Annotated in this window: 53 protein-coding genes, 1 pseudogene and 1 other annotated feature (2 of these 55 only partly in view); of the genes and pseudogenes, 47 read left to right on the top strand and 7 right to left on the bottom strand. The window is 60.4% G+C overall.

Annotated elements, in window-relative coordinates:
- The 21 genes from mraY to DLM86_RS13940 all read left to right on the top strand — a co-directional run.
- Positions 1-30, top strand: the final stretch of a protein-coding gene (gene mraY / locus DLM86_RS14040) for a phospho-N-acetylmuramoyl-pentapeptide-transferase (RefSeq protein ID WP_110840635.1). The gene continues 927 nt to the left of window position 1, outside the view; the window shows 30 of its 957 coding nt (coding positions 928-957); its start codon lies beyond the left edge, outside the window; the stop codon is at positions 28-30.
- Between the two features lie 18 nt (positions 31-48).
- Positions 49-1,473 carry a UDP-N-acetylmuramoyl-L-alanine--D-glutamate ligase gene (gene murD, locus DLM86_RS14035; protein ID WP_110840634.1) on the top strand — a complete coding sequence of 475 codons (1,425 nt, stop codon included), beginning with the start codon at positions 49-51 and terminating at the stop codon, positions 1,471-1,473.
- A 468-nt stretch (positions 1,474-1,941) separates the two neighbouring features.
- The gene (gene spoVE, locus DLM86_RS14030; RefSeq protein WP_110840633.1) at positions 1,942-3,039 is read left to right on the top strand and encodes a stage V sporulation protein E; all 1,098 of its coding nucleotides are present in this window, start codon (positions 1,942-1,944) and stop codon (positions 3,037-3,039) included.
- Between the two features lie 5 nt (positions 3,040-3,044).
- Positions 3,045-4,112 (top strand): undecaprenyldiphospho-muramoylpentapeptide beta-N-acetylglucosaminyltransferase, encoded by a 1,068-nt coding sequence (locus DLM86_RS14025; RefSeq protein WP_110840632.1) that lies wholly within the window; start codon positions 3,045-3,047, stop codon positions 4,110-4,112.
- Between the two features lie 260 nt (positions 4,113-4,372).
- Positions 4,373-5,314, top strand: a complete 942-nt coding sequence (gene murB, locus DLM86_RS14020) for a UDP-N-acetylmuramate dehydrogenase (protein ID WP_110840631.1) — start codon at positions 4,373-4,375, stop codon at positions 5,312-5,314.
- A 53-nt stretch (positions 5,315-5,367) separates the two neighbouring features.
- Positions 5,368-6,645: a UDP-N-acetylglucosamine 1-carboxyvinyltransferase gene (gene murA / locus DLM86_RS14015; RefSeq protein WP_110840630.1), complete on the top strand. Its 1,278-nt coding sequence runs from the start codon at positions 5,368-5,370 to the stop codon at positions 6,643-6,645.
- Positions 6,646-6,741: 96 nt separating this feature from the next.
- Positions 6,742-7,587 (top strand): cell division protein FtsQ/DivIB, encoded by an 846-nt coding sequence (locus tag DLM86_RS14010; RefSeq protein ID WP_110840629.1) that lies wholly within the window; start codon positions 6,742-6,744, stop codon positions 7,585-7,587.
- A gap of 289 nt (positions 7,588-7,876) precedes the next feature.
- Positions 7,877-9,121, top strand: a complete 1,245-nt coding sequence (ftsA, locus tag DLM86_RS14005) for a cell division protein FtsA (RefSeq protein WP_110840628.1) — start codon at positions 7,877-7,879, stop codon at positions 9,119-9,121.
- 87 nt (positions 9,122-9,208) lie between these two features.
- Positions 9,209-10,327: a cell division protein FtsZ gene (ftsZ, locus tag DLM86_RS14000; RefSeq protein WP_110840627.1), complete on the top strand. Its 1,119-nt coding sequence runs from the start codon at positions 9,209-9,211 to the stop codon at positions 10,325-10,327.
- Positions 10,328-10,823: 496 nt separating this feature from the next.
- Positions 10,824-11,750, top strand: a complete 927-nt coding sequence (spoIIGA, locus tag DLM86_RS13995) for a sigma-E processing peptidase SpoIIGA (RefSeq protein ID WP_110840626.1) — start codon at positions 10,824-10,826, stop codon at positions 11,748-11,750.
- A 144-nt stretch (positions 11,751-11,894) separates the two neighbouring features.
- Positions 11,895-12,617 carry an RNA polymerase sporulation sigma factor SigE gene (gene sigE / locus DLM86_RS13990; protein ID WP_110840625.1) on the top strand — a complete coding sequence of 241 codons (723 nt, stop codon included), beginning with the start codon at positions 11,895-11,897 and terminating at the stop codon, positions 12,615-12,617.
- A 182-nt stretch (positions 12,618-12,799) separates the two neighbouring features.
- On the top strand, positions 12,800-13,582 hold the full coding sequence (gene sigG, locus DLM86_RS13985; protein WP_110840624.1) for an RNA polymerase sporulation sigma factor SigG: 783 nt from the start codon (positions 12,800-12,802) through the stop codon (positions 13,580-13,582).
- 230 nt (positions 13,583-13,812) lie between these two features.
- Positions 13,813-14,112: a YlmC/YmxH family sporulation protein gene (locus DLM86_RS13980; RefSeq protein ID WP_110840623.1), complete on the top strand. Its 300-nt coding sequence runs from the start codon at positions 13,813-13,815 to the stop codon at positions 14,110-14,112.
- Positions 14,113-14,221: 109 nt separating this feature from the next.
- The gene (gene pgeF / locus DLM86_RS13975; RefSeq protein ID WP_110840622.1) at positions 14,222-15,094 is read left to right on the top strand and encodes a peptidoglycan editing factor PgeF; all 873 of its coding nucleotides are present in this window, start codon (positions 14,222-14,224) and stop codon (positions 15,092-15,094) included.
- Between the two features lie 87 nt (positions 15,095-15,181).
- Positions 15,182-15,868 (top strand): YggS family pyridoxal phosphate-dependent enzyme, encoded by a 687-nt coding sequence (locus DLM86_RS13970; RefSeq protein ID WP_110840621.1) that lies wholly within the window; start codon positions 15,182-15,184, stop codon positions 15,866-15,868.
- Positions 15,869-15,948: 80 nt separating this feature from the next.
- Positions 15,949-16,398: a cell division protein SepF gene (locus tag DLM86_RS13965; RefSeq protein WP_110840620.1), complete on the top strand. Its 450-nt coding sequence runs from the start codon at positions 15,949-15,951 to the stop codon at positions 16,396-16,398.
- A gap of 5 nt (positions 16,399-16,403) precedes the next feature.
- Positions 16,404-16,697: a YggT family protein gene (locus DLM86_RS13960; protein WP_245954580.1), complete on the top strand. Its 294-nt coding sequence runs from the start codon at positions 16,404-16,406 to the stop codon at positions 16,695-16,697.
- 6 nt (positions 16,698-16,703) lie between these two features.
- Entirely contained in the window at positions 16,704-17,486 is a 783-nt protein-coding gene (locus DLM86_RS13955; protein WP_110840619.1) for a YlmH family RNA-binding protein, read from the top strand.
- A gap of 92 nt (positions 17,487-17,578) precedes the next feature.
- A complete protein-coding gene (locus DLM86_RS13950; RefSeq protein WP_110840618.1) occupies positions 17,579-18,058 on the top strand; it encodes a DivIVA domain-containing protein in 480 nt (159 codons plus the stop codon).
- 140 nt (positions 18,059-18,198) lie between these two features.
- Positions 18,199-18,462 (top strand) — a binding site (T-box leader).
- 55 nt (positions 18,463-18,517) lie between these two features.
- Positions 18,518-21,277 (top strand): isoleucine--tRNA ligase, encoded by a 2,760-nt coding sequence (ileS, locus tag DLM86_RS13945; RefSeq protein WP_110840617.1) that lies wholly within the window; start codon positions 18,518-18,520, stop codon positions 21,275-21,277.
- A 148-nt stretch (positions 21,278-21,425) separates the two neighbouring features.
- Positions 21,426-21,710, top strand: coding sequence for a DUF5665 domain-containing protein (locus tag DLM86_RS13940; RefSeq protein ID WP_425453967.1), 285 nt, complete (start codon positions 21,426-21,428; stop codon positions 21,708-21,710).
- 29 nt (positions 21,711-21,739) lie between these two features.
- Here the strand turns inward: DLM86_RS13940 and DLM86_RS13935 are convergent, their stop codons facing one another.
- Entirely contained in the window at positions 21,740-22,486 is a 747-nt protein-coding gene (locus tag DLM86_RS13935) for a TraR/DksA C4-type zinc finger protein (protein WP_110840615.1), read from the bottom strand.
- Between the two features lie 194 nt (positions 22,487-22,680).
- Between DLM86_RS13935 and lspA the strand changes: the two genes are divergently transcribed.
- From lspA to DLM86_RS13915, 4 genes are all read left to right on the top strand, one after another.
- Entirely contained in the window at positions 22,681-23,202 is a 522-nt protein-coding gene (gene lspA / locus DLM86_RS13930) for a signal peptidase II (RefSeq protein WP_110840614.1), read from the top strand.
- Positions 23,180-24,142, top strand: coding sequence for an RluA family pseudouridine synthase (locus DLM86_RS13925; RefSeq protein WP_110840613.1), 963 nt, complete (start codon positions 23,180-23,182; stop codon positions 24,140-24,142). Before lspA ends, DLM86_RS13925 begins: the two co-directional genes overlap by 23 nt.
- Positions 24,143-24,168: 26 nt before the next feature.
- A complete protein-coding gene (locus DLM86_RS13920; protein WP_110840612.1) occupies positions 24,169-25,326 on the top strand; it encodes an aminotransferase A in 1,158 nt (385 codons plus the stop codon).
- Positions 25,327-25,428: 102 nt separating this feature from the next.
- Positions 25,429-26,193, top strand: a complete 765-nt coding sequence (locus DLM86_RS13915) for an SIMPL domain-containing protein (protein WP_110840611.1) — start codon at positions 25,429-25,431, stop codon at positions 26,191-26,193.
- Positions 26,194-26,307: 114 nt separating this feature from the next.
- Here DLM86_RS13915 and DLM86_RS13910 read toward each other — a convergent pair.
- A pseudogene (locus DLM86_RS13910) lies at positions 26,308-26,487 on the bottom strand (winged helix-turn-helix transcriptional regulator); the annotation flags it as partial.
- Positions 26,488-26,535: 48 nt separating this feature from the next.
- Positions 26,536-27,456 carry a phosphotransferase gene (locus DLM86_RS13905; RefSeq protein WP_110840609.1) on the bottom strand — a complete coding sequence of 307 codons (921 nt, stop codon included), beginning with the start codon at positions 27,454-27,456 and terminating at the stop codon, positions 26,536-26,538.
- A gap of 307 nt (positions 27,457-27,763) precedes the next feature.
- On the opposite strand from DLM86_RS13905, the gene DLM86_RS13900 reads away from it, so the two are divergent.
- From DLM86_RS13900 to DLM86_RS13885, 4 genes are all read left to right on the top strand, one after another.
- Positions 27,764-29,803 (top strand): hypothetical protein, encoded by a 2,040-nt coding sequence (locus tag DLM86_RS13900; protein ID WP_110840608.1) that lies wholly within the window; start codon positions 27,764-27,766, stop codon positions 29,801-29,803.
- A 205-nt stretch (positions 29,804-30,008) separates the two neighbouring features.
- The gene (locus tag DLM86_RS13895) at positions 30,009-30,455 is read left to right on the top strand and encodes a hypothetical protein (RefSeq protein ID WP_110840607.1); all 447 of its coding nucleotides are present in this window, start codon (positions 30,009-30,011) and stop codon (positions 30,453-30,455) included.
- 1 nt (position 30,456) lies between these two features.
- Positions 30,457-30,678: a helix-turn-helix transcriptional regulator gene (locus DLM86_RS13890; RefSeq protein WP_110840606.1), complete on the top strand. Its 222-nt coding sequence runs from the start codon at positions 30,457-30,459 to the stop codon at positions 30,676-30,678.
- 25 nt (positions 30,679-30,703) lie between these two features.
- Positions 30,704-31,432, top strand: coding sequence for a DUF4386 domain-containing protein (locus DLM86_RS13885; RefSeq protein WP_110840605.1), 729 nt, complete (start codon positions 30,704-30,706; stop codon positions 31,430-31,432).
- A 96-nt stretch (positions 31,433-31,528) separates the two neighbouring features.
- Here the strand turns inward: DLM86_RS13885 and DLM86_RS13880 are convergent, their stop codons facing one another.
- The 3 genes from DLM86_RS13880 to dapD all read right to left on the bottom strand — a co-directional run bounded on the left by DLM86_RS13880 (position 31,529) and on the right by dapD (position 34,255).
- The gene (locus DLM86_RS13880) at positions 31,529-32,293 is read right to left on the bottom strand and encodes a WecB/TagA/CpsF family glycosyltransferase (RefSeq protein WP_110840604.1); all 765 of its coding nucleotides are present in this window, start codon (positions 32,291-32,293) and stop codon (positions 31,529-31,531) included.
- The gene (locus DLM86_RS13875) at positions 32,290-33,474 is read right to left on the bottom strand and encodes an N-acetyldiaminopimelate deacetylase (protein WP_110840603.1); all 1,185 of its coding nucleotides are present in this window, start codon (positions 33,472-33,474) and stop codon (positions 32,290-32,292) included. Before DLM86_RS13875 ends, DLM86_RS13880 begins: the two co-directional genes overlap by 4 nt.
- A 70-nt stretch (positions 33,475-33,544) precedes the next feature.
- Positions 33,545-34,255, bottom strand: a complete 711-nt coding sequence (gene dapD, locus DLM86_RS13870; protein ID WP_110840602.1) for a 2,3,4,5-tetrahydropyridine-2,6-dicarboxylate N-acetyltransferase — start codon at positions 34,253-34,255, stop codon at positions 33,545-33,547.
- Between the two features lie 417 nt (positions 34,256-34,672).
- Here dapD and pyrR point away from each other — a divergent pair, with 417 nt between their 5' ends.
- From pyrR to DLM86_RS13820, 10 genes are all read left to right on the top strand, one after another.
- Positions 34,673-35,215, top strand: a complete 543-nt coding sequence (gene pyrR, locus DLM86_RS13865; RefSeq protein ID WP_110840601.1) for a bifunctional pyr operon transcriptional regulator/uracil phosphoribosyltransferase PyrR — start codon at positions 34,673-34,675, stop codon at positions 35,213-35,215.
- Positions 35,216-35,220: 5 nt separating this feature from the next.
- Positions 35,221-36,126, top strand: coding sequence for an aspartate carbamoyltransferase catalytic subunit (locus tag DLM86_RS13860; RefSeq protein ID WP_110840600.1), 906 nt, complete (start codon positions 35,221-35,223; stop codon positions 36,124-36,126).
- 18 nt (positions 36,127-36,144) lie between these two features.
- Positions 36,145-37,437, top strand: a complete 1,293-nt coding sequence (locus DLM86_RS13855; protein WP_110840599.1) for a dihydroorotase — start codon at positions 36,145-36,147, stop codon at positions 37,435-37,437.
- A gap of 90 nt (positions 37,438-37,527) precedes the next feature.
- Positions 37,528-38,694, top strand: coding sequence for a glutamine-hydrolyzing carbamoyl-phosphate synthase small subunit (gene carA, locus DLM86_RS13850; protein ID WP_110840598.1), 1,167 nt, complete (start codon positions 37,528-37,530; stop codon positions 38,692-38,694).
- Positions 38,681-41,890, top strand: coding sequence for a carbamoyl-phosphate synthase large subunit (gene carB, locus DLM86_RS13845; protein WP_110840597.1), 3,210 nt, complete (start codon positions 38,681-38,683; stop codon positions 41,888-41,890). Before carA ends, carB begins: the two co-directional genes overlap by 14 nt.
- Before the next feature lie 102 nt (positions 41,891-41,992).
- Positions 41,993-42,724, top strand: coding sequence for an orotidine-5'-phosphate decarboxylase (pyrF, locus tag DLM86_RS13840; protein WP_110840596.1), 732 nt, complete (start codon positions 41,993-41,995; stop codon positions 42,722-42,724).
- 15 nt (positions 42,725-42,739) lie between these two features.
- Complete coding sequence (gene pyrE / locus DLM86_RS13835) at positions 42,740-43,378, top strand: orotate phosphoribosyltransferase (RefSeq protein ID WP_110840595.1); 639 nt, start codon at positions 42,740-42,742, stop codon at positions 43,376-43,378.
- A 337-nt stretch (positions 43,379-43,715) separates the two neighbouring features.
- Positions 43,716-44,573, top strand: coding sequence for an RNA polymerase sigma factor (locus tag DLM86_RS13830; RefSeq protein ID WP_110840594.1), 858 nt, complete (start codon positions 43,716-43,718; stop codon positions 44,571-44,573).
- A gap of 23 nt (positions 44,574-44,596) precedes the next feature.
- Positions 44,597-45,643, top strand: coding sequence for a hypothetical protein (locus DLM86_RS13825; protein WP_110840593.1), 1,047 nt, complete (start codon positions 44,597-44,599; stop codon positions 45,641-45,643).
- A 25-nt stretch (positions 45,644-45,668) separates the two neighbouring features.
- Positions 45,669-46,118: a GyrI-like domain-containing protein gene (locus DLM86_RS13820; RefSeq protein ID WP_158289469.1), complete on the top strand. Its 450-nt coding sequence runs from the start codon at positions 45,669-45,671 to the stop codon at positions 46,116-46,118.
- A 421-nt stretch (positions 46,119-46,539) separates the two neighbouring features.
- On the opposite strand, the gene DLM86_RS13815 is transcribed toward DLM86_RS13820, so the two are convergent.
- Positions 46,540-47,721, bottom strand: coding sequence for a helix-turn-helix domain-containing protein (locus DLM86_RS13815; RefSeq protein WP_110840591.1), 1,182 nt, complete (start codon positions 47,719-47,721; stop codon positions 46,540-46,542).
- A gap of 194 nt (positions 47,722-47,915) precedes the next feature.
- Between DLM86_RS13815 and DLM86_RS13810 the strand changes: the two genes are divergently transcribed.
- The 8 genes from DLM86_RS13810 to DLM86_RS13775 form a co-directional block, all read left to right on the top strand.
- Entirely contained in the window at positions 47,916-49,133 is a 1,218-nt protein-coding gene (locus DLM86_RS13810) for an LLM class flavin-dependent oxidoreductase (protein ID WP_110840590.1), read from the top strand.
- On the top strand, positions 49,130-50,254 hold the full coding sequence (locus DLM86_RS13805) for an aliphatic sulfonate ABC transporter substrate-binding protein (RefSeq protein WP_110840589.1): 1,125 nt from the start codon (positions 49,130-49,132) through the stop codon (positions 50,252-50,254). The genes DLM86_RS13810 and DLM86_RS13805 overlap by 4 nt, the downstream gene beginning before the upstream one ends.
- Positions 50,255-50,496: 242 nt before the next feature.
- A complete protein-coding gene (locus tag DLM86_RS13800; protein ID WP_110840588.1) occupies positions 50,497-50,868 on the top strand; it encodes a GntR family transcriptional regulator in 372 nt (123 codons plus the stop codon).
- Positions 50,865-51,761, top strand: coding sequence for an ABC transporter ATP-binding protein (locus DLM86_RS13795; RefSeq protein WP_110840587.1), 897 nt, complete (start codon positions 50,865-50,867; stop codon positions 51,759-51,761). Before DLM86_RS13800 ends, DLM86_RS13795 begins: the two co-directional genes overlap by 4 nt.
- Positions 51,758-52,447 carry a hypothetical protein gene (locus DLM86_RS13790; protein WP_110840586.1) on the top strand — a complete coding sequence of 230 codons (690 nt, stop codon included), beginning with the start codon at positions 51,758-51,760 and terminating at the stop codon, positions 52,445-52,447. Before DLM86_RS13795 ends, DLM86_RS13790 begins: the two co-directional genes overlap by 4 nt.
- 166 nt (positions 52,448-52,613) lie before the next feature.
- A complete protein-coding gene (locus tag DLM86_RS13785) occupies positions 52,614-54,620 on the top strand; it encodes a hypothetical protein (RefSeq protein ID WP_110840585.1) in 2,007 nt (668 codons plus the stop codon).
- Positions 54,621-54,633: 13 nt separating this feature from the next.
- Positions 54,634-55,572, top strand: a complete 939-nt coding sequence (locus DLM86_RS13780; protein WP_158289468.1) for a response regulator — start codon at positions 54,634-54,636, stop codon at positions 55,570-55,572.
- Positions 55,573-55,591: 19 nt separating this feature from the next.
- Positions 55,592-57,671: the 5' portion of an ATP-binding protein gene (locus DLM86_RS13775; RefSeq protein WP_110840583.1), read on the top strand. Its footprint extends 947 nt past the window's final position; the window shows 2,080 of its 3,027 coding nt (coding positions 1-2,080); it begins with the start codon at positions 55,592-55,594; the stop codon falls past the right edge of the window.

Here is a 57,671-nt window from a genome sequence, read left to right as displayed (position 1 = left end):
TGCGCGGGACTCGCGCTTTTCAACTTGTAAAGGTGGGATTGCTTACTTATGAACCATCCCGAGCGTTACCGGGGCCGCGAAGTCGTCATTCTCGGCCTCGCGCGAAGCGGCGTCGCGGTGGCGAAGCTCTTTCACGAGCACGGCGCCGCCGTTACCGTCAACGATAAGAAGGACCGTTCCGCATGCCCTGAGGCCGACGAATTGACGGCTCTGGGTATTTCTGTTGTTTGCGGCGGACATCCCGACTCCCTCATTCACCCCGGCGTAGCGCTGCTCGTCAAAAATCCGGGCATCCCGTATTCGATCGCTCCGATCCGGGAAGCCGAACGGCTAGGCATCGAAATCGTCACCGAGGTCGAGGTGGCGAATTACATATGCGCCGCACCGATTATCGGCATTACCGGCTCCAACGGCAAGACGACCACGACGACGTGGGTCGGTCTGATGCTCGAGGAAGCCGGGCTTCAGCCGATTATCGCCGGCAATATCGGCCGCGCGCTGTGCGAAGCGGCTCAGGAGGCGACGCCGGCCAACACGATGGTCGTCGAGCTGAGCAGCTTCCAGCTGAAGGGGACGTCCGATTTCCGCCCCCGCATCGCCTGCCTGCTCAATATTAGCGAAGCGCATCTCGACTATCACGGCACGATGGACGACTACATCGCTTCGAAGGCGAAGCTGTTCGCGGCCCAGCAGCCGGACGACGTCGCCGTGCTCAATTGGGACGACGCCGAATGCCGACGCATCGCCGGCACGGTGCGGGCGCAGCTCGTCCCGTTCTCGATGCGCGAGCGGCTTGCGCGCGGCGTATACGTGGAGCCGCCGCTCGCGTCTCCCGGGGAGCCGCTGACGGAAGCGCACCGCATCGTGTACCGCGGAGCGGACGGCGAGGCGGTGGACGTGCTGCCCGTCAAGCAGCTCGGCATCCCCGGCAAGCATAACGCGGCGGACGCGCTCGCGGCGATCGCCATCGCGATGTCCGCGGGCGCGGACGTCGAGTCGGTCCGCAAGGCGCTGCGCGACTTCCGCGGCGTGGAGCATCGGCTCGAGCTCGTGCTGGAGCGCGACGGCGTGACGTATTACAACAATTCGAAGGCGACGAATTCGCTCGCCACGATCAATGCGATCGAGACGTTCGAGCAGCCGATCGTGCTGATTGCGGGCGGTTTGGAGCGCGGCGCGGACTTTCGCGATTTGCTGCCCTATTTCCGCCGAAACGTAAAAGCGGTCGTCGCCCTCGGCGAGACGCGCGGCAAATTCGCGGCGCTCGCGGCCGAAGCGGGGATTAGCGCGGTGAAAACGGTCGATACTGCTAAGGATGCGGCCGATGCGCTCGATCAGGCGGTCCGTGCGGCCAAGAGCTTCGCCGAGCCCGGCGACGTCGTGCTGCTGTCGCCGGCTTGCGCGAGCTGGGATATGTTCGAATCGTTCGAGGTTCGGGGACGCATGTTTAAGGAGTCGGCGCATAAGTTGTAGAAAGGGCTTGTTTACATCAGCTGCGGCCGGAAGCGCGGATCAATCGGGATAACGCTTCGCGGAACGCCTGCGGGACGAAACATGGGAATCGGATGAAGCGGTGAAGTCAGGAGCGACGGACACACTCCACCCTCGGTTGAAATCGCGTTCTCTTGAATGAGCAAAAGCAGGGAAGAACGCGATTTCAAAGACGGGTCGCAAGCTTTCCGTCGTGTCCGTTCGCTCCTTCGGCGTTTCGGGATCCGATTCATGTTTCCCCCGCAAGAGATGGCGAACCGATTCCCGAATCGTCGCCTCCGGCCGCGGCGTCGCTGCAAACAAGCCCTAGAGTGGGGAAGGTCGTAGAGAAAAAAACGCTTGCGAAGGTTCAAGCTTCGAGGCTCGGAAACGCGACGCCCATCGGAACGGCGCCGTCCAACCCTTTAAGCGCTCTCTGCCGACCGCCCCCGTCTATGGAGGTATGCGGCGATGTCGAAAATGCGTTCTTCACCCGATCCGTGGATTCTCGTCTCCACCCTGCTATTGCTGACGATCGGCGTTGTGATGGTATACAGCGCCAGCGCCGTGCTCGCTTTCCACGACTACGGCGATTACTTTTATTATTTGAAACGGCAGCTCATCTTCGCCGTGCTCGGCGTAGCCGCCATGTTCGTGACGATGAACGTCGACTATTGGGTATGGAAAAAGTACGCCAAGGTCGGCTTGATCGTCTGCTTCGCGCTGCTCGTCATCGTGCTCATCCCCGGCATCGGGGTCGTGCGCGGCGGGGCGCGCAGCTGGCTCGGCATCGGCTCGCTCGGCATTCAGCCGTCCGAGTTCATGAAGCTCGGCATGATCGTCTTTTTGTCGAAGCTGCTGTCCGAGGAGCAATCGGGCATCACCCGGTTCACGACCGGCCTGCTGCCGCCGCTCGGCATCATGGGGCTGGCGTTCGGCATGATCATGCTTCAGCCCGACCTCGGGACCGGCGCCGTGCTCGTCGGCGCGTCGCTCCTGATCATTTTCACGGCCGGCGCGCGGATGACCCATCTGGGCTATTTGGCGCTCGTCGGCGTAGCCGGCTTCGTCGGCCTGATCGCGGCGGCGCCTTACCGGCTTAAGCGGATTACCGCCTTTCTCGACCCGTGGCAGGATCCGCTCGGCGCGGGCTACCAGTCGATCCAATCGCTGTACGCGATCGGCCCCGGAGGCTTGGCCGGTCTCGGCCTCGGCATGAGCCGGCAAAAGTACAGCTACTTGCCGGAGCCGCAAACGGACTTTATTTTCTCCATCATCGCCGAGGAGCTCGGCTTTATCGGCGGGGCCACCGTCCTGCTGCTGTTCGCCCTGCTCGTCTGGAGAGGGATGCGGACGGCGATCACCGCTCCCGACTCGTTCGGCAGCCTGCTGGCGGTCGGCATCGTCGGCATGATCGCCGTACAGGTCATCATCAATATCGGGGTCGTCATCGGCATGTTCCCCGTCACCGGCATTACGCTTCCGCTCATCAGCGCGGGCGGCTCGTCGTTGACGCTCATGCTGACGGCCATCGGCGTCTTGTTGAACATTTCCCGCTATGCGAGGTGAGCCCATTGAAATCGATCGTCTTCACCGGCGGCGGATCGGCGGGGCACGTAACCCCCAACCTGGCGTTGATCGCCAGATTGAAGGAGCGAGGCTGGACCGTCGACTACATCGGCTCGGCGGACGGCATCGAGAAATCGATCATCGGGGAGACGGGCATTCCGTTCCACGCCATTTCCTCGGGCAAGCTTCGCCGTTATTTCGATTTGAAAAACTTCAAAGATCCGTTCAAAGTGTTGAAGGGCGTCTACGACGCCTACCGGATCATCCGCAAGCTGAAGCCGGACGCCGTCTTTTCCAAAGGCGGCTTCGTGTCCGTTCCGGTCGTCGTCGCGGCTTGGATGAACCGGATTCCGGTTCTGATCCACGAATCGGACATGACCCCGGGGCTGGCGAACAAGCTGTCGATCCCGTTCGCGACGAAGGTGTGCGTCACGTTCCCGGAGACGATCCGCCATCTGGCCGGCGGCAAGGCGGAATGGACCGGACTGCCGATCCGCGACGAAGTGCTTCGCGGCAACGCGCTGAAAGGACTGGCCGTCTGCGATTTCCATCGGCAGAAGCCGATCCTGTTCGTCATGGGCGGCAGTCTCGGCTCGCGCGCGATCAATGAAGCGCTGCGCGGCGGATTGGACCGGCTGCTCGAAAAGTTCCAGATCGCGCACATTTGCGGCAAAGGCAATCTCGACCCGGCGTTCGACGGTAAGCGCGGCTACCGCCAGTTCGAGTACGTGACGGGCGGGCTGCCCGATTTGCTCGCGATGGCGGACGTCGTCGTCTCCCGTTCGGGCTCGACGTCGATTTTCGAGTTTTTGTCGCTGCGCAAGCCGATGCTGCTCGTCCCGCTATCGAGGAACGCATCGCGCGGCGACCAAATTTTGAACGCGGAGTCGTTCCGCTCCCAAGGGTACGGCGAAGTGCTGGAGGAGGAACGGATGACCGCGGGTACGCTCGCGGAAGCCGTCTTCCGGCTGTACGACGAACGCGACCGCTACGTGGAGCGGATGAAGAGCCATTCGAATCAAGACAGCATCGCCCGCATCGTCGGGCTGATCGAACGTTCGGCCCGGCGCTGAAACCGCTGCCGGCACAAGGGGCCCGCCGCCGCATCGATAGGCGGGAGAGGCTGTCCGTATAGGCGTTTGTCACACATCGGGGCGGCTAACATACTATACACTATAACCGTGACAGACACCGGGATACCGCTCCTGCACCATGCGGAAAAATGGCCGTTTTTCTCAAGTGTTCGGACTTTCCGGACGTCGATCGCGTCTGCAGGCGCCTGCGGCGTCCGGTCATCCAGTCCCCGATGTTTCGTGAAGGAGGTTGCTTCCCCATGCGTCAGCTCATTCAAGATTTGCAGGCCGCCGAAGTCGGCGACGTTCTTCTCGACGAACCGCTCGCCGAGTACACGACGTGGAAAATCGGCGGACCCGCGGACGTCCTCGTCGTTCCGAGCGGAAAGGCGAAGCTCGCGGAGACGGTCCGTCTGCTGCATCGTCACGGCACGCCGTTTACGACGATCGGGCGCGGCTCCAACATGCTCGTGTCCGACGGAGGCATCCGCGGCGTCGTACTGCTGCTTTCCGACAAAGGCGCCCGGGGATCCGGCGGCAAGCTCGGCAGAGAGCTCGACAAAGTCGAATTCGACGGCGACGTCGTGACGGCCGGAGCGGCGGTTTCGCTTATTCCGCTCTCCGTCAGGGCCGGCAAAGAAGGGTTGACCGGTCTCGAGTTCGCCTCGGGCATACCCGGCACGGTCGGGGGAGCCGTCTACATGAACGCGGGGGCTCACGGTTCGGATATGTCACGTATTCTCAAAGAAGCCGAAATTGTGCTGGAAACCGGAGAAACGGTACGCCTGAGCAACGACGAAATGAAGTTCGCTTACCGGCACTCGCTGCTTCACGAGCGGCCCGGCATCGTAACGGAAGCCGTGCTCCAGCTGAAGCGCGGCGACCGCAAAGAAATCGCCGCCGCGATGGCGTCGTACAAAGACCGACGTCTCAAAACGCAGCCGCTTCAGCTGCCGTGCGCCGGCAGCACGTTCCGCAACCCGGACGGTCACCACGCGGCGAAGCTGATCGAGGAAGCCGGCTTGAAAGGATACCGGGTCGGCGGTGCGGAAGTGTCGCCGCAGCACGCCAATTTCATCATCAACACCGGAGGCGCGACGGCCGAGGACGTGTTGCGATTGATGGATCATATTCGCGGCACCGTATCCGACAAGTTCGGCGTCTCGCTCGTGCCCGAGGTGCTGGTCGTAGGCGAACGGTAAACGGCGAACGCTCCGGTTCCCGGCGCCATGCAGGCTTTCGGGAGGGTATTACATTGGAGAAGCTGGTTATCGAAGGCGGGAAACCCTTGTCCGGCACTGTCCGGATTCACGGCGCCAAAAACGCCGCGCTGCCGATATTGGCGGCAAGCACGATGGTCGAAGGCGTTCATCGGATCGGGAACGTGCCGGATCTGCTCGATATTCACGTCATGCTGCACATTTTGCGCGCGCTCGGCTGCAAGGCGGAGCTGAAGGACGACGTCGTGTCGCTGGAAACGTCGTCGGCCCATTCGTCTCATATTCCCGAGGAGCTGATGCGCCAGATGCGGTCGTCCATTTTCCTGATGGGACCGCTGCTCGCCCGCTTCGGGCATGTGCAGGTGTATCAGCCCGGGGGCTGCGCGATCGGGGAACGCAAGATCGATTTGCATTTGAAAGGACTTCAGGCGCTCGGAGCGACGATCCACGAGTCGGGCAACACGATTTCGTGCCGCGCCGACAAGCTTGTCGGGGCGGACATTACGCTCGATTTCCCGAGCGTCGGGGCGACGGAAAACATCATGATGGCCGCGGCGCTCGCGGAAGGCGTCACGACGATATCGAACGCGGCGCGCGAGCCGGAAATTCAAGATTTGCAAAACTTCTTGAACGCGATGGGCGCGAAGATGATCGGCGCGGGTACCGATACGATTACGATCGAGGGGGTCTCCCGTCTGGCGCCGCGCGCCTACCGCATCATCCCGGATCGGATCGTGGCGGGCACGGTCATGGTGGCCGCGGCCGCGACGAAAGGCGACGTGACTTTGGAAAACGTCTGTCCGGCCCATCTCACTTCCGTCATCCACGCCTTGAAGCGGGCGGGTGTTCAAATCGCCGTCGACGATGATATAATACAGGTGAGCTGTCCGACGCGGCCGAGAGCCGTCGAACGGATCGTCACCTCGCCGCACCCGTCGTTCCCGACCGATCTGCAAGCCCAGATGATGGTGCTGCTGTCGCTCGCCGACGGCGTGAGCGTCATCAAGGAGACGGTGTTCGAAGGGCGGTTCAAGCACGTCGACGAACTGTGCCGCATGGGTGCCGACATCCGCGTCGGCTTCAACAGCGCCTTCGTACGGGGCGTTCCACGGCTGTACGGCGCGACGGTCGAAGCGACCGATCTGCGCGCGGGCGCCGCGCTCGTCATCGCGGGTCTGGCCGCCGCCGGTACGACGGTCGTGGAGCAGATTCACCATATCGACCGCGGCTACGACCGGATCGAGCGGATGTTCGCGAGGCTCGGGGCGCGGATCGAACGATTCAGCCATGCGCGACAACTGAAAGTTCCGTGACACAATCTCATAATCGCCTGCAGGTCCCCTTCTCGAACCGGAAGGGGATGAAGGGCGTTTTGTGTTCGTCCCGTTTTACGATCGGAGGTAGTCGCTTTGCAGGAAAGAATGCCCGTGCTCCGGGAAGAGAAAAAGAGAAGCCGCAGCAGCCGCAAGCTGCTTTTCTTCTTGCTGCTCCTTTTCATAACGCTGCTTGCCGTCTTGTTCTTCCGCTCGTCCCTGAGCGAAATCGCGCGGATCGAAATTACGGGCCAGTCGGCGCTTGCGCCGGAGGAGATCGGACAAGCGTCGGGCGTCGTCGTCGGGGACAATTTTTTCGGCTTCCGTTCGGCCTCCGTGGAAGAACGGATCCGGCAGCTGCCGGCCGTCGAGGGCGTAATCGTCCGCAAAAAGTTTCCCGGGCTGCTCAAGATCGAGGTGAGCGAATACCCTCAAGTCGCCTTCCAAGTGAACGCGTCGGGCGGAAGGGAGCTGCTGCTCGCCAACGGGCTGGCCATCCCGGCCAAAGACGCGAGTCTTGTTACGGACAAGCCCATCTTGTCCGGCTGGCGCGACGACGATCCGTGGAAGACGCAGCTGTGTGAGGCGCTCCGTCGCATCCCGGACAACCTGCTCGCGGAAATATCGGAGATCAAGCCGTCGCCGACGAACGTGTACGAGGATAAAATCAAAATGTATACGCGTTCCCAGTTCGAAGTGTATACGACGGTCAAGTATTTGCCGGATAAAATCAAATACCTGGAAGAAATGATGCAGATGATGGACGAGCAAAAGGTCGATTCCGGCGTTCTCGAATTGCTGGAGGCGAATACGTTCATTCCGTTCGAGATGTATTACGACCCGAAGAAAAACGTGCCGAACGGATCGGACTCCAAATCGAACGGCTCGAAAACCGACGGCACGAAAACGGACGCCAAAGATACCCAAAAAAACGCGAACTGATCCGAATGTTATGCAAAAGGGGCGACTTCATCGCCTCTTTTTCGTTTCGCCGCCGTTTACGGCCCCTTAAAAATAGACTACTCAACCCTATTAAAAAATGGTAGAATCGTAATTATGGGGTCGTGCGAGCTTATGGAGCGGCCGATGCGAAATTGGTAATATTTGATGCCGTTAAAAAAACATAAAAAATTGTTGAAAAAAGAGGGAAACCCCGAGCCGTGTGGAATAAGTACAGAAGTGTTTTTCGCAAGACTGCCAATTTGAAACGAAATGCGGGAGGTGCCACGGGTTGAGCAGCAATGACATCATTGTGAGTCTGGACATCGGTACGTCCAAAGTGCGAGCGATTATCGGCGAATTGAACAACGGCGCCATTCATATAGTCGGGGTCGGCTCCGCCGATTCCGAAGGGATTCGTAAGGGAGCCATCGTAGACATCGATCAGACCGTGCAGTCGATCCGGAGTGCGATCGATCATGCCGAGCGGATGGTAGGCATTCAAATTGCGGAAGTATACGTCGGCATAGCCGGTAATCATATCGCGTTGCAATCGAGCCACGGCGTCGTGGCCGTATCGAACGAGGATCGGGAAATCGGCGAGGAGGACATCGAGCGCGTCCTGCAGGCCGCGAAAGTGATCGCCCTGCCGCCGGAGCGGGAAATTATCGGCGTCGTGCCGAAGCAGTACGTCGTCGACGGTCTCGAGGGCATCCAGGACCCGAGAGGGATGATCGGCGTCCGCCTCGAAGTGGAAGCGACGATCATTACCGGCACGAAGACGTCCATACATAATTTGCTGCGCTGTGTCGAGAAATCGGGCTTGCGCGTGTCCGGCGTCGTGCTCATGTCGCTGGCCGCGGGCCAGCTTTGCCTGTCGAAGGACGAGAAGACGGTCGGAACGGTGCTCGTCGATATCGGCGCCGGCGCGATTACGCTCGCCGTGTTCGAGGAAGGCAGCTTGACCGCAACGTCCACGCTGCCGATCGGCGGCGAATACATTACGAACGATATTTCGATCGGTCTCCGTACGCAGCTCGACATCGCGGAGAAGATCAAGCTGAAGTTCGGCTGCGCCGTCGTCGAGGACGCGGCCGCCGATCAAGTGTTCAAGGTGAACCGGATCGGAAGCAACGTCGACAAGGAATTTTCCCAGATCGATTTGGCCCATATTATCGAGCCGAGGGTTCAGGAGATTTTCCAGCTCATCCGCGCGGAAGCGGCCCGTCTCGGGTACGCCGAAGCGGCCGGCGGCTACGTGCTGACCGGCGGCGCCGTGTCGATGCCGGGGATGCTCGAGATCGCGCAAGCCGAGCTCGAGAATTCGGTCCGGATGGCCGTTCCCGACTTCGTCGGCGTACGCGACCCGGCCTATACGAGCGGCGTCGGCATCATCCACTACGTCTCCAAGTTCGCCCGTCAACGGACGAGCACGACCGTCAAAAAGCTTCCGGCGGCGAGCAAGAAATCGGCCTCGAAGGAAAACAAACCCGGACTGTTCGAACGGATCAAAAATTATTTGAGCGAATTCATTTAGATTGCGCTTTCGAAGCCGGCTTTGCTGTGCAAAGCCCCGAGCTCTCGCGGCAACGAACACAAGCAATTGAGGGAGGATATTATTTGTATGTTTGAAATCGATCTGGAAAACGAATCGTTGGCGCGAATTAAAGTCATCGGCGTCGGCGGCGGCGGAAGCAACGCAGTGAATCGAATGATCGAATTCGGCCTGAAGGGCGTCGAATTCATTACCGCGAATACGGACGCGCAAGCGCTCCAAACGGCCAAGTCGGAAACGAAGCTTCAACTGGGCGAAAAGCTGACCCGCGGCTTGGGTGCGGGGGCCAATCCCGAGGTAGGCAAAAAAGCGGCGGAAGAGTCGCGCGAAACGATCGTCAACGCGCTACGCGGCGCCGATATGGTGTTCGTCACGGCGGGCATGGGCGGCGGTACGGGTACGGGCGCGGCTCCGGTCATCGCGGAGATCGCGAAGGAGTGCGGCGCGCTGACCGTAGGCGTTGTTACGCGGCCGTTCACGTTCGAAGGCCGGAAGCGGGCCGCACAAGCCGAGCAAGGCATTATGGCATTCAAAGAAAAAGTGGATACGCTGATCGTCATTCCGAACGACCGGCTGCTCGAGATCATCGATAAGAAAACGCCGATGCTCGAAGCTTTCCGCCAAGCGGACAATGTCCTTCACCAAGGCGTCAAAGGGATTTCCGACCTGATCGCGGTACCAGGACTCATCAACCTCGACTTCGCCGATGTGAAGACGATCATGACCGAGCGCGGATCCGCGCTGATGGGGATCGGTGTGGCGACGGGCGAGAATCGCGCGGCCGAAGCGGCCAAAAAGGCGATCATGAGCCCGCTGCTCGAAACGTCGATCGACGGCGCGCGCGGCGTATTGATGAACATCACCGGCGGCGTCAACTTGAGCCTGTACGAAGTGAACGAAGCGGCCGACATCGTCGCTTCCGCCTCGGATCCGGAAGTGAACATGATTTTCGGCGCGGGCATCGACGAGAAGCTGACCGACGAAATCGTCGTAACGGTTATCGCCACCGGCTTCGAGCACAAGCCAGCCCCGGTCCAGCCGCAGCGTCGCGCTCCGGGAATCGGCGGGGCGGAGTCCGTCGACAAGCCGTCCGGCCTGCGTCCGTTCGGAAGCCAGCCTTCCGGCGACCAGCTCGACATCCCGACGTTTTTGCGCAATCGCGGCAAAAACAATCCGACCGGCCGCTAATCCGCACGGGTTCCGGCGCGAGTCGCGCAGCATAACGCGCAAAGAGTGGTTCACCGCATTTTTTTTGAACGTGTCGTCCGTCGAACGGGGCGCGATTTCAAAGAAAGAGCGGGGAACCGCTCTTTTTTCTTGCGCCGTTCGCCTCTCGTTCGAGTCCATCTGACGAAAATCGCCGACAATCCGCAAGCGGGAATCGCCGCCGGCCGCGCTCCGACAGATCGGGCCACGAATCTTTGGCCGTTTCCGCCAACGGCACCGTACTTTTGCACCACGCCGCGGCTCCGATCCGTTGTGGCGTCTTCGCTTAAAATTTCGCTAAAAAAAGACGCTCCGGAGTGACAAGTTTAGACAGACTTTGAAATATGCTTACTATATACTAAAAACGATTTCGAAGATGCCCATGCGATTCCGCAGGCCGCACCCCGCGAAGCGTACAGGCTTCCGGGAGCCTCGGGTCGCCGCACTCGATTTCGTCGCGGGGCGGGAGGAGACGCACATGATCGTTTATCCGGATCTGATCTTCCTGACCAACCTGTTGATCGACGGCGCCATCTTGGCCGTTACGGCCCGCATCCGCCATATTCGTCCGCGTTTTTGGCGTCTCGGCGCTTCCGCCATGCTCGGCGCTTCGTACGTCGTCATGATGTTGGTGCCTTCCTTATCATTTATGTTTACGCTCGTCGCGAAATGCTTATTTTCCGCAGCGATGATTTGGATCGCGTTCGGATTCGGCGGCCTGCAAACGTTTTTGCGCAACGCCGGGACGTTTTACGTCGTCAGCTTCGCGGCGGCGGGCGGGATGTTCGGTCTTCATTATTTGCTGCAATCGCCTGGCGACGTGATGAACGGCATTCTCGTCACCCGCTCGGGCGGCTTGGCTTACCGGATTCATATCGGTGCGCTTTTCGTCGCGTTCACGCTCGTGCCGCTGCTCTGGCTGTTCCGAACCGTCTTCGTTAGCGCGAAGCGGAAGCGGGACATGACGCACTACTTGGCCGAGGTGCGGATCCGGATCGACGAGCACGAGTCCGTGTGCACCGGGCTGATCGATACGGGCAATCAGCTGTACGATCCGCTGACGCGGACGCCGGTCATGGTCGTGGAGGCGACCCAGTGGGGCGAGGTGCTGCCCGAAGCGTGGATGCGCCGCATCCGGCAGTCCGAGGTGGATCAGCTCGTGGCGGCGATCGGTACCGACGACTCGTTCGTATGGCAAGACCGTCTCCGCCTTATTCCGTACCGGGGGGTGAACCGCGGAACGCAATTCATGCTCGCCTTGAAACCCGACAAGGTGGTGATCGTCCATAACGAAACGGAAATCGTCAACGTAAAAGTATTGGTCGGGCTGGACGGCGGCAAGCTGTGCGCCGACGGATCGTACCAAGCGATCATTCATCCGAATTTGGTGCAAATGGAAGCGTGAATCGTCCCCCGCACGGAGGCGTGCAGCGTCGAATAAAGGGCGAGTAAGCCCATGTTTTGCTTACGATGCAGGCTTTTCTTCGAAAAGCCCGGTGAATGCTTACGATGCAGGCTTTGCTCCCACAAAGCCCTCAGGAGGTAACCTATGCTTCTCAAGTGGAAACTGATGATGCACTTGTTCTATTACCGGCTTCTGTTCCTGCTCGGTCTGAAGAGCGACGAAATTTATTACATCGGCGGAAGCGAAGCGTTGCCGCCGCCTCTGACGCGCGAGGAAGAGGAGTATTTGCTGGAGAAGCTGCCTTCGGGCGATTCGGCGATCCGGGCGATGCTGATCGAGCGCAACTTGAGGCTGGTCGTCTACATCGCCCGCAAGTTCGAGAATACGGGCATCAACATCGAGGATTTGGTGTCGATCGGAGCGATCGGGCTGATCAAGGCGGTCAATACGTTCGATCCGGAGAAGAAGATCAAGCTGGCGACGTATGCGTCGCGCTGCATCGAGAACGAGATCCTCATGTATTTGCGGCGGAACAGCAAGGTGCGGACGGAGGTGTCGTTCGACGAACCGCTCAACATCGATTGGGACGGCAACGAGCTTCTGCTGTCGGACGTGCTGGGCACGGAGAACGATACGATTTACCGGAATATCGAGGAGCAGGTCGACCGGAAGCTGCTGCACAAGGCGCTCGACAAGCTGACGGAGCGGGAGCGCATCATCATGGAGCTGCGCTTCGGTTTGCAGGACGGAGAGGAGAAGACGCAGAAGGACGTCGCCGACATGCTCGGCATTTCCCAATCGTACATCTCCCGGCTGGAGAAGCGCATCATCAAGCGGCTGCGCAAGGAGTTCAATAAAATGGTGTAGAAGAGAAGCGTTCCACGGCTTCTCTTTTTTGCCGTTTATCGGGCGGAAGGAGATCGAACGGAGAGTAGGCGTTAAGCGGTTTCAGCGACGTTTCCCGAACGTGCGTTCCTGTCCGCAAGCGCATAAAAAAAACTTCCAGGGAGATAATTAACAGTAATGTTTCTCCTTGGGAGGTATTCACGTTGACCCGAAATAAAGTCGAGATCTGTGGTGTTGATACTTCGAAACTGCCTGTTCTGACCAACGCGGAAATGCGGGAATTGTTCGTGCAGCTTCAGACGCAGAATGAACGAGCAGCAAGAGAGAAATTGGTAAACGGCAATTTACGGTTGGTCTTAAGCGTCATCCAACGTTTCAATAACCGCGGCGAATTCGTCGACGATTTGTTTCAGGTCGGGTGCATCGGGCTCATGAAGGCGATCGACAATTTCGATCTGAGCCAAAACGTCAAGTTTTCGACGTATGCGGTACCGATGATCATCGGGGAAATCCGGCGCTACTTGCGCGACAACAATCCGATCCGGGTATCCCGGAGCTTGCGCGATATCGCCTACAAGGCGCTGCAGATCCGCGACCAGCTGACGAACTCCAATTCGCGCGAGCCGACCGTCTACGAAATATCCGAGGCGCTGAACGTGCCGAAGGAGGACGTCGTCTTCGCCCTCGACGCGATCCAGGATCCGGTCTCGCTGTTCGAGCCGATCTACCACGACGGCGGCGATCCGATCTACGTGATGGATCAAATCAGCGACGAGCGTAACAAGGACATTTCATGGATCGAAGGCATCGCGCTCCGGGAAGCGATGCGCAAGCTGAACGAACGGGAAAAAATGATCTTATCGATGCGCTTTTTCGAAGGGAAGACGCAAATGGAAGTGGCCGACGAAATCGGCATTTCGCAAGCGCAAGTGTCCCGGCTGGAAAAATCGGCGATATCGCAAATGCAAAAGCACGTCAAAACGTGAAGCCGGCGCGACGGCCGTCCCGTACGGGAGCATCGATCGCGCATACCGCAAGCCGTCGATCGACGGCTTTTTTTAATGATGCGGCGGGCTAGGGTGCGGGTTTTCCGTCGGGCCCGGAAATATACAGCTTGTCACGCCCAAAGAGCAGGACATTTTGCCCCGGGGGCACATATAATGGGAGTAGAGCGGATAAGATAAGCTCCCAATTTTGCGATTCGTGGTGATTCGCTTTGAAAATATCGGATTTTCAATCGAAGGACGTCATCAATATCGTCGACGGCAAAAAGCTCGGGCAAGTGAGCGACCTGGAGCTCGATTTGCGCCAAGGCCGCATCGAGTCGATCGTCGTGCCGAACCAGAGCAAATTTTTCGGTTTTTTCGGGAACGGGACGGACGTCGTCATTCCGTGGCGAAACATCGTGAAGATCGGCATGGACGTCGTGCTCGTCAAGCTGGACGACGCCCGCGCGTACCGGGTCGAGGGCGAGGGCGAGTCGTCGTCCGGCGACTACGGCAGGGCGTACCGCTGAATCGCGGCGGGAGCGAATGCGGGAACCGGAGCCGGCCGTCGTGCCGGCTCGTCCTCCGGTCGGCTCGAGCCGGATATGGTATACTGGTATCCGAAGGGAGAGGACAAGCATGGCATCGTTCCGATTGACGGAAAGGCCGGGGGAGCCCGCCTTTTTTACGATAGATCGTTGGGAGCGGGAGTACCCGTTCGTCACGGCAGGATTTACGACGCGGAAAGGGGGCGTCAGCGGCGGCAGCCTCGCGTCGCTCAACTGCGCGCTTCACGTACAGGACGACCCCGCACACGTCGTCGAAAACCGCAAGCGGCTGGCGTCGGCGCTGCACGTGCCGTTCGAGGCGTGGACGTGCGGGGAGCAGGTGCACGGCGACGTCGTCACCGTCGTGACGAAGGACGAGCGCGGCAGAGGGCGTGCGGAGAGAGAGGACGCGCTGCCGGGCACCGACGCCTTGATTACCGACCGGCCCGGCGTCTGGCTGACTTCGTTTTACGCGGATTGCGTACCGCTTTACTTGTTCGACCCGGTCCGGCGAGCGGTGGGCTTGGCCCACGCCGGCTGGAAAGGCACGGTGCTGGAAATCGCCGCCCGCACGGTGGAGGCGATGACGAAGACGTTCGGCTCGAGCCCGGCGGACGTACGGGCGGCGATCGGGCCGTCGATCGGCGACTGCTGCTACGAGGTGGACGGCCACGTCATCGGCCGGATCGACGAATGCCTGGACCGCCTCGGGGCGGACGAGTCGGTGCGCCGGACCGTCTACCGTCCCGCCGAAGAGCCGGGCAAATCGATGCTCAACTTGCAAGAAATGAATAGACAAATTATGATAAAAGCAGGAATATTGCCGACGCATATCGAAATATGTGGGATGTGCACCGGCTGCCGCACCGACTTGTTCTTCTCCCATCGGAAGGAGAAAGGATCGACAGGCCGGATGGCGTCGTGGATCGGACTGGACATGCGGTCGTCGGCGCCCGGATCGTAATCGCGACGACGGACACGATCGCCCGGACAGCCGGCCATCGGCGATTAGGCGCCCCGCCGGGGCGGTCTCGGAAAGGGTTGGACAAGATTGAGCATGCAGGAACGAATTCGTCTCGTCGAGTCGCGGATCGCGCAAGCGTGCGAGCGAAGCGGCCGCAGCCGCGAGCAGGTGAACGTCATCGCGGTCACCAAATACGTCTCGCTGGAGACGGCGCGCGCCGCCGTAGATGCCGGACTGCGCCATGTCGGGGAGAACCGCTGGCAGGACGCGCAGGCGAAGTGGGAATCGATCGGTACGGATGCCGTATGGCATTTTATCGGACATTTGCAGTCGAATAAGGTCAAGGACGTCGTCGGGAAATTCGCGTACATCCATTCGTTAGACCGGCTTTCGCTCGCCAAGGAATTGGATCGGCAGGCGGAGAAGCAGGGCATTACGGTTGATTGCTTCGTGCAGGTGAACGTGTCCGGCGAGGAATCGAAGCACGGCTTGGCGCCGGAGCAGCTCCTTCCGTTTGCGGAGCAGCTGGCCGCTTATCCGCGCATCCGCGTCGTCGGCTTGATGACGATGGCGCCATACGAAGCGGAGGCCGAAGCGACGAGACCCGTATTCCGCGGACTCCGGGAGCTGCGCGACCGGCTCAACGCGTCGGGCGCGCTCGGATACGGCGTCGAGCATTTGTCGATGGGCATGTCGGGCGACTTCGAGGTGGCGATCGAGGAAGGAGCCACATGGATCCGGCTCGGTACCGTTTTGGTCGGCAAGGAAGGGTAGCGTCGATTGGCCGCCCGGCGATAACGGACGATGTTGAACGGCAGCACGAATGAAAACGATCACGAAGGAGGACAATCGTAATGGGAGTTATGAATCGTTTCTTGAATTTTGTCGGACTGCAGGACGAGGAAGAAGTGATCGAGCAGCGCGAGACGCGGATGCCGGAAGAAACGGAGGAACATGAAACCGTTCCGGCCGAATCGCGTAAATCCAATAAGGGAAATATCGTAAGCATCCATTCCCAACGCAACGTCCGCGTCGTATTGACCGAGCCGCGCTCGTACGAGGAAACGCAAGATATCGCCGACCATCTCCGCTCGCGGCGCCCGGTCGTCGTTAATTTGCAGCGCGTGCGGACGGATCAGGCGATCCGCATCGTCGACTTTTTGAGCGGAACGGTGTACGCCTTGAACGGGGGCATCTCCAAGGTAGGACCGAACATTTTTCTGTGCACGCCCGATTCGGTCGAAATTCAAGGCGCCATTTCGGAAATGCTTGACGAACAGGACGAAATCCACAGATCGAGGTGAATGCATTGAGTCAGGCAACGATCGAATCCATTATCGGGTACATCGGCCAACTCGGAACGGTATACACGTATTTGATCATCGCTTACGTGCTCCTTTCTTGGCTGCCTAACGCCCGCGACAGCTTCATCGGCGAAATATTGGGCAAGCTCGTCGAGCCTTACTTGTCGCCGTTTCGCCGGTTTATTCCGCCCATCGGCGGGATGATCGACATTTCTCCGATCGTAGCCCTGATCGCGCTTCGCTTCGTCATCGTCGGCTTGCAGGCGGTCGTCGCCTACTTGCTCAACTTATTCGGGTAAGCGCTCATGACGAACGAGCTGTATTCGCATTTTCACCCCGACGAACACCGGTTCGTCGATAAAGCGCAGGAGTGGGTCCGCCGGGCGGCCGAGCAGCATGCGGTCAAGCGGACCGATTTTTTGGATCCGAGACAAGCGTTCATCGTGCAGTCGCTCGTCAACCGGAGCGGGGACGTCGGACTCCGGTTCGACGGCGGGTATGCGCAGGCCGAACGCAAGCGGGCGATTTTGACGCCCGTCTACCGGGACGCCGATGCGGAGGATGCCGACATCGGCCTCTTGGCCGTTACGTCGGACGACGCCAGACTGTCCCAGCTCGATCACGGCGATTACCTCGGCTCGCTGCTCGGAGTCGGCATCAAGCGGGACAAAATCGGCGATATCCACGTGGGGCCGGACTATTGCCATTGCCTGATCGCGAACGAGATCATCGATTTCGTCCGGCTCAATCTGCAGCAGGTGCACCGGGTGCACGTGTATACGGAAACGCTTCCGCTCGACCGGCTGCGGCCGATCGTGCCCGCGCTCGAGGAAATGAATTTGACCGTGGCTTCGCTTCGTCTCGACGGCATCGTCAGCGACGTATACCGGCTGAGCCGGGCCAAAGTGCTGCAGCCGATCAAATCCGGCCGGTGCAAAATCAACTGGAAGCCAGAGGAGGATCCGTCGAAGCCGCTCAAGGAAGGCGATGTCGTCTCGTTCCAAGGATTCGGACGGTTCCGGCTGCTCGAGGTCGAAGGCGAAACGAAAAAAGGCAGAATTCGGCTGAAAATTGGCAAATTCGTGTAATATCGTTGCAGGATTTTCGGCGTTCCCGTCGAAAGGTGTATATCGGGATTACGGGCCGGATGCATCGGTCATCACAACCAGGAGGTGCGCCAATGCCTTTGACGCCATTGGACATACATAACAAGGAGTTCGGCAAACGTCTTCGCGGCTACGACGAAGACGAGGTGAACGAATTTCTCGATCAGATCATTAAAGATTTCGAAATGTATATAAGAGAAAATAAAGAGCTTCAAAATCAGGTCGCGGCGCTCCAAGAGAGGCTCGACCACTTCGCCAACATCGAGGAGACGCTCAGCAAGACGATCATCGTCGCCCAGGAAGCGGCGGACGAGCTTCGCAACAATTCGAAGAAGGAAGCGCAGCTGATCATCAAGGAAGCGGAGAAAAACGCCGACCGGATTATCAACGAGTCGCTGTCCAAGTCGCGCAAAATCGCGCTCGAAATCGAGGAGCTCAAAAAACAAGCGTCGATTTACCGGACCCGGTTCCGGACGCTCGTCGAAGCGCAGCTCGAGCTGCTGAGCGGCGATCAGTGGGATTCGCTCGAAACGAGAGAGGCGGAACGGGAATAAGCGCGCTTCCTTCCGCCTCCGGCGGAAATCCCGTTCCGGCCGTTGACTAGAACGGCGGCGTTCGGTTATACTGATGAACAACAGACCGCCGACCAGCGGTTGTTTTTCTTCCAGGGCGATCACGACAAGTCGAAATCGTTAACCATGCGATGACCGGGACGAGTACATCCGGAGTGGCGGAACCAGCGAGTCGGGAGACGGTGCAAGCCCGACATCCGAGCCGGATCGAACATCACCCGGGAGCGTCTCTCGAACGCAAGCTTGCCAAGCTTGCCAGTAAAGGGAACGGGAGATCCCGTTACAGATCGTGCGAGTGAATGCGGCGTCACCGTCCGGCCGACCGGAAGGCGAACGTATGCGCATTTATGAGGGTGGTACCGCGAGAGCAGCCTCTCGTCCCTTAGTGGACGGAGGCTTTTTTGTTTTCCTTTTTCAACTATCGTGAAGGAGCGGGTGACGATGGATTACGGCAAAACGTTAAATTTGCTGCAAACCGATTTTCCGATGCGCGGCAGCTTACCGCAGGCCGAACCGGCGATGCAGCAATGGTGGGACGACATCGACATTTACGAGAGAGTGAGGGAGCATCGCAAGGGCAGCCCGACTTTCGTGCTGCACGACGGGCCTCCGTATGCGAACGGCGACATTCATATCGGCCACGCGCTCAACAAAGTGCTGAAAGACTTTATCGTCCGCTACAAGTCGATGCGCGGCTACGACGCTCCGTACGTTCCCGGCTGGGATACGCACGGGCTGCCGATCGAGCAGGCGATCACCAACAGCGGGAAGGTCGACCGGAAACAGATGAGCGTGCTCGAATTCCGCGACTACTGCAAGCAATATGCGCTCCAGTGGGTGGAAAAGCAGAAGGCCCAGTTCCAACGGCTCGGCATTCGAGGGGATTGGAAAAATCCATACATCACGCTGAATCCGGAATATGAAGCCCGGCAAATTCGCGTATTCGGCGAAATGGTGAAGAAGGGGTACATTTACAAAGGGCTGAAGCCGGTCTATTGGTCGCCTTCGTCGGAAAGCGCACTGGCCGAGGCGGAAATCGAATACCGCGAGAAGACGTCGCCTTCGATTTACGTCGCCTTCGACGTGAAGGACGGCAAGGGCAAGCTGCCGGAAGGCTCCGCCATCGTCATCTGGACGACGACGCCGTGGACGCTGCCGGCCAACTTGGGCATCAGCCTTCATCCGGAGTTCGATTACGTGCTTGTGGAGACGGGCGGCAAGCCATATGTGATCGCCGAAGGGCTGCTGGATGCGGTTGCGAAAGAAATCGGCTGGAGCGACGTCACGAAGAAGGCGACGTTCAAAGGGGCCGAGCTCGAGCTCGTCACGTGCCGCCATCCGTTCTACGACCGCGAGTCGCTCGTCATTCTCGGCGAGCACGTGACGCTGGACGCCGGTACGGGGTGCGTCCATACGGCGCCCGGACACGGCGAGGACGACTTCATCGTCGGGCAGCGCTACAATCTGGGCGTCCTGTGCCCGGTCGACGATCAAGGTCATTTGACGAGCGAAGCGCCCGGCTTCGAGGGCGTTTTCTACGACAAGGCGAACAAGCTCATTACGGAGAAGCTGGAGCAATCGGGGCATCTGCTCAAAATGGGCTTTATCCAGCACCAATATGCGCACGACTGGCGGACGAAAAAGCCGGTCATCTACCGCGCGACCGAGCAATGGTTCGCTTCCGTCGACAAGTTCCGTCAAGACATGCTGGACGAAATCAAGCGGATCGACTGGACGCCGGAATGGGGCGAAGTGCGGCTGCACAACATGATCGCCGAACGCGGCGACTGGTGCATCTCCCGCCAGCGCGTCTGGGGCGTGCCGATTCCGATCGTCTACTGCCGCAGCTGCAACCATCCGCTCGTCAACGATGCGACGATCGACAAGATCGCCGGCATGTTCGAACGGGAAGGCTCGAACGTCTGGTTCGCGAAGGACGCGAGCGAGCTGCTTCCGGAAGGCACCGTCTGCCCGGAATGCGGACACGGCGAATTCCGCAAGGAAACGGACATCATGGACGTCTGGTTCGATTCCGGCTCGAGCCATGCCGCCGTGCTGGAGACGCGTCCGGAGCTGCAATGGCCGGCCGATCTGTACTTGGAGGGCTCCGACCAATACCGCGGCTGGTTCAACTCCTCGCTCATCACGGGCGTCGCGGTGCGCGGCCAAGCGCCGTACGAAGGCATTTTGAGCCACGGCTTCACGCTGGACGGCGAAGGACGGAAAATGTCCAAGTCGATCGGCAATACAGTCGATCCGAACCAAGTGTGCGGCAAGCTCGGCGCCGACATTTTGCGGCTGTGGGTATCGTCGGTCGACTACCAGGCGGATCATCGGATTTCCGACAACATATTGACGCAAATTACCGAGGTATACCGGAAAATCCGCAATACGCTGCGGTTTTTGCTCGGCAATTTGAGCGGGTTCGATCCGGCGGCCGACCGGGTGCCGTTCGACAAGCTGAATGAGCTCGACCGGTTCGCGGTGATCCGGCTCAACCGGATGACGGAAAAAGTAATCAAGGCGTACGAAAACTACGAATTCCATCTCGTCTATCAGGCGGTGCACCATTTCTGCGCGGTCGAGATGAGCGCCTTCTACCTCGATATCGTCAAGGACCGTCTGTACGTGAGCGCGCCGAACGATCCGGCCCGCAAGGCGTGCCAAACCGTATTATACGAGGCGTTAACGGTAATAACTAAGTTGATCGCTCCGATTTTGCCCCATACGGCGGACGAGGTGTGGAAGCATACGCCGGCGGCGGGCGCGCTCAGCGTCCAGCTGACCGACATGCCGACGGCGGACGTATCCGTCTACGATCCGGCGTTGGAGCAAAAATGGGAGAAGCTGACGGAAGTGCGCGACGAAGTGCTGAAGGCGCTCGAGGCGGCGCGCAAAGACAAAATGATCGGCAACTCGCTCGGCGCCAGCGTACAGTTGTACCCCGACGCGGAAACGGCCCATTTGCTTGCCCGATTCGCGGACTTGGACCAGCTGTTCATCGTCTCGGCGGTGAACGTGAAGGAGCCTGGCGCAGCCGTACCGGAATCGGCGATGAAGCTGAAGGGGCTATCCGTACTCGTGGAAGTGGCGCAAGGGGAAAAGTGCGAACGGTGCTGGGTCGTCACCCCCGACGTCGGCCGCGACGAGGAGCATCCGACGCTGTGCGGCCGGTGCGCGCCGATCGTCAAATCGATGTAAACGACGTCCGACGGGACGCGACGATGCGAACGTTCATTCATGGAGAGCCGGTACGCCGGTTCTCCATGAATGCTATTCGCGGCCTGTAGCCTGAATAAAAGGAGGGATTCGTATGACGATGGAAGATGCCAAGACGGAATCGAAGGCGATGGAGGAATTGAACGAACGGCTGAAAAAAATAGCCGATCAGATGGAGAAAACGCAAATCGCCGACTACGTCATGCTGCTGAACCGTCCGAGACGGCTCATCTTCATCAACCTGTACTCGGGAATCGCCCGGGGGGTCGGGATCGCCATCGGGTTTACCGTGTTCGCGGCATTGATCGTCTATTTTTTGCGCATGCTCGGGGCGCTTAACTTGCCGATTATCGGCGACTTTATCGCCGATATCGTCAAAATCGTGCAGGTACAGCTGGACGGCCGGGCGTATTAACGGCCCGACCGATCCGACTGCCGCCTAAATTAACGCCCGTCATCGTCATCGAAGTCGCGGTATGGATCCGGCTCGAGCAGCGGGTCGCCTTCGTTCTTGTTCATATATTCCCGATATTGACGATTTCGGACGACGGTGACGTGCTGGCCGTACAGATCGGTGGCGACGAAGCTTTCGTACGATTCGACGAAGCCTTCGTTCTCGTCGGCCTCGATATACAGGTTGTTGTAATCGTGCACCTCGGGATCCTCGGCCATCGCCGGACTGCTGGAGTTGCCCCAGCTCTCGACGATTTGCCAAGCGTCCTCGCCGTCGAACTGGTTTTGCTCGGGCAGCTCGTCCAAGCTCGTCCGTCCGAACGGAGGCTCGAGCAGGCGCTCCTCGACCGGGCGGCGCTGCGAAATGTCGCGGTCGGGCACGTGATCGATGCAATATTCCGTCGAGGGCATCGCCTGCAGACGCTCGAACGGGATGTCGCGTCCGCATATCGCGCATACGCCGTACGTTCCTTCATCCATTCGTTCCAGCGCGTCCTTCACGTCCGACAAATGATGCTCCTCGTGCTCGTTCAACGCGATATCTTTGCCGCGCTCGAACGTCTCCGAGCCGATATCCGCCGGATGGTTGTCATAGCTGGACAGCTCGCCGGTCGTCGCGCTCAGCGGATCGGCGGCGCCGAAATGGTCGTTTTGGTCGAGCCGGCGCTCGAGCGATTGTCTCTCCTGAAGAAGCGTTTCGCGCAGCTCGGAGAGTTGTCGGTTGCTTAGTGGGCTCACGGGTCGATCGTTCCCCTTTCCTGCAACGATTGTCGGTAACAGCCGATACGTATATCGTTTGCCATCGGCGCCGAAATATGAAATCCAACATTTATTAGCCGCATCGGGGGAGCCGTTTCGTTATTGGACGGGCGGGCGAACGCTGTGCTACAATGCGAGGTATCGGACCTAAAAGTGGCCAGGGAGGACTGCAGTTGATCTATTACGTATACGCGCTTATCGTATTCATCCTCGATCAAATCACGAAGCGGCTCGTCGTCGTTTATATGGAGGAATACGAATCCCGATCGGTGATCGGGGACTTTTTCATGCTGACGTCCCATCGCAACAGGGGGGCGGCCTTCGGCATTTTGCAAAACCAGCGGTGGTTTTTCATTATCGCCACGACGATCGTCGTCATCGGCATCGTCTGGTATTTGCAAAAGCTTCGCAAAAGCGGCGAACCGAAAAAACTGTTGAAAACGGCGCTCGGCCTGCTGCTCGGCGGCGCGATCGGCAATTTTCTCGATCGGGCTCTGTTCGGGGAAGTCGTCGACTTCATGCATTTCCATTTCGAGTTTTCGTTGCTCGGCGCGGACGTCGACTACGATTTCGCGATATTCAATTTGGCCGATTCGGCGATCGTCATCGGGGTAGCGCTCATTTTCCTCGACTCGCTGCTCGTCTGGCGCAAAGAAAGAAGAGGGCTGGCTCATGAGCACCAAGATCAAGCTTAACGAATCCGCGGAGTACGAAGACAACGACGCCGTTCACGAATGGACGGTCGGCGCCGGCGAAGCCGGAGAGCGGGTGGACAAATACGTGACCGAGTCGTTCGAGGACGACGTCTCCCGCTCGCAAATCCAGCAATGGGTCCGCAATGGCGACGTGACGGTCAACGGCGTCGCAGTGAAGCCGAACTTCAAGCTGTCCGCCGGCGACCGGGTCGTTCTGGCCGTACCCGATCCCGTGGAAGTGCATATCGGCCCCGAGCCGATTCCGCTCGACGTCGTCTACGAGGACGGCGACGTCATCGTCGTCAACAAGCCGCGCGGCATGGTCGTCCATCCGGCTCCCGGCCATTATACCGGCACGCTCGTCAATGCGCTGCTCCATCATTGCCGCGACTTGTCCGGCATTAACGGGGTTTTGCGGCCGGGCATCGTCCACCGGATCGATAAAGATACGTCGGGACTGATCATGGCGGCCAAAAACGACAGCGCGCACAAGTCGCTCGCCGAGCAGCTCAAAGCCCACACCGTAACGCGCAAATATACGGCCGTCGTCCACGGCATCGTCGCGCACAACCAGGGGACGGTCGACGCGCCGATCGGCCGCGATCCGAGCGACCGGAAGATGTATACGGTGACGGACAAGAACAGCAAGCATGCGGTGACGCATTTTATCGTGGTCGACCGGATCAAGGACTATACCGTCCTTCAGCTGAAGCTGGAGACGGGCCGGACGCACCAAATCCGCGTTCATATGAAATATATCGGCCACCCGCTCGTCGGCGACCCGATGTACGGACGCAGCAAGGGAAATCCGATCGACGGACAGGCGCTTCACGCCGGCGTGCTCGGCTTCGTCCATCCGACGAAAGGCGACTACATGGAGTTCGAAGCGGAGCTTCCGGACGACATGAAGCATTTGCTCGAAGTGTTGAAAACGTTGTGACGCTTACATACGGGGAGGGTGCATCGGTGGAGCATTTGGTCAACGCCGCGGTGCAAAACATTCAAATATCGGGCATCCGCAAAATTTCGAATTTGGTCGCGACGTACAAGGATGCCATTACGCTGACGATCGGCCAGCCGGACTTTCCGACGCCGGGACACATCGTCGAAGCGGGGAAACAGGCGCTCGATCGGAACAAGACGGTCTATACGCCGAATGCGGGGCTGCCCGAGCTGAGACGGGCGGCTTCCGCTTTTGTCGAGCGCAAGTACGGTCTCGTCTACGACCCCGAGCAGGAAGTGATCGTAACGGCCGGGGCGAGCCAAGCGCTCGACATTACGCTGCGGACGATAATCGGTCCGGGCAGCGAAGTCGTTTTGCCGGGGCCGATTTACCCGGGGTACGAGCCAATCGTGCGACTGTGCGGCGGAACGCCGGTGTACGTCGATACGCGGAGCAAGGGATTCAAGCTGACGGCGGAGCTGCTGAAGCCCGCGCTGACGGAGCGGACGCGCGCGATCGTGCTTTGCTACCCGTCCAACCCGACAGGGCGCGTCATGGACGAAGCGGAGCTGGCGGCAGTGGCGGACCTTCTGCGCGGGCGGCCGATCTTCGTCATCTCCGACGAAATTTACAGCGAGCTGACGTACGGCGTCCCGCACCGATCGATCGCGGCTTTGCCGGGCATGAAGGAGCGGACGATCGTCATCAACGGGCTGTCGAAGTCGCACTCGATGACCGGCTGGCGGATCGGCTTTACGTTTGCGGACGCGGCCATATCGAAGCATATGCTGAAGGTGCATCAATACAACGTCACGTGCGCCAGCTCGATCAGCCAATATGCCGCTCTCGAAGCGCTCACGGCCGGCTTCGACGACGCGCTGCCGATGAAGCGGGAATACGAGGCGAGAAGAGACTTCGTTCACGCCAGGCTTCAACGGATCGGGCTGGAAGCGGACAAGCCGGAAGGGGCGTTTTACTTGTTCCCGTCGATCGGCCGATTCGGACTGACCTCCATGGACTTCACGATGCGGCTGCTCGAGGAGGAGCGGGTCGCCGTCGTGCCCGGCGACGCCTTCGGCGAATACGGGGAAGGCTACGTCCGCATCTCGTACGCGTATTCGATGGACGTGCTGGAGCGGGCGCTGGATAAGCTGGAAACGTTCGTTTCGAGGCTCGGCTAAAAAAATTTCCGGGTGCCGTCGTTTTCTCTGCAACCTTTTATCCGGATCGTCCGTTAGTAGGGGCGGAAAGCCAAAAATCGGAATCGAAGGGGAAATGTGACGATGGTAAACGCGAAGAAAAAATGGCTGGTCGCAGGGGTAGCCGCTCTTGCGCTGACGACGGCGCTGTACGCCCGCAGCATGCCGAGCTTGGGGCCGACATCGGTATACGCCGCGGAGCAGACGGCTGCGGCGAAGGTCATTACCGTCAACGGAACCGGCGAAATGACGATCTCGCCGGACGTCGCCTACATCAGTCTCGGCATTCGCACGGAAGCCGAAACGGCCAAGGACGCGCAGGCGGCCAACGCCGAGGCGTACACGAAGCTGCGCGCGGTGCTGTTCGACACGTACAAGCTGGCGGAGAAGGACGTCCAGACGTCGGGCTTCCGCGTCCAGCCGGAATATACGTATACGGACCGCGATCCGAAAATCAAAGGCTATAGCGCGACGCAAATGCTGCAGGTGACGTACCGCGATCTCGACAAGCTCGGCACGTTCCTCGACGCCGCTTCGGCCGCCGGCGCGAACCAGATCGAAGGCGTCCGCTTCAGCACCGAGAAGGGGCAGGAATACGAGCTGCAGGTGATCCAGAAGGCGATGGACAACGCGAAGGCGAAAGCCGAAGCGATCGCCAAGTACGCCGGCAAAGAGCTGAAGGGCATCGTAGCCGTCAACCAAGGCGGAGGCGTGGCGATCCCGTCCCAATACAGCAACATCGCCTTTGAAGCGAAATCGGCCGCGATGGACGCGGCGGGTGCCCCGACGAGCATTTCGACGGGCGAGCTGAAGGTGACGACGAACGTGACGGTGCAGTACGAATTTTAATCGGCAGCATGTTGAAAACCCCGATCCGGCGACGGATCGGGGTTTTGCGCGTTTGACGCAACGCTATTCCGAGGCAAGAGGAACGCCGCTTTCCTCGCTTTGTGTTTCGCCATGCTAGAATCCCCATTCGCACATGTGCGTCAGCACGGGTGCGAGCGTGCGCCCGTGCTCGGACAGCGAATATTCGACCCGCGGCGGAACTTCCGGATAGACGAGGCGCGTCAACAGGCCGTCCCGCTCCAGCTCCCGCAGCTGACTCGAAAGCGTTCCCTGCTTGACGTTGGGAATGAGCCGGAATCGGTATCGAGATAACGTTCGAAACAAGCGAACGAGCTCCGGCCGCTACCCGTCGTCCTCGAGAACGAGCCGCAGCGTCGCTTGAGCGGCACCGACGAGCCGTTCGTCGCCCAGATCGTGCCCGTACAGCAGCAGAAACATCGTCGTATGGGCTGCCCGCACGCGGGCGTAGGCGAGCGTCGCTTCGTCCGTTTCCCCGTATACCGCAAAAAAACGGCTTCGTCCTTCCGGAGGCAGGAAGCTGTAAACGAAGGCGAGGTCGGCGGCCGCGTGGCCGACATGAAGATCGCCCCAGTCGATGACGGCCGACAGAACGCCTTCTTCGTCGACGAGCACGTTGCGGAAATGGAAATCGCCGTGGACGAGCGCCGGCGGATGCGCCGGCTTTTCGTATCGGCGCATCCGCTCCACGATCGCATCGATCGGGTGCGGGTCGGACCACAGTCCGAGCGCGATCGCCTTATCGCGATTGACGGTCAGCTGGGCGAGCCGTCCGTCGGGCTCGAGCCGTCCGATCAAGTCGCCCGGCGCCCCGAGCCGGAACGCTCGTTCGACCGGGAACCGGTGCAGCTTCGCCATAAATTCGGCTAGAGGCTCTGCCGAGCGAACGCGCTGCTCGCGCGTAATCCCGAGCGCCGCGAAGCCGTCCAGGAACGGGTATCCGGCGAACGGCCAAGCGTAGTCGTCCGTCGGCCTCCCGATGAAGAGCGGGACCGGCACGGCCAGCGGCAGCCCGTCCCCGACGATTTCCGGAAGAAGCGCGCATTCCCGTTCAAGCAGCGAGACGGCGACGGTCCGTCGGGGGAAACGGAAAACGTACCGGTCGTTGACCCGGTACACCATATTGTCGAAGCCTTCGCCCAGAAGATGAACGGAGACGGGCGCAAGCTCGGGGAACTGGGCTTCGATCAAGGCGGCGGCTTCGGTCTCCGTGACGATTCGTTCGGCCGACCACGGTCGAGTCATGCAAGGACCTCCCGAATGTTATGATGGCGTTCTCGATACCACTATATCAGAATCGGCTCGTACGGGATATGGCGCAACCTCTGAAAGGAAGACAGATCGATTTTAAAATACAGGTATGATATAGGTTCTCTTTCTTTCATCGTTATGCTACAATTTGAAATGAGAGCGGTTACAAGAAAGCGTGCCGCCGTCCATTCCGAAGGAGGCGATCCCGTCGCCCGTTACAACCGGGTATGCTTCGCAGATGCAGCCCAGATGCTCCATCGTCGAGACGCATACGAACGTTCAATCGAAGGAGGAATGAATCGTGAACCGGAATCGAAAAGCGACAAAATGGGTGGCGGCGGCGCTAGCCGTCTGTCTGGCGCTCGGCCCCGCATGGAGCGCATCCGCCTCGTCGAACGCCTGGTACGACACGTATTTGACGGCGGAAAGCAATCTGGGGGACGATTACTATGCAAGCGATGACAGCGGGTTACTGGCTTGGGGCGAAAGCTATATACTGGACAGCTACCTCGATCTGTACGGATTGACGAAGGACGCGTCCTGGCTCGACAAATTCGTGACGCATGCCGATACGGTCGTCGCGACGGCGGACGATATCGACAACGACGGCTATTTGGGCTGGAGCAGCCCCCGATATACGCCCGTCGAAGACGACAACTGGGATTTCGAGGACGCTTCGAGCACGGACAGCACGCTTCCCGCGCACTGGACCCGCTTTCAATCCACATCCTCCACGGCGCTGCGAACGACGGACCATCCGCCCCAGACGGCGGGGAGCTATGCGGTCGAAATTCGGACGGAATCGACCGGGACGAAATGGCAAAGCTTGTACCAGCAGCTGAATACGTACGAACCGGATACGCTGTACGTCCTGCAATTTTACGGCAAGACGAACGGATCGGCGGCCAAGGGACGGGCATACTTGCGGGATAAAACGACCAATACGATTTTGTGCACCGTTCCGTTCGAGAATACGGCGTGGGAGTACAAGACGACGGAATGCCGGACCCCCGCGGCGACCGGACACGTGCTCGAAGTGTGGCTTGGCCATCAGACGTATACGGTGCCCAACGGAAAAGCGTTTTTCGACAACGTCAAGGTGAGCGCGAAGCTGCCGTTCATGGTGCACGACGGCGTCATCGGCACGTCGATCGCCAAGTTCGTGCGGCTCATCCATCAGAACGCCTCTCTGCAGCCCGCGTATTCGGCCAAAGCGAACGGCTACCGGACGTTTCTCGAAAGCCATATCGTACCGCGCTGGGAAAACAGCAGCTACATCGGCAACACGTGGGCGCCGCTCTCCTCGACGACGGGGATGTACAAGCAGTCGGCCAACTTCGACGCGTTCTCGCATACGGCGACGTGGACGTATTTGCCGTACAATCAGGCGCTGGCGTACGCGAATTTGCTGATCGTCCTGTACGAGGTGAACGGCAACGCGACGTATTTGGATAGGGCGAAGCGCGTCGGGCAATATTTCAAAAACGCGCTGACCGCGAACGGAACGGCGTACAATTGGAACTACGCCTACTACGCCGCGACGGTGGAGGATACGTCTCACGCCAACGTCGATCTCGGGTTCGTGCTGGACATGTACCGGAACGGCCAAATTTTCACCGGAGCGGATATGGACAAATTCACGAACACGTTGACCGACGTCATGTGGAACGGCTCGACGACGGCTCCGACGCTGACCCATTACGTGAACGGCACCGGGGCGACCGATTTCAGCAAATATATGTCCAACTGGACGGAGCTCGGCCAGTTCGCCATGGGCGTATTCCCGATCGCGGCGGGGCAGTATAACGGCTTCACGCCGACGAATACGGCCTACTTGCTGACGCTCGCGCGAATCATGAAATGGGACCGGTCGAAAATCGTCAACCAAGGGTTCGAGCTGACGACCTCGACCGACACGACGCAGCCCGCCCAATGGAACCGGATCGGCTCGACGGCGTCGACCGCCTACTTGGACGCCGCCAACGCGTACGAAGGCAAGTACGGGCTGACGATCAAGGCGAACGGTTCTACGGCTCAGCAGGTAAATCAGACGTGGACGCATTGGCTGCCGTCGACCTCATACACGATGACGTTTATGGGGAAAACGGACGGAACGGGAGCGGGCGGCAAAGTGTACGTCAAAAACGAGACGACCGGCGCGATCATCGCCAGCCTGTCGTTCCACGATACGGCCTGGACGGCCAAGACGGTTACGTTCACGTCCCCGGCCAGCCCGACCGACGTCGTCCGCACGTACGTGACGAACGACAATGCGACGGTAACGAACGGCAAAGCCCACATCGACAACATCAAGCTGCGCGTATCGACGGACGCATGGTGACCGCACAGGCCGTTTCGAGCAGGTGCGGCAAAGCGGAAGCCCGTTTTCCGTCGTCGACATGCCGGCAAAGCCCCGATTGCATTCGGGGCTTTTTTGTTGATGAAATTCATGTAAAAAATTTTTGACATAATGTAATGTAAATGATATATTGTGTATAGAAAAATTTACATATTAAATTCGATTTCGTACATGGAGGAGATGTTCGGTGTCCTATCAAGAGAAGAAACAAATCGTATCGCTGTTCAGCGCGTTTTTGGTATTCGGAGCTTATTGTTGGATCGTGTACATCCGGTACAACGATATGCTTCCGGAAGGGACGGAGCTGATCCGGTTTTGGGGCGCCGCCATGTTGATTCTCGTCCCGGTCACGATGGTGGCGAGGTTGATCATCGAAATTTTGTTCATCGTCATCAACTGGCTCTCGACGAAAGAAGCGGCGCCTTCCTTCACCGACGAGCTCGACAAGATCATCGATTTGAAGGCCATTCGCATTTCCTACTTCGTATTCATTCTCGGTTTTTTTATGGCGATGGGCTCCCTGGTCGTTCAAACGTCGCTTACCTCCATGTTCGTCATCCTGTTTCTGGCCGGATTCACGGCCGACGTAGCCGGCATCCTCTGGCGGCTCCATCTTTACCGGAAAGGAGTATGACATGGTCAAGTGTCACATCAGCAACAACATTCGCACTCTGCGGTTCAACAAGAACGAGATGACCCAGCAGCAGCTCGCCGATCTGGTAGGTGTGACGAGACAAACGATCGTTGCGATCGAGAAAGGCAAATATTCGCCGTCGTTGGAGCTCGCTTTTCGCATTGCGCGGGTGTTCGACCGGCAGGTCGAGGACGTGTTCACTTACGAGGAAGTACGGGATTGACACCACAATAAAAGGGGACGACAAAATGAATTCCATCCGAAAGAGCTCGATCATTGTGGGAGTGCTGTTTCTCCTTGCCGCGGTTACGGCGGTCATCGGTCTCGTACTATACGATCCGATTTTGAACGGTCCGGATTATATGACGCGCGGCGCCGAACATGCGAACCGGATCATTCTGGGCGCGATCATGGAGCTGGTGCTGGTCGTATCGGCGATCGGAACCGCGACGACGATGTTCCCCCTTTTAAGAACATATAATGAAACGATCGCGCTTTGGCACGTTTGCTTCCGGTTTCTCGAAGCGGTCGTCATTACGATCGGCATCATCAGCGTCCTGTCGCTGCTAACCTTGAGCCGGGAATATGTAGCGGCTGGAGCCCCGGATATCGCATCGTTTCAGCCTTCGGGCACGGTATTGAAAGCGATCCACGACTGGACCTTTATGATCGGTCCGAACTTCCTGCTCGGGGTCAATACGATCATGTACAGCTATATTTTTTATAAATCCGGGCTCGTCCCGAGGTTTATTCCCGTATTGGGCATCACAGGCTCCATCCTTGTGTTTGCGGCGTCCTTGCTGGAAATGTTCGGCGTTTTTCCTCAGCTTTCGGTGTGGGGCGCGCTGATGTCGCTGCCGGTAGCGGCGAATGAAATGACGCTTGCGGTATGGCTCCTCGCGAAAGGATTCAACGAATCCGCCCTCGCTTCCTTAATCGCCCGGAAGAAGGCGAGGGAGTCCGGCGCTTCCGTATAAAAAAACAGTACAGCTATATAAAAAAGATCGCCGATACCCGCCTTCTTGGCCGGGATATCGACGATCTTTTGGCGTTTGGGCGGAAGCCGCTTCCGATCAACGCTCCTTCCGTGTCAGGAACGCCTTGAAGGCGAACACCGGGAGGACGAGCTGGCGGCGCCAGCGCGACGGGTTGGACAGCAGCCGGTGCAGCCATTCGATATTGAGCTTGATCCAGATGTCCGGGGCGCGCTTCGCCTTGCCGCCGAGAATGTCGAGGCTGCCGCCGACGCCCATGACGAGCTTCGCGTTCAGCTTCGGCTTGTTGCGGTAAATCCATCGCTCCGCTTGGGGAGCGCCCATCGCCACGATGAGGAAGTCGGGTGCGGCTGCGGCGATTTCCTCCACGATGGCGGGTTCTTCGCTCGCGTCGAAAAATCCGTTTCGCCGTCCTGCGACCCGCACGTTCGGATACCGCGATTGAATCGTCTGAACCGCTTTGCGGCTCGTCTCTTCATCGGTGCCGAGGAAGTAGAACGACCACTTGTTCCGGTCCCCCAGCTCGAGCAGGCGAAGCAGCATGTCGTAGCCGGTCACGCGTCCGGGGACCGGGTTGCCGCGCCATTTCGCCGCGAGGACGATGCCGATACCGTCCGCCGTAATGAGTCCCGCTTCGTGCAAAATCCGCATCAGCTGCGCGTCCTTCGAGGCGGACATGACGATTTCCGGGTTGGCGGTCACGACATGGTACACGCGGCGCTCGGGGGCGTTCGCGATGTCGGTGAAGTGGCGGATCGTCTCGTCCATGTTCATTTTCGAGAACGGGACGCCCATAATCGTCACTTTGTCGATTGCCGGCTTCGGTTGCGCCGATTCGCTCATGCCGAATCCCCTCCGGTACGCAGACGTTCGGACTTCCAACGGAAGTACCGCGTTACCGTATCGATGGCGACGGGGATCGCCCGCTCGTCCGGCTCCAGCTTCGCGTGATGGAGGCCGTACGGCGTATCGACGCCGAGCCAGAACATGAAGCCGGGGATGCGCTCGAGCAAGTAGCCGAAGTCTTCGCCGGTCATCGCCTCCGAGCATTCGATCAGCCGGACCGGACCGGCTTCCCCCGAACCGCCTTCGCCGTCGAGCCAATCCATGAATTCGCGGGTGATCGCCTCGTCGTTGTATACCTGCAAATAGTTGGAGCCGTAGTCGATGTCCGCCTTGCATTCGAACGCCGCCTCCGTCCCCGCGACGATCGCCTCGATGCGCTTCTTGACAAGCTTCATCGTGTCGGCGGACAAGGTGCGGATCGTGCCCTCGAGCCGGGCTTTCTCGGCGATGATGTTCTGCTTCGTGCCTCCCTCGATTTTGCCGACGGTGACGACGGCCGCATCGAGCGGATTGACGTTGCGCGCCACGATCGATTGCAGCTGCACGAGCACATGCGCCGCGGCGACGACCATGTCGTTCGCGCGGTGCGGATAGGCGGCGTGACCGCCTTTGCCGGTCAAGTCGACGAACAGCTCCGACGTGTTCGCGAACAGAATGCCGGGGCGCGTCGCGATCGTGCCGACCTCGTACTCCGGCGCGATATGGAGCGCCACGATTTGATCGGGCAGCCAGTCGCGCAGCTCGTCGCTTTCCAGCATCGGCTTGGCGCCGCCCGGGCCTTCCTCGGCCGGCTGGAACAAGACGACGAGATCGTCCGCCATCGGCAGCTCGACGAAACGGGTCAGCACGCCGAGCCCGATCGCCATGTGCAGGTCGTGGCCGCAAGCGTGCATGAAGCCGGGATGGGTCGAGCGAAAATCGCCGGATGCGGGGGACGTCTCCTCCTCGATCGGCAGTCCGTCCATGTCGGCGCGGTAGCCGAACGTACGGCGCGGATCGGTCCCTTTCACCTTGACGAGAATGCCCGTCCGCCACGTGCGCACTTCGATCCGGTGCTGCGGCAGCTCGGCGATCCGGTCGAGCAGCAGCCGCTGCGTCTTGAATTCCTGGAAGCCGGGCTCGGGGATGCGGTGAAGCTGGCGCCGGATATCGACAAACGTTTGGAACGCCGTATTCATGTAGTCCTCCTTCGCAAAGGAAGCCAGGGGCAGGCCCCTGGCTCGTTGACTCGAACTCGAAACGCGCGGCTTACAGCTGGCGCAGCTCCTGCATAATTTCCGTCTTCGACTTCGTCTTGTCGTCGACTTTCTTGATGACGCGCGCCGGCGTGCCGGCGACGACGGTGTACGGCTCGACGTCCTGCGTCACGACCGCGCCCGCGGCGACGACGGAGCCTTGTCCGATGCGCACACCTTCGAGGATGACCGCGTTCGCGCCGACGAGGACGTCATCCTCGATGACGACCGGCTGCGCCGAAGGCGGCTCGATGACGCCGGCAACGACGGAGCCCGCGCCGATGTGGCACATTTTGCCGATTTGCGCGCGGCCGCCGACGACGACGTTCATGTCGATCATCGTGCCGTCGCCGATCGAGGCGCCGATGTTGATCGTCGAGTTCATCATGATGACGGCGTTGTCGCCGATCGTCACTTTGTCGCGGATAATGGCGCCCGGCTCGATGCGCGCGTTGATCGGCTTCAGGTCGAGCAGCGGAATCGCCGAGTTGCGGCGGTCGTTTTCGATCTCGAAATCTTCGATCAGCGCTTTGTTGGCTTCGAGCGCTTGTTGAACGGCGGGCCATTCGCCGAAAAGGACGCCGCTCGCGCCGGAGACGAAGGCGCGGATGTCGGCGCCGAAGTCGGCTTGGTCAAGCTTGCCTTTCACGTATACTTTCACCGGCGTTTTTTTCGTGCTGTTTTTAATGAAGTTAATAATTTCCATCGTGTTCATTTCGGACATGGGACAGCATTCTCCTTTTCGACATGGGAATAAAACTATAACCCCTTTATAGCACAAATGGAAAGGGCAAGCAATGTCCGCGCCGCGCGGCGATCGAGGGGCCGTCGACCGGAACGGATTCGTCCGGCGGAATTGACGATTGACATCATTTGTCGAACGTGAGATAATCGTTTGGAACAAAATAGTGCCTTTAAGCCGGTCCCGTGAGGCTGGCAAGGTGGTCGACGAGAAAGTCGCGAAATCGTAACGGACATGCCGGTTGCGAACCCGATCCATACGCGAGTAAGGCGCTGCGGCGCTTGCACGCGGGTGAGGTTTCGCGCGGCCTGAAGCGGACGATCCGAACTCCTTGCCATATGGGCAAGGAGTTTTTTTGCGGCCACTGGAAGCATCGATGGAGGCGGGGAAGTGCGAACCATGAATCCGGAAAAGCACGTCATCATGGACGAAACGGCGATACGCCGGGCGTTGACGCGCATCGCGCACGAAATACTGGAAAAAAATAAAGGGGTGGACGACACCATCATGATCGGGATCCGCACCCGCGGCATTTACTTGGCGAACCGGATCGCGGAGCGCATCCGCGATATCGAAGGAGTGCCGATGCCGGTCGGGGAGCTGGACATCACCTCGTACCGCGACGACCGGGTGCGCATCCAGTCGGCCGGCAGCGCGTCCGCGCTCCGGGCGCCGGACATCCAGGACAAGCGGGTTATTTTGTGCGACGACGTGCTGTACACCGGGCGGACGGTCAGGGCGGCGATGGACGCGCTGATCGATCTCGGGCGGCCGAAAATGATCCAGCTGGCGGTGCTGGTCGACCGGGGACACCGGGAGCTGCCGATCCGGCCGGATTACGTGGGTAAAAACGTCCCGACCTCCAAGCTGGAGCAAATCGAAGTGAGAATGAACGAAGTGGACCGGAACGACGAGGTCGTCATCATTCAGCAAAGGGGATAACGGGAATGTCGCAAACGAACGTGAAAACGGACCGCCACCTGCTCGGACTGAAGCACCTCGGCCAAGAGGAAATCGTCGGCATTCTGAACCGCGCCGCCCATTGGGAGCAAGCGGGCAAAGTGACGCCGCTGCTCGAAGGCAAGTTCGTGGCGAACATGTTTTTCGAGAACAGCACGCGGACGCGCTTCTCGTTCGAAGTGGCGGAGAAGCGGCTCGGCGCGCAGGTGCTCAACTTCGCGGCCGCGGCTTCGAGCGTCGAGAAGGGCGAATCGATCTACGACACGGTACGGACGCTCGAATCGATGGGTATCGACGCCGGCGTCATCCGGATGAAGCCGATCGGCCTGCTGGCCGAGCTGGCGGACAAAATCAAAGTGCCGCTCATCAACGCGGGCGACGGCAACAACGAGCATCCGACGCAGGCGCTGCTCGATCTGTATACGATGCGCAAGACGTTCGGCGAGATCAAGGGGCTGACGGTTTCGATCGTCGGCGACATCCTGCACAGCCGCGTCGCGCGGTCGAACTTGTGGGGACTGCAGAAGCTGGGCGCGAAGGTGCAGTTTTGCGCGCCTGACAACATGCAGGCGCCGGAGCTGGCCGAATACGCGAACTACGTGAGCATGGACGAGGCGCTGCAGGCGGACGTCGTCATGATGCTGCGGGTGCAGCTCGAGCGTCACGACAAAGGCTTCATCCGATCGGCCGAAGAATACCGCGAGCATTACGGCTTGACGGTCGAGCGGGCGGGGATGATGAAGCCGCACGCGATCATCATGCATCCGGCGCCGGTCAACCGCGGCGTCGAAATCGACGACGAGCTGGTCGAGTGCGAGAGGTCGAAAATTTTTACGCAAATGAGCAACGGGGTCCCGATCCGCATGGCGGTCATCGAACGGGCGCTCGCATAACCGATCAGGAGGCGAACGATGGGAACTTGGATATTGAACGGCGGCGTGCCGGAACGCGGGCAAAACCGGTTGGCGCCGAAACATGTATATATCGAAAACGGCAAAATCGCCGCCATTCGCGACCATGCGACGGAAGGCGTTCCGGACACGACCGGTCACGAGACGATCGACGCGGGAGGCAAGCTTCTCTCCGCCGGCTTCATCGACATGCACGTGCATCTGCGCGAGCCGGGCTTCGAATATAAGGAGACGATTGCGACGGGCACCCGCTCGGCCGCGCGCGGCGGCTATACGACGATCGCCTGCATGCCGAATACGCGTCCGGTCATCGACACCGTCGAGACGGTCAAGTACGTGCTCGGCAAGGCGGAGAGCGAAGGGATCGTCCGCGTGCTGCCGTACGGCTGCATTACGAAAAACGAGCTCGGACGCGAGCTGACCGACTTCGCCGCCCTGAAGGACGCGGGCGTCGTCGGCTACACGGACGACGGCGTCGGCGTGCAGAGCGCGCAGATGATGAAGGATGCGATGGCGCTCGCCGCCTCGCTCGGCATGCCGGTCATCGCCCACTGCGAGGACAATACGCTCGTGGAAGGGGCGGCGGTGACGGAGGGAGCGTTTTCCCGCAAGCACGGCTTGAAGGGGATCCCGAACGAGTCGGAATCGATCCACGTCGGGCGCGACATTTTGCTCGCGGAGGCGACGGGCGTCCACTACCACGTGTGCCACGTCAGCGCGGAGCAGTCGGTGCGGCTCATCCGCCACGGCAAGCAGCACGGCGTCAAGGTGACGGCGGAAGTATGCCCGCACCATCTGCTGCTGTCCGACGAGGACATCCCGGGCACCGACGACGCGAACTGGAAAATGAACCCGCCGCTCCGGTCGCCGAAAGACGTCGAGGCGTGCATCGCCGGCCTCGAGGACGGCACGATCGACATTATCGTCACCGACCATGCGCCGCACAGCGCGGAGGAGAAGGCGCGCGGCCTGCAAATGGCGCCGTTCGGCATCGTCGGCTTCGAGACCGCGTTCCCGCTTCTGTATACGAAGTTCGTCCGGACCGGACGGTGGACGCTCGAGTTTCTGCTCGACCGGATGACGTCCAAGCCCGCCGAGCTGTTCGGACTGCCGTGGGGCACGCTCGAAGTCGGCCGCGACGCGGACTTGACGATCGTCGATCTGGAGACGGAGAAGGCGGTCGATCCGGAGCAATTTGCAAGCAAAGGCCGCAATACGCCGTTCGGCGGCTGGAAGCTGTACGGCTGGCCGACGCTGACGATGGTGGCGGGCAAGACGGTTTGGAGCGAATGACGATTACCCGCGGAATCGACCGCGGCTTCGCAATCGGAATAGATTTCAGATACAGATTACAGGCAGCACATCGATTGGAGGAATGAAAGGATGCAAGCTAGATTATTGTTGGAAGACGGCACGCTTTTCACGGGCAAAGGGTTCGGCAGCGAAGGCGATTCGGTCGGGGAAGTCGTGTTCAATACCGGAATTACCGGTTATCAGGAAGTGTTGTCCGACCCGTCCTACTGCGGACAAATCGTCACGATGACGTACCCGCTCATCGGCAACTACGGCATCGCGCGCGACGATTTCGAATCGATCCGTCCGTTCATCCACGGCTTCGTCGTACGGGAGCATGAAGAGGTGCCGAGCAACTGGCGCGCCCAGTACACGATCGACAGCTTGCTGAAGGAATACGGCATCGTCGGCATCAGCGGCATCGACACCCGGATGCTGACCCGCCGTATCCGTCACCACGGCGTCATGAAAGGCATTTTGACGACATCGAACCGTCCGGTGGAGGAGCTGATGGAGCAGCTGAAGGCGACGCCGCTCATGACCGACCAAGTATCCCGCGTCTCCACCAAGAGCGTGTTCGGCTGCCCGGGGACGAAAGAGCGTGTCGTGCTCGTCGACTTCGGCGCGAAGAGCGGCATTATCCGCGACTTGACGAAGCGGGGCTGCGACGTCGTCGTCGTGCCGCAGGACGCGACCGCGGACCAAATCCGCCGGCTGGCGCCGGACGGCATCCTGCTGTCCAACGGCCCGGGGGACCCGAAGGACGTTCCGCACGCGGCGAAGATGATCGCCGAGCTGCTCGGCGAATTCCCGATCTTCGGCATCTGCCTCGGCCACCAGCTGTTCGCGCTCGCTTGCGGCGCCGACACGGAGAAGCTGAAGTTCGGCCACCGCGGCGGCAACCATCCGGTCAAAGATTTGATTTCCAACCGGTGCTACATCACGTCGCAAAACCACGGCTACACCGTCAAGGAAGATTCGATCGCGGGCACCGACCTGATCGTGACGCATATCAACAACAACGACAAGACGATCGAAGGGCTGAAGCATAAGCACTATCCGGCGTTCTCGGTGCAGTACCATCCCGAGGCCGCTCCGGGACCGTTCGACTCGAGCTACCTGTTCGACGACTTTATCACGATGATCCACAGCTTCAAGGAGCAAAATCCGCGCGCGCCGCGTCAAGCCGAAATCGTCGCCGCCCGGGGAGCTTCGGCACCGCAACGGAAAGGGGAACTCGCATATGCCAAAAAATAATTCGCTCAAAAAAATACTCGTCATCGGCTCCGGCCCGATCGTCATCGGCCAGGCCGCCGAGTTCGACTATGCGGGAACGCAGGCGTGCCAAGCGCTGAAAGAAGAAGGCATGGAAGTCGTGCTCATCAACAGCAATCCGGCCACGATCATGACCGACACGAACATGGCCGACAAAGTATACATCGAGCCGATCACGCTCGACTTCGTCTCGCAAATCATTCGCCAAGAGAAGCCGGACGGCCTGCTGCCGACGCTCGGCGGCCAAACCGGCCTGAACATGGCGGTCGCTCTCGCGAAAGCGGGCGTGCTCGAGAAAGAGAACGTCAAGCTGCTCGGCACGCAGCTGACGGCGATCGAGAAGGCGGAAGACCGCGACTTGTTCCGCGATTTGATGCGCGAGCTGGAGCAGCCGGTACCCGAGAGCGTCATCGTCACGACGGTGCCGCAGGCGGTCGATTTCGCGAACGAAATCGGCTATCCGATCATCGTGCGTCCGGCCTACACGCTCGGCGGTACGGGCGGCGGCATTTGCAACACGGAAGAAGAGCTCGTCGAAATCGTCTCGTCGGGGCTCCGCTACAGCCCGATCGGCCAATGTCTCGTCGAGCGCAGCATCGCCGGCATGAAGGAAGTCGAATACGAAGTGATGCGCGACGCGAACGACAACTGCATCGTCGTCTGCAACATGGAAAACTTCGACCCGGTCGGCGTCCATACCGGCGACAGCATCGTCGTCGCGCCTAGCCAGACGCTGTCGGACCGCGAGTACCAAATGCTCCGTTCCGCGTCGCTCAAAATCATTCGCGCGCTGAACATCGAGGGCGGCTGCAACGTCCAGTTCGCGCTCGATCCGCACAGCTTCCAATATTATGTCATCGAAGTGAATCCGCGCGTCAGCCGTTCGTCGGCGCTCGCATCCAAGGCGACGGGCTATCCGATCGCCAAGATGGCGGCCAAAATCGCCATCGGCTATACGCTCGACGAGCTGGTCAACCCGGTTACGGGCCAAACGTACGCCTGCTTCGAGCCGACGCTCGACTATATCGTTTCGAAAATCCCGCGTTGGCCGTTCGACAAGTTCACGAGCGCCAACCGCAAGCTCGGCACGCAAATGAAAGCGACCGGCGAAGTGATGGCGATCGGCCGGACGTTCGAGGAATCGATCCATAAAGCGGTCCGCTCGCTCGAAATCGGCGTCCACCGCCTGTTCCTGAAAGGCACCGACCAGCTCGACGTGGAAACGCTGGAATCGCGGCTGCGCAAGCCGGACGACGAGCGGCTGTTCCTGGTCGCCGAGGCGTTCCGCCGCGGTTATACGCTGCAGCAAATCCAAGACTTGACGAGCATCGACTGGTGGTTCCTCGGCAAGCTCGAAGGGCTCATCCAGTTCGAAGCGAAGCTCGCGGGCGAGCTGACGCGCGACCTGCTGCTCGAGGCGAAGCGGAAAGGGTTTACCGACCGGGCGATCGCCGAAGTACGGACGATGGCCGGAGCGGACAAATTCGTGAAGGAAGCCGACATCCGGGCGTACCGGCTCGAGCTCGGCATCAAGCCGGTCTACAAAATGGTCGACACGTGCGCGGCCGAATTCGAAGCGACGACGCCTTACTACTACTCGACCTATGAGACGGAAGACGAAGTGCAGAAGACGGAGAAGCAAAAAGTCGTCGTCCTCGGCTCGGGCCCGATCCGGATCGGTCAAGGGATCGAGTTCGACTACTCGACCGTTCACGCGGTATGGGCGATCCAAGCGGCCGGCTATGAAGCGGTCATTATCAACAACAACCCGGAGACGGTGTCGACGGACTTCAATACGTCCGACCGGCTGTACTTCGAGCCGCTGTTCTTCGAGGACGTCATGAACGTCATCGAGCGCGAGAAGCCGATCGGCGTCATCGTCCAGTTCGGCGGCCAGACGGCGATCAACCTGGCGGCTCCGCTGGCGAAGGCGGGCGTCCGCATTCTCGGCAGCAGTCTGGAAAGCATCGACACGGCCGAAGATCGCAAAAAATTCGAGGCGCTGCTGCGCGAGCTGAACATCGCCCAGCCTCCGGGCGGCACGGTTACGTCGGTCGACCAAGCGGTCGGCACGGCGGCGCAGTTCGGCTACCCGGTGCTCGTCCGTCCGTCGTACGTGCTCGGCGGCCGCGCGATGGAGATCGTCTACTCCGACGCGGAGCTGCTCAGCTACATGGAATACGCGGTCAAAATCAACCCGGAGCATCCGGTTCTGATCGACCGGTACATGCTCGGCAAGGAAGTCGAAGTCGACGCGATTTGCGACAAGGAGACGGTGCTCATTCCGGGCATCATGGAGCACGTCGAGCGGGCGGGCGTTCACTCGGGCGACTCGATCTCGGTGTATCCGCCGCAGTCGATCTCCGAGGAGCTGAAGCAGCAAATCGTCGACATTACGATCAAAATCGCTCGCGCCCTGCAAGTCGTCGGACTCGTCAATATCCAGTTCGTCATTTATCAGGATCAAGTGTACGTCATCGAAGTGAACCCGCGCTCGTCCCGGACCGTTCCGTTCTTGAGCAAAGTGACGAACGTGCCGATGGCGAACGTCGCAACCCGCGTCATTATGGGCCAAAAGCTGGCCGACATGGGCTACGAGAACGGCCTCTGGCCGGAGGACGATCACGTGTCCGTCAAAGTGCCGGTGTTCTCGTTCGCGAAGCTGCGCCGCGTCGAGCCGACGCTCGGTCCGGAAATGAAATCGACCGGCGAGGTGATGGGCCGCGATCTCAATTTCGCCAAGGCGCTGTATAAAGGGTTTATCGGCTCCGGCATGAAAATTCCGCCGACCGGCGCGATTATTGCGACGATCGCGGACAAAGATAAAGAAGAAGCGGTCGAGCTGTTCCGCGGATTTTTCGAGCTCGGCTACAAAATCGTCGCCACCGGCGGCACGGCCGACGCGCTCGAGCGGGCCGGACTGCGCGTGGAGCGCGTCCACAAGCTGAGCGAAGGCTCGCCGAACATTCTCGACCTGATCCGCAACGGCGAGGCGCATTTCGTCGTCAACACGCTGACGAAGGGCAAGACGCCGGAGCGCGACGGCTTCCGCATCCGCCGCGAGGCGGTCGAGAACGGCGTCGTCTGCATGACGTCGCTCGATACGGTGCGCGCGCTGCTGCACGTGCTCAACACGATCAACTTCTCGTCCCGCTCGATGCCGGTCGCGAAGGTGTAACCGCATATCGTCGTATGAAGAAGCCGGTTTTCCGTCCAAGCGTCGCTTGGCGAAAAACCGGCTCTACTATGACCCCAAACCGCCATAGGAGGGCTTCCCCCGATGACAATGAAAGGTTATCCGGTCGAGCGGATCATCGTCGCGCTCGATTACCCCGACGCCGAAGGCGCGGAGCGTCTGCTGCGGCGGCTCGAAGGCATTCCGTGCTACATGAAGGTCGGGATGGAGCTGTTTTATGCGGCGGGGCCGCAGTTCGTGCTCCGGTTGAAGGAAGCCGGCTATAAGGTGTTTCTCGATTTGAAGATGCACGACATCCCGAATACGGTCAAGGGCGGCTCGGCGAGCGTCACCCGTCTCGGCGTCGACATGTTCAACGTGCACGCCGCCGGCGGACGGGCGATGATGGAAGCGGCGCGCGAAGGCGTCGAGCTGGCGCTGTCCGGCCGTCCCGGTGCGGACAAGCCGATGTTGATCGGCGTCACCCATCTGACGAGCACGAGCCGGCAGACGCTGAACGACGAGATCGGCATCGCCGGTCCGGTCGAGGACGCGGTGGTGCGCTACGCCGAGCTTGCGAAGGCGGCGGGGCTCGACGGCGTCGTCGCGTCTCCGCTCGAGGTGACGCGGATCAAGGAGCGGTGCGGGGACGCGTTCGCGACCGTAACGCCGGGCATCCGTCCGGCGGGAGCGGCGCTCGGCGACCAATCCCGCGTCATGACGCCGCGCGAAGCGTTCGCGCAAGGGACCGACTATATCGTCGTCGGGCGGCCGGTTACGGGAGCGGCCGATCCGCGCGAGGCGCTCGAGTCCATCGTCGCATCGATAACGGAATAAGGAGAGGATCGAACTATGGCATTGCGTTACTTGGACGAACAAATTTCCGAAGCGCTGCTCGAAATCGGCGCCGTCAGCTTGCGCCCGAGAGAGCCGTTCACCTGGACGTCGGGGTTGAAATCGCCGATTTATTGCGACAATCGAATCACGATTTCGCATCCGTCCGTGCGCGACCTGATCGCGCTCGGCTTCGCGGAGACGATCCGCGAACGGTACCCGGACGCGGAAGTGCTCGCCGGCATCGCCACCGGCGGCATCCCGCACGCGGCGTTCGTCGCGCAGAAGCTCAACCTGCCGATGATCTACGTGCGCGACAAGGCGAAAGGGCACGGCAAGGAGAACGTGATCGAAGGCGCGCTGAAGCCGGGGCAGAAGGTCGTCATGATCGAGGATCTGTTCTCCACCGGAGGGAGCTCGATCAAGGCGTCTCTCGCGGTGCGCGACGCCGGAGCGGACGTGCTCGGCGTGCTCGCCATCTTCAGCTATCAGTTCGACAAGGCGAAGCAGGCGTTCGAGCAGGCGAACATGGAGTTCGATTCGCTGTCCAACTATACGGCGCTGATTAACGTGGCGCTTAAACTGGGCAAAATTTCGCCGGACGACGTCGAGCTGCTGAAGTCGTGGCGGACGAATCCGGAGGCTTACGGGGGATAATACGGAGAGTGACACCGCAAGGGAGACGAGCCCTTGCGGTGTTTTTTTTGAAATATTAGAGTTTATAAGTTTTTTTGGGGGGGAAGAGCGGATTCCGCCTCTTTTTGCAGCTTATAGGCACGGCACCGATGCCGAAGCTCGCCGACGGAGTGCACATCGATGCTGCAGCTGCGGGTGCGTCGGCATTTCCTTGCGAGCCGCCAAACGGAAGCGGCATGCTCGTTCCTGAAGCATGCTGAGCATGTTCGGGCAGGATTCCGGCCATGGATATGGGAATTAGTTACTGTCGGAAAAATTGACTTCGAATCTATATAGATATCCATTTGCCTTGGCATCAATGAAGTATAGGCGGAAATGGGGTGCTGCATTGCTCATATCGGAAACCCGGGGACAATTGGAGTCGGCATGGAGAAAGAAGAGCGTCGAATCGTACACCGATCCATGCGGTCGGGAGGAAGCGGAGCAAGGCGGACAGCTGCGGTCGCTCAGCGATGAAGCTCTTACGGAGCAAGCCAAGACCGGCGATCGGTCTGCCTTCGGGGAGCTCGTGCGGAGGCACCGGTCGAAAGCATGCCGGTTGGCTCAATCGATGGCGAGAGATGAATATATGGCGGAAGATATCGTGCAGGACGCCTTGATTCGGGCTTTTCTCCGGATAGGAACGATAACCGATCCGAAGCGTTTCTTACCGTGGTTTCATCGGATCGTCAGAAATCAGGCGCTGATGAAGCTGAGACGCGGCGGTCCGTACGGCAAGGAGATGCCGCTAACAAGCTGGGAAGGGCAGGTCGCAAATATGGGCGGAGGCGGTTCTGTCCGAGGAGGAGAACAATGGGGAGATCTTGACAGCATTCTGCAACGGTTGTCCCAGTCCTCCGCCGAGCGGGATACGGATAACTCCGACCCGGCGGTTCTCTTGCTGAGAAAAGAAACGGTCGACCATATTCGAAGCTTGCTGCACTGCTTAAGCCGCAGAGAGCGGGAAATATTCGAAGCGTTCTTCTTCGATCAGCTGACGCCTGCCGATATAGCGGGGTTGTTCCATACCTCGACGGCCAACATCTATAACCACATTGCCAATTCCAGACGCAAGGTGAAGCAGGAACGGCTGCGCGTTCACGTCAGCATGTACGTGGACAAGCGCAGACAAAACGGGCTGCCCCGGGCCCGTTCGCTGGCACCCCCGCCATTTTGATTATCAGAAGGAGGCAATGAGCGATGAATCCGAATGGAAGAACCAATTTTTCCGTAACCTGGACAACTGCTGCACAAGCAATGGCCAATATGATGCATTATACGGATAAGAAACAGCACGATTTGGTCGATGTAATGGGATATACCGGCCTCGCATTCCGACTCAACATACATGCCGAGACCGTCGATATCGGCGGGCCTTACGCCTCATTCGATTGGGGAGCTACGTTCTCCAGAGGGATGCGAAACCTAGGGTTTCATTGCAAGTCTATGGGGACCATAACGTCTCCTCCGGTGCCTCCGACACTCCAGGAGCTCGAGGAGGGCTTGGCGTTCGTTCAGAAGAGCATCGACCGGGGGATACCGGTAATGACTTGGGATTTGTTTACGCCCGAATTCGGCGTCATATACGGGTACGACGATGACTCCCGGACGCTTCGCTGCAAAGATAATTGGAAGGACGGCAATATCCCCTATACGAAGCTCGGCCAAGGCCAAATCGGCGAGTTGTTTCTGCTCGGCATCGAATCAAGCTTTGACCCGGATCGACGCGAGTCGCTGCGGGATGCGCTGGAGATGATTGTCGACCATGCGCGAATACCGATCATCCGGGAAGACGGCCAGCCTTTCCGGAACGGCCTTGCCGGTTACGGGGCATGGAAAGAAGCGTTTGCCGCCCGGACGGTTGAAGCGTTCGCCAATGCGTATAACGTAGGGGTTATTAGCGATGCGAGAGAATTCGCATCGGAGTTTCTGAGAAGAGTCTCGGCCGAGTGGATACAGGAAGACGGGATCGGCGCTAAGATCGGCGGGCTGGCGCAAGACGCTTCGGTTCATTACCGGCATGCGGCAGATGCTCTTGTATCACTGCGCGGCATGTTTCCTTTTCCGCAAGGAGGGGAGCCGAACCAACCCGGGCAAGCGGATCGGGCTATTTCGTTGCTGTCGGCAGCGGAGGAGGCGGAGAAGCAAGGCGTCGATTTGTTAGAGAGCATGCTTACCGTTTTGCAAGCTTCGTTAGGACAGCCGTCAACGGCTCCATCCCGACCCATTCAACGTACATATCCATAACTATTCATATCGGAGGATGAGGAAGATGAGCGGCAATGTGGACATCGCGGAATTTATGCAAGTTCGTACCGTCAAGATGGAGGCGGTAAGTCTCGTCGGGCTTCAAGGCCGGGATCTGGACGATCAGAAAAGATTATTCGGCGAATTGACGGCGAGAGTAAATGAAATCGGCAATCGGACAAGTGATAGTCCGTATCTTGTCATTCCGGGCGATTTCCGTCCGATAGTTGCAGTGGAGGTCACCACATTGGGCGAAGTTCCGGAAGGGATGATCGCCTTCAACATCCCGGAGGGCGACTACGTCGCTTTCCGGTTCGAGAAGAAACGTGTAGGCGATTTTTGGAGCAACATTTGCACAAGCGAGAACCAGACGAGGTATAACATCGATTTGTCGCAGCCGAGATTTGAAACCTTTTCGGTTGAGCTTCAATCGGCAGCCGCTCTCGAATGGTATATACCATGCAAGCGTCCTTGAGATGAAGGCCACAACAACCATTCGGGCTATGTATGGGCGTACATCAGTTAAGGAAGAAGTAACTCCAGGTTCACTGTTCCTCCAATTGTCGGGAGTGGAAGGAAAGGCACGTAATCTTATTTACGATGCGCGACCGCCGATTGTCCATGCTTCGGCTCTCGTGGCTTCTGTTGGATTTCATCCAACGGAGCAGGGCGACGAAGTTCCCGGTCAGGCGGTTCATTGGATTTTTCTCCAACGAAATCGCCGTATACGGGGCGTGTCCGGCTCCTGCCGGGCGTTTCTGCTGGATGGAATCCCATGGCGAGGCGTTTTCGCGTTCGATTGAGGTCCATTCGTTGGGAAAAATCCAATTGAGGGAACTACCGCGCAGGCTACGCCCCTCTTGTTGTCGGAGCCATTCGTCTGACGACCCGGCCGCTCAATACAACGTAGCGGACGCGGCGTCCGGCAAAGGATGAGCCGGGATATCGGGCAGCCGCAACCGGCGCACCGCTTCCTGCAAATAACGAAGGTCGACGCGAAGCGCCGGCGCCCCTCCCGTCGGCCGCGCTCCGCCCCGGGGCGAATGCGGATCGATGCGGCCGAACGCCTGCAAATCCGCTTCGTAAAGGGCGGCGTCCCAACGAACGTTCGCGATCGCCCGTCTAACCGCATCGACGGGATGGCCGGTCTCCTCGGCGAGAAGCCGGGCGGCCGTCGACGGCTCGGAGCGGAGCATACGGTGCGCCTTCAAGTGGGCGCGCAAATAAGCCTCGACGAGGTCGCCGTTCGAGCGCGCCCACGATTCGTCGGCCACGACGCCGGTCGTGAAGCCGCTCCCCCGCCACTCCCCGATCGGGACGCCGATGCGGTAATAGTCCGCGATGCTGATGTACGGCTCCCACAGCACCGCGGCGATCCGGCTCCGTTCCGCCAAACGCTCCATCGCCCGCTCGACCGGCTCGTAGAGGAGCCGGGCGTTCTCTATCCCGATGGCGGCCAGCATCGATTGGATCCGGTATTCGGCGTTGCTGCGGCTTGTCGTCGAGATCGGCAGCTCGGCGAGCCCGGAGGGGTAGTCGACGCTTAGCCCGGGCGGGACGACGATGGCGAAGCCTTTGCCGTCCGCGGCCTTGCCGTCGGAGGCGAGCAGCACGGCCCGGAACGCCGGCAGCAGCCGTCCGATGACGCCGCACAGCGATATCGCGTAATCGCCGAACGTCGCGATATGGACATGGCCGGCGACCAGCTCCTGAACGAGCCGCATCCCGTTCTCGGCGCGGCGCCACTCGACGTCGACGCCGACGGGACCGCCATGTTGGCGCAATTCGCTTTCCAGCAGCCCCAGCCGCCTCATGAGCAGCGGGCTCCACATTTGAGCCGCTGCGGCGGTAAACCCGACCTTGAGCGGTCCGGCGGAAGCCGCGGCCGGACGGACGAACGGATCGGCGCTCGCGAACGTTTTCACCCATGCGGCCAGCTCGGTTTTGTCGAAATAAACTTCTTTGCCGATTTTATAGCTCGGCAGCCGTTTCTCCTTGCGCCACCGGTCGACGGTCGACCGGCTCACGCCGAGCTGGTCCATCGCTTCCTGCATCGTCAACATATTCATTAGCCGCATCGGTCCGAAACCTCCTATCCGCTGGAACGAACTGGAACTGTTCCTCGTTCGTCGTCATCCCGCCTCGATGTCGTTCATTCCGTTGACCGGATCGAAGCGGGATGCTACCTTATGTATTAATTCCAAGTATAACTATAAGATATTATGGAATTCAATAACGTAAAGATTGCGGCGACGAGACAGGAGGACATTCGATGACCGTTCATCGGGACGATGTGGAATTTGGCTGGTACATTCCGACGCATGGGGACGGACACTATCTCGGCGTCGAGCCGGAGCGCGAATCGACGGCCGACTATATGATCCAAGTGGCCCGGGCGGCCGAGGAGGCGGGGTTTACGTTCGCCTTGGTGCCGACCGGCAATCAATGCATGAACGGCTGGATCGTCGCGGCTACGGTGGCGGCGCATACGCGAACGCTGCGTCCGCTCGTGGCGGTACAGCCGGGGCTGATCGCGCCGCTGTACGCTTCCCGCATGGCCGCCACGCTGGACCGGCTGACGGGAGGCCGCGCGCTGATCAACGTCGTGACCGGCAACTACAAAGATTTGACCGAAAACGGCGACCCGCTGGCCGACGCTTCGTACCATGACGAGCGGTACGAAAGAACGCGCGAGTTTTTGCAGGTGATGCGGAGCGCCTGGTCGAAGCCGAAGGTGCGGAACGCCTCCGAATTTTATTCCGGAGAAGCGTTGGACCCTGCTTTGAAGGTCCGGTACGAAGGAAGCTATTACCGCATCGAAGGCGGGGCGAGCTATCCCGACCCGGTGACGAAGCCGCATCCCCCGATCTACTTCGGAGGCAGCTCGCCGATCGGCAAACGGGTGGCGGCGGAGACGGCCGACGTCTACCTGATGCTCGCGGAGCCGATCGACTGGATGCGCGAGCAACTGGATGAGATGGAGCGATACCGGAGCGAGCTGCGGGAGCGGACGGGCGTCGACCGGCCGTTGAAGTACGGCGTCCGGATTCAAGTGCTCGTGCGCGACACCGAGGAGCGGGCTTGGGAGGATGCGTTCCGGATCATCGGCAAGGCGGACGAGGCGGCGATCCGGGCGGGCAACGAACGGCTCGCGAAGACGGACTCGACGATTCAGCACCGGATGAACCGGCTCCGCGATCGGTACAAGGACAACCGCTACATCATCGGACCGAACATGTGGTCCGGCTTGTCCAACATCCGCGGAGGCGGGGGCGTCCAATTGGTCGGAACGCCCGAGCAGGTGGCCGACCGGCTGCTCGACTATATCGACATCGGCATCTCGAGCTTTATTATGTCCAACTACCCGCACCTGGAGGAGGCGATCCATACGGGCCGCCATCTGCTGCCGGTGCTGAAGCGGAAGCTGGCGGCCCGCTCAGGGGCGGCTGCTTCGTTCGACGAGACGAGCGAAAGGAAGGAAGCACGATGAGACGGATGAAAACGACAAACCCGATACTAACGCTCGCGCTCGCCGTCCTGCTGACGGCCGCCGCCGTCACGGCCGGATGCGCCCCCCGGGAAGCGGCGACGAAGCCGCAGGCCGGCGGCGACACAGGCCGACAGCAGGCGGACGCTCCGAAACGGAAGGAGCTGAAGACGGTCCGGTTCAACTATGTCAGCACGTACGTCCCGCTCATGTTTTCCAAAAACAAGGGGTGGATGGAGCAGGCGTTCGCCAAGGAAGGCATCAAGGTGGAATGGTCCACGTTCCCGACGGGCGCCGCTTCCTTGGAAGCGATAGCCGGCGGCCATCTCGACATCGGCAGCATCGCGCCGCTGCCCCCGATTACCGCTGCGGCGAACGGCGTCGACTTGAAGCTCGTCGCGACGTACGGCGTGTTCGGCAAAGGCAACGCCCTGGTCGTGCACAAGGATAGCCCGATCCGGACGCTCGAAGACTTGAAAGGCAAAAAAATCGGCGTGGCCAAAGGAACGATGGCTTACGATCTCGTGTTGAAGGCGCTGGGGCAGGCGGGATTGAAGCCGTCCGACGCGCAGATCATCCAGCTGCTGCCCGACGAAGGCCAGGCGGCGTTCGAAAGCAAAAACGTCGACGTTTGGGGCATCTGGGATCCGATCTTGACGACGGTGTCCGTGAAGACGGATGCCCGTGCGTTGACGGACGGGGAGAAGCTCGGGCTGCCGACGCCGAACTTCGTCATGGCGAGCGGCAAATTCGCGAAGGAATACCCCGAATACGTCGAGCTGTTCCTGAAGGTGAACCGGCAAGCGGCCGAGTGGATGAGAGACCATCCGGAGGAGGCGATCGATTATTTCTCCGGCGTAACGAAGGTCGACAAGGAGGTCGTCCGCCGAATCGCCGCCAACAACCCGGTCGTCTATGAACCGATCACGGACCGGTTCGTCGAGCTGGAGAAACAAATCGCGAAAACGGCTTTGGCCGACGGGACGATCAAAAAAGAAGTCGACCCGGTCAAAATCGTCGACAACTCGTTCATCGAAAACGTCATGAAGCAGCCTTTGGAGAAGATCGAGTATGGGGACGCCGATCCAGGTCCGAATCCATCCGGGCTGCCGACTTTGAAGTGATCCGGTTGCAGGCCGGCAAACGAGCCTCGGGCGAATGCCCGGGGCTTTTTTTCTTTGCCAAAGAAACAAGCCGCTGCAACGCGGGTGCTTACCCCGGCCTGGACGCCGACGGCCGCCATTCATTCGATGCAAGCCTCGACGCGGGCCGTTCCGGACGAGCGGTCGGAAATCGGGATTGACAAGGAACGACAATGGATATATAGTTAATTACATGAGTAACTAACCAGTTTGGTGGTGAACACATGAGCTCAATGATCGACGACAGCCGGCCGATATTCGTGCAAATCGCCGAACGGATCGAGGACGACATCATCGGAGGCGGGCTGCCGGAAGAGGCGCAGGTCCCATCCACGAACCAGTTCGCTTCCTTTTACCAGATCAATCCGGCGACGGCGGCGAAAGGCGTTAACCTGCTTGTGGATCAAGGCATTTTGTACAAGAAGAGGGGGATTGGCATGTTCGTGGCGACGGGGTCCCGCGCGAAGCTGATCGAGAAGCGGAGGGAGCAATTTTACGAGCAGTTCGTCGTAACGATGATCCGGGAGGCGGAGAAGCTCGGCATCGGAACGGAACAATTGGCGGAGATGATCCGGAGAGGGGATAAGGCGCAATGACATACGCAGTCGAGTTGAACGGGGTGACGAAATCGTACGGGAACGTGACGGCCGTAAGCGACGTCAGCTTCGCGCTCGAGCCCGGCAAAATGTACGGCTTGCTCGGACGCAACGGAGCGGGGAAAACGACGATCATGCACATGATCACCGCGCAGCTGTTCGCGACGAGCGGGGAAGTCAAGGTGTTCGGGGAGGCGCCGTACGAGAACAACCGCGTCTTGAGCCAAATGTGCTTCATCAAGGAAAGCCAGAAATATCCGGACAATTACCGCATCTCCGACGTGCTCGAGGTGGCCGCATCGATTTATCCGAACTGGGACGCGGCGTACGCCCATACGCTGGTCGACCTGTTCCGTCTTCCGCCCAAGCGGGGGATGAAGAAGCTGTCCCGCGGCATGCTCTCCTCCGTCGGTATCGTCGTCGGTCTGGCGAGCCGGGCGCCGCTCACGATTTTCGACGAGCCGTACTTGGGGCTTGACGCCGTAGCCCGAGGCTTGTTCTACGACCGGCTGATCGAGGATTACGCGGAACATCCGAGGACGATCGTGCTGTCCACCCATCTGATCGACGAAGTCAGCCGCATGCTGGAGCACGTGCTCGTCATCGACGGCGGCCGGCTTATCTTGAACGAGGAGGCGGATTCGCTGCGCGGCCGGGCGTTTACGGTCGTCGGACCGGCGGCTACGGTGGACGCGTATGCGGCGGGCAAGGAAACGATCGCCCGGCAGCCGTTCGGCGGTTTCGTCTCGGCGACGGTGATGGGGAATTTGTACGGCGACGACCGGAAGCAGGCCGAATCGCTCGGTCTCGACATCCAGCCGGTATCGCTGCAGCAGCTGATCGTCCATTTGACGAACGGCAAATCCGAAGGAAAGGCGGCGGAAGCGCGATGAATCGAACGGCGAGCGTATTTCGAATGAACGCGAGAGACAAATTGTCGTGGTTTTACATCCCGTGGCTTATTCTGGGAATCAGCTTCGCGATCAATCTCGTTATCGGCTATTTGCTGAGCGAGGAGAACGGCATGTATACCGGCGGGATCGCTTCCATCTACGTCTATATGTTCGTGATGGGGCTGATCGTGCTGGCGCAGACGTTTCCGTTCGCGCTCGGGCTCGGCGTTCGGCGGACGGACTATTTCTGGGGAACGACAGCGACGGGGGGCGCGGTCAGCGCGCTGTTTGCGGTCATCCTGATCGCGCTCGGGGCCATGGAGCGCCACTTGACCGGGGGCTGGGGGGTCAATCTGCACTTCTTCCACCTTCCGTATTTGAACGACGGTCCGATCGTCGCGCAGCTGTGGGTATCGTTCGCGTTGCTCATGCACGTCTTCTTCTCGGGTTTCGTCATCGCGAGCCTGTACCGGCGGTTCGGCAAGACGGGGCTGTACGTCCTGTTCGCCGTCCTCCTTCTGGGCGGCTCGGTCGGCTCCTATCTTTTGACCTATTACGGCAAATGGATCGCCGTCTTCGGCTCGCTGTTCGACCGCTCCGCCTCCGAGCTGGCCGTTTGGCTGTTCGCGATCGCGGCTGCGTACGCCTTGGCTTCGTACCGGCTGCTTCGGCGGGCGACCGCTTGATCCGCCTATAGCGGACGGACGGTCCGGCCGATGCCGCACCGCGGCGCCTATCGACTCCCCCTCCCGATCGGGACGGCGGAGTCTTTTTCTCGTTCGCAGAAGGGAGACGGTCGAATCTTGTAGAATAGTGTACGGGACCTATTACCGAAGAAGGAGTACATCCGGCATGATTCATCAGGACATCATCGGGCGACTTCGTGCCGATCTGGACGACGGCCGCGCTCCGCAAGTCCGGTACGATCCGGAGACGACCGACGCCGCGGCCGGCGAAGTGGCGATCGGTCTCGGCCTTCCGGCCGCCGGCGGAGCGGGCGTTTGCCTGAACCATAAACAGACGCCGCATCGCTCCGTCAGCCGATACGTGCTCGAAGCGGACGAGGAGACGGCGGAGCGCTGGCGCGCGGCCGTCGGCGATCCGCTGAAAGCGGCCTATGTCGTGGAAGACTTTTCACCGGATACGTGCCTTGCCTTCGTCGTCTTTTGCGTCCGCTGCGCCGGGGCGGAGGCGACGGAGACGGTCCGGCGATACGTCGATTACGCCGACCGCTGGGAGGAGGGCGACGTCCGGACGACCGGACAGCCGTTCGCGTCGTGGGGGTGCTTGCACAACGCGCTCGCGCACAGCTACTTTCCGCGTCCGGCGGACGCGTCGGCCGGGTTCGCCGCCTGCGTGAGGCTCGTGCTCGCCTTGCTCGCGCGCGACGCGGACCCGGCGCGCGTCCCGGCGATCGCCGACAATGCGGAATACGCCAGGGCGACCGGCCTGCTTCGCCGCGAATATCAAGAATATGCGCAATCATTGAAGCACGCCCAGCTGCTCCAGCTGGAGCTGCCGCTCGCCGGCTCCTCGCGCCGGATGACGGTCGACGCCTTCATCGGCGAGGACCGGTCGTTTACGGGGGCGGCGAAGGCGTTTCTGCGCACCGACGCCGAGCATCCCCATTTCCGCGACGGATTCACGCTGATGGCGGTGTATCGTCCGGATTTGGCGGGAACGGGCAACGACATGACGATCTCCGTCGACCCGTCCTCCGGCGTGTACTTGAAGGAGCTGTGGCATCGTCTCGAGCGGATGGAGGACGAGCGATGGGGGGCGGACCGGCCGTCCGCCAAGCCGCGGTTCCCGGACATCTCCCATGCGGAGGAGCCGTGGTTTCACGGCAAAGGAACGTACACGCTGCTGGCGGCGCCGAAGCGGATCGGCGGCGTGCCCGGCTCCAGGCTCGGCTGGGACGACGTCGTCCGCGCGCTGTGGGACGAATACAACCCGGCCGAATCGATCGTCGTGCGGCCGGATCGGGATGACGGCGCCGAGGCGGAGCCTTGCCGCCTGTACCGCTGCGAGCCCGACCCCGCGTCCGGCCCGAAATCGCTCGTCGCGGCGCGCTGGGAGCGCGGAGACAAGCAGGCGATGCTGCTGACGCCGACGCTGCAGCGGGTGATGGCCGCCTGCATCGGGAGCGCCGACCGGACCCGGATCCCCGACATCGACATGCTGCCTCCCGTCGGCTCGTTCGATTGGCTGGAGCTGCCCGGCGGCTTCGCGGTCGTCCATGGCGACGGCGTCTTTTTGCTCGACGACTGGAACCGCGAGCCGATGGACATCCGCGCGCTGCGCGAGGAGTTCGTCCGGCTGCAGGAGCGGTTCCGCCGCATCCGCACGCACCGGGAAGAAATCCGGTCGCTCGTCGACGGGGAGCTGGGCCCGAACGGGCTGCTGCGCGGCAGGAAGCAGCTGCTTCTGTCGAACCGGCTCGCGCGGATCAAGCTCGACATGCGGAAAACGCTGCTGCGCACCGTTCCTTCGGCCGCCGATTACGCGATCGCCGCGTTCCGCCAATCGGTCGAAAGCCGATGGGGCATGCAGTCGCAGCTGGAGGAGCTGTACGCGGGCTTGTCCGAACTCGAATCGATTTTGAAAAGCTATTCGGATACCCGGAGCAACTATTTGATCGGCGTCTTGACGATATACGGCTTCCCGTTCGCGCTGATCGCGAATTTTTTCGGCTTCGTGTTCGAGGGCGACATTCATTGGACGGGCATCGCCGGGTTCGTCCTGCTCTCTTTCGTCCTGCTGGGGGCGCTTCTCGTCTGGGACCGCCGCTCCGCCCGGACGCGGACCGCCATTCGGGGCAACGGACGCGGGAAGGAACCGTCATCGGAAGAAACGTAAAGGGGAGATGGGCATGGCCGTCGTGTTGGTCGTAGACGACGACGAAATGGTGCGCGAATATGTCGGCATGATCTTGGAGGAGTTCGATTACGAGGTGGAGACGGCGAAGGACGGCATCGCGGCGGCCCGGATGATCCGCGAAACGGACCGGTACGACCTGGTCGTGACCGACCTGCAAATGCCGCCGGGCGAATGGGGAGGCACCTGGCTCATCGAGCAAATCCGCCCGGCCCGTCGGACGCCGTTCATCGTGCTGTCCGAGCGGGGAGGCGCGGCCGAAGCGGCGAAAGCGATCAAGGCCGGCGCGGCGGAGTACGTCGAGAAGACGAACATGGACCGCGACCTTGTGGCCACGATCGAGAAGGTGCTGCTCGAAGCGGGCGCGGCCGAGCGGGAAGAGGCGCAGAAGGCGCAGGCCTATTATCCGATGCTGCGCATGAGGCTCGGCGACGACGTCTGGAACCGGCTCTCGGACAAGGCGAAGACGATTCTCGCCACGAGCGAGCGCGTCTATCACGAGCATTCGCACGATACGGACTTCGATTTTATGGCTTCGTTCGGCCCTTTGGCGAAGGCGGCGGAAATCGAGGCGAACCGGATCTGCATCAACGATTTGAAGACGTTTTTGCGCGAGACGCGGCTGGATTTCACGGTCCGTACGTTAAAAGGGAATGTCGTGCCGCTCGCCTCGCTCGGCGACGACGAGCCCGCCATGACGCTCGGACAGGTCGTCTACATCTTGAGGCAGGCCGTACCGCGGCAGTTCGCCGCCTCGAAAGGCGTCTCCGCCGAGGACTACGGGATGCTGATCGCGTTTTTCGAGAAGCTGCTCAAGCCGCGCAACGAGTCCGTCCACAGCGAAATTACGGACATCCGCTCGTACGAGCTGTTCCGCGCGCACATGCTCGGCATCGGCTGCACGTCGCCGTTCGCCGTCCTGTGCCGGCTATAGGGAAGGAGGGGGAGACGTCATGCCGCTTGCCGAACGGATCGAGAGGCTGCAGCGCGAAACCGGGCTTCGGTTCGACCATACCGCTTTTTTGAAGCTGGCGCTGCTGCACAAAAGCTTCGCCAACGAGCATCCGGTCGTGGCGGACTGGGAGCGGAGAGAGAAGCTGCTGCTGCTCGGCGACAAAACGGTCCGGCTGGCCGCCGCCGACTTGACGTTCCGGTTCGTCGGCTCCGAGCCGGACACGTTTCACCCGTTCGTGGAAGAGCTGTTCCGCCGCGGATTCGTCGCGCGGATCGCCGAGCGGGTGTCGCTTGCGTCGTATATCGCCGTAGGCAACGGGTTCGTTCCGGAGGAGGCGCGCCTGGAGCCTTTCGTCCAAGGCTTCCTGGCCGCCGTCTACTTGGAGCTCGGCTACGAGGAGGTGCTCCGGATCGTATCGGAGCCCTTTTATCGGATGCTTCATGACATTAAAGAAAACCGCACCTACGATTACGTCGCCGCGCTGGAAAGCTGGGCCGCCCGAAAACGGACCGCCGTCGAGATGGAGCCGCTCGGCGTGGAGACGAGAGCGGATAGCGGGGAGCCGGTCTACCGGGTCGCGGCGCTCGTCAAGGGCAAGCGCGGGAAGGGCAAGGGCGCGACCCGGGAAATGGCGGAGCAGCGGGCGGCGAAAGATTATTTCGTCAGGCACGTCGACGAGAGCGAATGGAGGCTGCCGCTCAAAAATTGGCGTCCGCAAACGTACGACATGCCGCGAGGAGCGCTACCGCCCGGCCGAGACGCGGAACGGCTGAAGAAAATCCCGTTTTTCAAGGCGACCCGTGCCGCGCTGCTTCATCAAAGCTTGACCCACGAGACGTATTACCGGGACCGCCCGGCGGAAACCGGCCCGGAGCTGTCGCCGCTCGCGGCGCTGGGCAAATACGCGCAGACGTTTTTGTACGCGCACTATTTGTTCTGGAACGACGGCGCGCTCGACGTTGCGGATCCGTCCGCTCTGCCTCCGCTGCTTGCCTACTTGGGCAGCGCGGACGTCAACGCGACGCTGTTCGATCGGCTCGAGCTGATGCCGCTTCTATGGATGGGAGGCACGTTGCGGACCGTATCGGCGTCGATGAAGGCGGAGGCGGTGCTCGCGCTGTTCGGAGCCCATTATTTGTCCAAGCGCGACTTCGGCGCCGAGCCCCACGACATGCTGCGCATTTTGCTGCATCAGCACGTGCCGTCGTACGGCCGGAAGTTCGAGCGGGAACGGTTCGATCCGGTATCGGTGCTGACCGAGCTCGTCCGGCTGTGGGGAGCGGACTGGCATTGCCGCCTCCGGCGGGACGTCGTCTCGACGAACCCGGCCAACCCCGGCGTCGCGAGCACCGCGGAGCTGCTGGAGGGCGACCGCGTGCGTCTAAGCCGCCGGGCCGTCGGGCGATCCGGCAAGGAAGCGTCGGCCGACGTCGCCCGCGCGGTGCTGAACGAGCTTCGCGAGGCGTTCGATCTTCGCGCCGATTCGCCGCTGCGCGGGCGGGAGTCCCACCGCTACATGCTCGGGGCGCTGCTGCGGCAGCTGGAAGCGCCGGAGACGATGGGGGCGAAGCGGGTCCGCGAGGCGATCCGGCTGTGCGGCGGCTTCGGGATCGACGCGCTCGCCGGGAAGTCGTATCGCGAAGCGTACGACGACATCCGCCGAACGGCGGACCGGCTGCAGGCGATCGGCGCGGCGGACGCGGAGGAGACGTACCGGAAGCTGCTGGTCCATTCCGGCCTGTTGACGGAGCGGCAGTACGGGGTGTTCGACATTCAGGACTATTTGGAACGGCTGATCCGATGGCTGGAACGGCTGAACCCCGAGTCGTCGACCGAGGAGCTCGAACCGTTTTTCAAAAATATCGCGGATACGGTCCAAGTGTTCCGGCTCGTGACCGAACGTCCGTTCTCGATCGTGCCGCTGCTGCCGGTCGTCGAAGACGTGCTGCTCATACTGCCGGGGCGCCTCGAAGCGCGCGTGGCGGCGGGCGGAGGCGAATGCGTCGGCTTCGGCCAGACGACGTTTTTGAACTGGTTTCTGTACAGCATCCTGTCCAATCTCCACGATCATTTGGAAG

Source organism: Paenibacillus flagellatus, from assembly GCF_003217775.1.
GTDB lineage: Bacteria > Bacillota > Bacilli > Paenibacillales > NBRC-103111 > Paenibacillus_AB > Paenibacillus_AB flagellatus.
Note: the sequence above shows the minus strand (reverse complement) of the source record. Positions and strands in the feature narration are given on the sequence as shown.

Coding starts and splice junctions, on each gene's coding strand:
- DLM86_RS13950 (WP_110840618.1), top strand. CDS start 17,579: ATGCCTTTGACGCCATTGGACATACATAACAAGGAGTTCGGCAAACGT.
- DLM86_RS13780 (WP_158289468.1), top strand. CDS start 54,634: ATGGCCGTCGTGTTGGTCGTAGACGACGACGAAATGGTGCGCGAATAT.
- ileS (WP_110840617.1), top strand. CDS start 18,518: ATGGATTACGGCAAAACGTTAAATTTGCTGCAAACCGATTTTCCGATG.
- DLM86_RS13785 (WP_110840585.1), top strand. CDS start 52,614: ATGATTCATCAGGACATCATCGGGCGACTTCGTGCCGATCTGGACGAC.
- DLM86_RS13925 (WP_110840613.1), top strand. CDS start 23,180: ATGAGCACCAAGATCAAGCTTAACGAATCCGCGGAGTACGAAGACAAC.
- DLM86_RS13890 (WP_110840606.1), top strand. CDS start 30,457: ATGGTCAAGTGTCACATCAGCAACAACATTCGCACTCTGCGGTTCAAC.
- DLM86_RS13805 (WP_110840589.1), top strand. CDS start 49,130: ATGAGACGGATGAAAACGACAAACCCGATACTAACGCTCGCGCTCGCC.
- dapD (WP_110840602.1), bottom strand. CDS start 34,255: ATGTCCGAAATGAACACGATGGAAATTATTAACTTCATTAAAAACAGC.
- DLM86_RS13885 (WP_110840605.1), top strand. CDS start 30,704: ATGAATTCCATCCGAAAGAGCTCGATCATTGTGGGAGTGCTGTTTCTC.
- DLM86_RS13965 (WP_110840620.1), top strand. CDS start 15,949: ATGGGAGTTATGAATCGTTTCTTGAATTTTGTCGGACTGCAGGACGAG.
- pyrF (WP_110840596.1), top strand. CDS start 41,993: ATGACAATGAAAGGTTATCCGGTCGAGCGGATCATCGTCGCGCTCGAT.
- pyrE (WP_110840595.1), top strand. CDS start 42,740: ATGGCATTGCGTTACTTGGACGAACAAATTTCCGAAGCGCTGCTCGAA.
- DLM86_RS13820 (WP_158289469.1), top strand. CDS start 45,669: ATGAGCGGCAATGTGGACATCGCGGAATTTATGCAAGTTCGTACCGTC.
- carA (WP_110840598.1), top strand. CDS start 37,528: ATGCAAGCTAGATTATTGTTGGAAGACGGCACGCTTTTCACGGGCAAA.
- DLM86_RS13790 (WP_110840586.1), top strand. CDS start 51,758: ATGAATCGAACGGCGAGCGTATTTCGAATGAACGCGAGAGACAAATTG.
- DLM86_RS13825 (WP_110840593.1), top strand. CDS start 44,597: ATGAATCCGAATGGAAGAACCAATTTTTCCGTAACCTGGACAACTGCT.
- DLM86_RS13815 (WP_110840591.1), bottom strand. CDS start 47,721: ATGCGGCTAATGAATATGTTGACGATGCAGGAAGCGATGGACCAGCTC.
- spoVE (WP_110840633.1), top strand. CDS start 1,942: ATGTCGAAAATGCGTTCTTCACCCGATCCGTGGATTCTCGTCTCCACC.
- DLM86_RS13795 (WP_110840587.1), top strand. CDS start 50,865: ATGACATACGCAGTCGAGTTGAACGGGGTGACGAAATCGTACGGGAAC.
- DLM86_RS13860 (WP_110840600.1), top strand. CDS start 35,221: ATGTCGCAAACGAACGTGAAAACGGACCGCCACCTGCTCGGACTGAAG.
- DLM86_RS13875 (WP_110840603.1), bottom strand. CDS start 33,474: ATGAATACGGCGTTCCAAACGTTTGTCGATATCCGGCGCCAGCTTCAC.
- DLM86_RS13800 (WP_110840588.1), top strand. CDS start 50,497: ATGAGCTCAATGATCGACGACAGCCGGCCGATATTCGTGCAAATCGCC.
- DLM86_RS13880 (WP_110840604.1), bottom strand. CDS start 32,293: ATGAGCGAATCGGCGCAACCGAAGCCGGCAATCGACAAAGTGACGATT.
- ftsZ (WP_110840627.1), top strand. CDS start 9,209: ATGTTTGAAATCGATCTGGAAAACGAATCGTTGGCGCGAATTAAAGTC.
- DLM86_RS13915 (WP_110840611.1), top strand. CDS start 25,429: ATGGTAAACGCGAAGAAAAAATGGCTGGTCGCAGGGGTAGCCGCTCTT.
- murB (WP_110840631.1), top strand. CDS start 4,373: ATGCGTCAGCTCATTCAAGATTTGCAGGCCGCCGAAGTCGGCGACGTT.
- spoIIGA (WP_110840626.1), top strand. CDS start 10,824: ATGATCGTTTATCCGGATCTGATCTTCCTGACCAACCTGTTGATCGAC.
- DLM86_RS13855 (WP_110840599.1), top strand. CDS start 36,145: ATGGGAACTTGGATATTGAACGGCGGCGTGCCGGAACGCGGGCAAAAC.
- DLM86_RS13955 (WP_110840619.1), top strand. CDS start 16,704: ATGACGAACGAGCTGTATTCGCATTTTCACCCCGACGAACACCGGTTC.
- DLM86_RS13830 (WP_110840594.1), top strand. CDS start 43,716: ATGAAGTATAGGCGGAAATGGGGTGCTGCATTGCTCATATCGGAAACC.
- DLM86_RS13940 (WP_425453967.1), top strand. CDS start 21,426: ATGGAGGAATTGAACGAACGGCTGAAAAAAATAGCCGATCAGATGGAG.
- pgeF (WP_110840622.1), top strand. CDS start 14,222: ATGGCATCGTTCCGATTGACGGAAAGGCCGGGGGAGCCCGCCTTTTTT.
- pyrR (WP_110840601.1), top strand. CDS start 34,673: ATGAATCCGGAAAAGCACGTCATCATGGACGAAACGGCGATACGCCGG.
- DLM86_RS13905 (WP_110840609.1), bottom strand. CDS start 27,456: ATGACTCGACCGTGGTCGGCCGAACGAATCGTCACGGAGACCGAAGCC.
- sigE (WP_110840625.1), top strand. CDS start 11,895: ATGCTTCTCAAGTGGAAACTGATGATGCACTTGTTCTATTACCGGCTT.
- carB (WP_110840597.1), top strand. CDS start 38,681: ATGCCAAAAAATAATTCGCTCAAAAAAATACTCGTCATCGGCTCCGGC.
- DLM86_RS13810 (WP_110840590.1), top strand. CDS start 47,916: ATGACCGTTCATCGGGACGATGTGGAATTTGGCTGGTACATTCCGACG.
- murD (WP_110840634.1), top strand. CDS start 49: ATGAACCATCCCGAGCGTTACCGGGGCCGCGAAGTCGTCATTCTCGGC.